We start from the raw sequence: 56,754 nt of genomic DNA, 5'->3' as shown, positions 1-56,754 counted from the left end.
GCGCACCCATGGCACACGACGGCTGATCAGCGAGGCGGCGAGCGCCAGCACCGCGAGTGCGGCGGCAGAGATCACCGTGAGGATGGCGATCGACGCGGCGGTGCCGACCCAGGAATCCCAGGAGAAGTCGGTAGGCATCGATCCACACTATGTCCCGCGGCGGGCGGAGGCGAACGCACGTAGCCGCGCAAGGAGTGTCGCCGCGCGCGGCTACGGTTGAGGAATGACGATCACCGCCGCCGCAGACGGCTCCGCCCTGGGCAACCCCGGCCCGAACGGCTGGGCCTGGTACATCGACGACGCCAACTGGGCCGCGGGCGGCTCCCCGCACGGCACGAACAACCAGGGTGAGCTGCGGGCCGTGCTCGAACTGCTGCAGGCGACGGCCGGCATCTCCGAGAAGCTGATGATCGAGTGCGACAGCCGCTACGTGATCGATTCGGTGACCAAGTGGATGCCGGGCTGGAAGCGCAAGGGCTGGCGCAAGTCGGACGGCGGGCCCGTGCTCAACCGCGACCTGCTCGAGGGCATCGACGAGGCGATCCGCGGGCGCGACGTCGAGTTCTCGTGGGTCAAGGGCCACGCCGGCCACCCCCTGAACGAGGCGGCCGACGAGCGCGCGAACGCCGCGGCGAAGGCCTACCAGGCACAGCAGGAACCGCGCCGCGGGCCCGGGTTCACCATGGCGACGGATGCCGGGGCCGCTGCCGCAGCATCCGCCCCGATCGCCGCCGCAGCGACACGCGGCGAGCAGGATGCTGCGGCATCCCCGGCCGTCGCGACGTCTCTCGCCGAACCCCTGTGGGCCGAGCCATCCGACCTGCTCGACAGCCTCTATGCCCCCGTCGACGATCCGATCGAGGTGCGACTCGCGCTGTCGAGCGACGAGCACGCCCGCCTGCGCGATCGCGCCGAGGCACAGGGCGTCACGCTCGAAGAGGCGCTCCGCCGCCTGATCTGACGGCCCTCACCCCTGAGGGCCCCGCGTACACTCGCACCATGGCGAAGAATGTCGCACGCACCATCGGCCGGGTCTTCCTGGGTTCCTCGCTCGTCTTCGCGGGCGTCTCGCATCTGACGTTCGCGCGCGAGGAGTTCCAGGCGCAGGTGCCGGAGTGGGTGCCCATCGACCCGGACGTGACCGTCCTCGCCTCGGGTGTCGTCGAGATCGGACTCGGCACCGCGCTGCTCGTCGCGCGCAAGCACCGCGGACTGGTCGGCGTGATCACCGCACTGTTCTTCGTCGCGGTCTTCCCCGGCAACATCGCGCAGTGGACGCATCACCGCGACGGCTTCGGCCTCGACACCGACATGAAGCGATTCGTGCGCCTGTTCTTCCAGCCCGTGCTGATCGCCCTGGCCATCTGGTCGACGCGCCGCCCGCGCCGCGATGCGGCCGGCTCCGCTCCCGCCGCTCCCTAACTCCGGAGCTCTGCACCGGAGCGGCGGAAGACCGGCCGTTCCCCGAGGGATGCGACCGGCCTTCCGGAGTCGTGGAGCTCAGACCGCGAGCAGCTCCCGCTCGAGGCGTGCGTACGAGGTCTCCATGCCGTCGGCCATGCCGGTGGCGAGGATCATGTCGCGCGTCGCCTTGTCGGGGTACTCGATGTAGAGCGTGATGAGCGTCGCCCCGTCCTCTTCGTAGAGGTTCAGGTCGTTCAGCGTCTCGACCGGCATCCCGATCATCCGCTCGGTCTGCACCGACCGCCGCGGTGCGTCGATCAGTAGCGCCTCGCCCTCGAATCCGAACGGCTGCCCGTCGGTGTCGCCCACGGGCGCCCACGAGTTGCGATAGGTCTGACCGACCTCGGTGGCGACGACGCACTCGGTCATCTCCCACCCGTCGGGTCCGAGCAGCCACTGCTTCATGAGCTCGGGGTCGTTGTGCGCACGCCAGACCAGTTCGCGCGGTCCCTCGACGAGACGCGTGATGCGCACGTGGGTGTCGTCGAGCAGCTCGACCTGCGTGCCCTTGCCCTGCGCGTAGTCGCGCAGATCCTGCAGCACGGCGTCGAGCTGGCTCATCGCCAGCTTCAGACCCTCGATCTGGCCCATCTCGACGACCTGCTCGATCGCCTCGACCGAGTCGAAGTGACTGGTCGTGACCATGCGGGTGCCGCCTGGGGTGGACTCGAAGGCGAACGACATCCGCTGCGCGGGGAAGCCGTCGAGAGGGTTGCCCTCATCGTCGACGAACGAGTCGAGCACCTCGAAGCTGTGCGGGGCATCGATCGAGAGGAACTCCCACGACCCCGACGACTTCTCGCCGCGCGGCCCGCTCATCGAGTACTGCGCACGTCCGCCGACCGTGTGGTCCCAGGCGGTGAAGGTGGCCGGCCATCCGGGAGGGCCCCAGAAGCGCTCGAGCTGGCGCGGGTCGCTGTATGCGGCCCAGACCCGCTCGATCGGCGCCGCGAAATCGGCGACGACGGTCATGGTGAGGTTGTCGGCATCGGTGGTGACATCCGTGACGGGCATGTCAGTCTCCTTCTTCGGTTCGTGGAACATCGGTGGTGTCTGTCGTATCGGTGCGGGATGCCGGCGTCTCGGCCAGCAGCTCGTCGAGCCGGGCGATGCGCGACCGCCACAGCTCTTCGTATCGGGCGAGGAGCGCCCTGGCGCGGGCGATCATCTCGGGGTTCGCGCGGACGAGCCGCTCGCGTCCCTCGGCGCGCTTGACGATGAGATTCGCCGCTTCGAGCACGGCCACGTGCTTCTGCACCGCGGCGAACGACATCTCGTATTCGGAGGCGAGGGTCGAGACGGACTGCTCCCGCTCGATCGTCCGACGCAGGATGTCGCGTCGGGTCGACGTCGCCAATGCGTGGAACACACGGTCGACCTCCGCTTCGCTCAGTTTTCTTTGTGCAACCATTTGGTTGTACGTTAGACCCGAGTGAGAGCGGATGTCAAGGGTTCTTGTGACTTGCGGCTTTAGATCGGACTAGATGCTTTACATCGGACTACCCGAGGCTGAGCCGGACTGAGTCCGATCTAAAGCAGAGTGCTGGGGGCCGCCTCCCTTCGGAGTGGCAATGAAGCCAGCTGCGGTCGCGAGGAAAGTCAGATCGTCAGGCCGACTCATGCAGGACGACGGTCAAAACGCGCGCACATCCAGACCCCGAATACGGATGGTTGGCGGTCGGCAGAACCTGCGCCGAAACCCATACACCACCCGTTTCGGCGCCCTAACGTTTCGGCAGGGGGTTACGGCGGGGCGACGCTCGGCGTGTCGCACTTCCCCAGCACCACCACGGGTGCCCGGCCGCAAACGATCGTTTTCGGTGGTAGCCCGGGCACGACATCAACAGCGAAGTCGAGGATGATTGAGTCGTGGAGATTGAGCTGCTTTATATCGCCGGTTGCCCCAGCTGGGTTGAGGCTGGCCGTCGTGTTTCTGAGGCGCTACGAGAAACAGGCCACGACGAATCGGAGGTTCACTACCGACTCATCCGGACGGAGGAGGACGCGGGCGCAGTCTCGTTCGCGGGCTCCCCCACGATCACCCTGGATGGCAACGATCTCTTTCCGGGGTCGGGGCGAAGCAATGACCTCGCCTGCCGTATTTACAGCACCCCTGCTGGGCTGGCCGGGATGCCAACGGTTGAACAGATTCGAGAGGCGCTCTCCGCTCATGGCGACTGACGAGGACGTTGCGTGCACGTGCTGCGGGCGACATCTGCCACGCAAGAAGCTGCACGCACTCGGAGACGATCGCGCTTTCATCTGTCGACGATGCGGCTGGTGGGTGGCTCTGCGCCTACATCGCGACCGCCCGCCTGCCTAAGCGTGAACTCACTCAACGGCTGCCCACGGCGATCGCGCCGATGTAGAGGGCGAGTTGATGGGTGTCCCACCACCGCACAACGGATCTCACTCGGTGCTCTCATCCCCGGCGCGGATCATGAAAACTGCTCCGGTGATCGCTGCGGCGAAGATTACGATGTCGGCGATGTTGCCGATGAACCAGTTTCCGTAGGCGAGGAAGTCCACGACGTGACCACGGGCGAATCCGGGGTCCCGGAAAAGGCGGTCGCCTGCGTGTGAGGCGGAAGCGCCGCCGAGCGCGCCGATGACGATCGCCCATCTCACGCGTTGCACTCGGAACGCGAACACGATCGCTGTGACCGTGGCGGCGACAGCGAGCAGCGCGAACACCCAGGTGAAGCCTTCCCCGAAGGAGAATGCCGCTCCGGGGTTATAGACGAGCTGCAAACCCAGCAGGTCACCGATCAGCGGGATGCGCTCACGGTCGGTGAGGGTCGCTTCGGCCCACACCTTGGTTCCCTGATCGATCAGCACGACGACCACGGCGATCAAGAGCGCTCCACCAGTGAGCTGCCGCCGCCGGGTCGACGACAGCTTGCGCGCAGCGGGCGGATGAGCCTCTGACTGGGAGGAGGTCATGCGAGCACCTCGATCAGACGGACGATGACCCCAGATTCGATCAGGATGAACAGGCCCAGGCCGATGAACACGGCCGGTACGAGCCAGTGCTCGACGCGCTCCAGCCCCTCGGTAACAGCCTTGTTGGTGCCGATCAGCCGGCCGGCCGCGCACCAGACCGCGACGAGGATGAGGAACACGACGATCATGATCGCGACGTCGACTGGGGTGCTGGTGCGGAAGATTGGCGTGTAGAGGGAGATATTGTCGGCCCCGTTGGCGATCGTGATCCCTGCGACGCCCCATAGTCCGACCGCGGTGATCTTGGAGTCGTCGTCGTCATTGTCGCCGTTGCGGCGCAAGCCGCGAATGAGCGTCCACACGCCGATGCCGAGCGGGATCAGACCCAGGAACCCGACCCATTCGTCCGGAACGATCGTGAGCCCGAGCGCGGTTATCACACTGATCACGACCAGGGTGATGAACCCGAGATACTGGCCTGCGATGATCTGCCACGGGCGGGGTTTCCCTCGACTGGAGGCGAGGAACAGCACGGTGAGCACGACGATGTCGTCGATGTTCGTCGCCGCAAAAAGGCCGATCGCTGAACCGATGGTGGCGAGCATCAGCTTTCCAGTCGTGGCGTGCGGGCGGCACGCAGGCCGTTGAGGATCACGATGACCTCCGCGACCTCGTGGACCAGGACGACAGCCGCGAGCCCCAGGACGCCGAAGAGCGCGAGCGGGAGCAGGGCGGTGATGATCAGCAGCGACAGGATGATGTTCTGGTTGATGATCCGTCGACCGCGCCGGGCGTGATCGAACGCCCGCGGGATGAGGCGCAGATCATGGCCGGTGAAGGCCACGTCGGCGGATTCGATCGCTGCGTCGGAGCCTGTCGCGCCCATCGCGATGCCGACGTCTGCGCTAGCGAGGGCCGGGGCATCGTTGATGCCGTCGCCGATCATCGCGACCGGTCCTGCCTTCGACAGTTCTGCGATCGCGGTCGCCTTGTCCTCCGGGCGCAGCTCCGCTCGCACGGCGCTGATCCCGGCCTGCGCAGCCAGAGCACGAGCGGTCCGGGCGTTGTCGCCGGTGAGCATCGTCACGCCGACGCCCTGGCCGGTGAGTGTCCGGACTACGTCAGAGACTTCAGGGCGCAGCTCGTCACGGACGCCGATCGCGGCGACCGGTGACCCGTCGCGGTGCACGATGACGACGGTCATGCCCTGCTCTTCCAGCGTTGCGACCCGCTCGACGAGGTCGCCGGCGTCCAGCCAGCGGGGACTGCCGACGGTGATTCTCGATCCGTCGACGGTGCCGTCAATACCGTGGCCGGCCTGCTCGGTCACATCTGCAGCTGCCGGTGTCCCCGAGGCTGCGGCGGTGATTGCTGAGGCAAGAGGATGTGTGCTGTGCTGCTCCAGGGCAGCCGCCCACGCCAACGCCTGGACCTCGGTTACACCGTTCGTGGTGAGCACGGCGGTGACCACGGGCTCGTTGCGGGTGAGGGTTCCGGTCTTGTCGACGGCGACGTGCCGGACCGTCCCGAAGCGCTCGAAAACGGCGCCGGACTTGATGATCACACCGAACTTGCTCGCCGCACCGATCGCAGCGACGACCGTCAGCGGCACCGAGATCGCCAGCGCACACGGGGAGGCCGCGACGAGCACGACGAGCGCGCGGGTGATCCACACCTCGGGGTCGCCCAGCAGCGAACCGATGATCGCGACAAGCGCTGCGAGGATCAGCACGCCGGGCACCAGCGGGCGGGCGATCCTGTCCGCGAGACGAGCACGCTCGCCCTTCTCGGTCTGTGCTTTCTCTACCAGTTCGACGATCGTGGTGAGCGAGTTGTCGGTGCCCGCAGCCGTCGTTTCGACCTCCAGCGCGCCGGCGCTGTTGATCGCGCCGGCCGACACAACATCGCCAGGCTGGACCTCGACCGGGATCGACTCCCCAGTGATCGCCGAGGTGTCCAGGCTGGAGCGACCGGAGCGGACGATCCCATCCGTTGCGATCCGCTCGCCCGGGCGGACCACCATGACCTGACCGACCATAAGCTCTCTCGCTTGCACCTGCACAGCGTTGCCGCCCTGCAGCACGGTCGCTGTTTCCGGGACGAGCTTCAGGAGCGCCCGTAGCCCCCCGCGGGCCCGGTCCATCGCCTTGTCTTCGAGCGCCTCAGCGATCGAGTACAGGAACGCCAGAGCCGCGGCCTCCTCGACGTATCCGAGGACGACTGCACCGATGGCGCTGATGGTCATCAGCAGTCCGATGCCGAGCTTGCCCTTGAACAGCTTTCGTATCGCGCCAGGCGTGAACGTCGACGCACCCAGCAGCAGACCGGCCCAGAACAGCACGAGCGCCGGAATCTCGAGGCCGGACCACTCGAGGATCAGGCCGACGAGGAACGCAACGCCGGAAAGGACCGGCACCATGATCCCGCGGTCCCTCCACCACGGCCGCTCAGCCTCTTCGTGTTCCTCTCCCGCCGGGGCGGCGGACTCGTGCTCGCAGCCGCACGCCGCGCTCACGCGTCAGCCCCTGCTCCGCAGCAGCCCGGCACCGTGCAGGCCGAGTCCACACACGGCGCGTGCTCGTCCACAGCCAGCGTCACATCCACAAGCGCGAGGAGGGCCGCGGCGAGATGAGGGTCGGCGATCTCGTAGCGGGTTTGCCGGCCCTCAGGCTCGGCGACAACGATCCCGCAGTCACGCAGGCAGGTGAGATGGTTCGACACGTTGGAGCGCGTCAGCTCTAGCTCACGGGACAGGACTGCGGGGTAGCTCGGGCCACCGAGCAGAGTCATGAGAATCCGAGAACGCGTAGGATCAGCCATGGCGCGGCCGAGCCGGTTCATGACGTCGAGACGAGAAGCAATGGTCAGCATAAGCTGAACTATACAGTCTCCGCTGACCTATTTCCTATGCGGTCAAGCCAATGCCCTCAGGGCATGGTCTTCGAGCCCGAAAGAACGCTGCCGCCCAGAATGCACAGGCGAGCTCGACGCGTCTCTGACATGAGCCGTCTTCTGGTTCCGGACGCGCTCCGCGGGTTCGCGATTGTCGCGATGCTCATCGCGCACGCTGCTCCGTTCGTGCCGAACGCACCGTGGGCGGTGCAATTCGTCACGGCGAACTTCAGTAGTGTCGCGTCGCCGCTCTTCGCACTCGTCATGGGCATGTCGGCGGAGCTTGTGTGGAGACGCGGCGGCGCTGCGGGGGTGACGTTGCTGCAACAGGCTCTGCGTGGCCTGTTCCTCATCGTCCTGGGTGTGTGGATGGCCACGTGGGGCTCCTGGCTGGCGGTCATCCTGAGCTATCTCGGGCTGCTCATCATCCTCGGCGCGCCCCTTCTACTCCTGCGCAGCTCGGTCGTGATCGCCGCGACAGCGGTCCTTGTCCTGGCCAGTCAGCCATTGCTGAGCGTCGCACGCACCTGGATTTGGGTCTACACCGCGCCGCCGCCCGTGCGTGAGGTCACGACCTGGATGTTCCTGGGCCCTCAGTATCGGGTGGTCAACCTGTTGCCGGTGTTCCTCATCGGTGCCCTGTTGATCCGTCACGGCTTGAAACGCGATCGCTTGTTGTGGATCATGGCGGCTGTGGCGCTGTTGGCGTATCTTGCCTGGGGTTTCGGGCAGCGCTTCGGCACGGTGTTATCGGGGGACTACCTGGACTCTCTGAGGGATATTGGCTTGGTGTTCGCCGTCTACGTCTGCGTTGTGCTGGGGGCTACGGTGAGGCGGGAGCATGCAGAGCGTTTTTGGGGTGCTGTCTTTGTTCCCCTGTGCGCGTGCGGTCAGGTGGCGTTGTCCCTGTACTTGCTGCACGGCGGTCTCATCGCACTCTGGAGTAACGCGTATGGCCGCCCTGCCGAGAACTTCTACTTGGGATGGCTGGTGATCGTTCCGGGCATGATCGGGGCGGGTTGGGTGTGGTGGCGGTTTGTTGGAACTGGTCCAGTTGATGGGTGATGGGCTGGCTCAGCGGACGACGTCCCAAGGCTTTCTCGCTTCGCCCGTAGAACGGGCGCGTGGCTCACGGGTTCGCAAGAAGACTTGATTGGTGGGGCTGGTATCATCCTGAGGTCATGGTCGTCCACGGTCGCGCTCACAAATGCGTTAGCCGAGCCGACGAGTTCCTGATAACGAAGATCATTACAGCCCTCGGGCTGGCGCTTCTTCTCGTTGTCGGAGCATGGCCGGGCGGCCATCGTGACGTGACAGATACGACTCCGTATCTGAGCACGACATCCTCGTCGTCACTAGGGACGCCTTCTGTCGGCCAGGACTCCGCTGGTTCCGGTGAAAGCGTTGTCGGCGCGACCGCCGAACAATTCGTGACCGGGGATACCGCAAACGACATCGTGATCGGTGTTGCCGGGTGCCTCTTGGGTATCATCTGCTGCTTCTTGGTGCTCATCGTCACGCGGACCTTCCGCCGGCACGTCCCCGGTTCTCACATTCGCGAACGTTTGCCGCGCGCACCATCACTGGCGGCCATGACGGGGCGCCTGTTCGCATTGCCTCCTTCTCTCACACAGCTTTCTCTGTCGCGGACCTGACTCTGGCGGCGCCATCTCTTCGATGGCGCTCCACTGGTCGCCCTCGTTCGTTGTGTGTGTTTGGAGTGTCTATGAAATCTTCCGTGAAAGCGGTACTTGTCACCGTTGCTCTCGCCGTGGTGTTGCTGGTCGTCGCGCTGGTCTTCGTCCTTGTCAATCAGAATCGAGCTGCCGCACCCGAGACGGGGACCGCTGACGGTCCACAGGTCGTCCGTGAGAACTCGCATGTCCTCGATGACGGAGGGGAAGGGGCGGTGACGGTTGTCGAATTCCTCGATTTCGAGTGCGAGGCCTGCGGTGCGTTTTATCCCCTCGTCGAGGATCTCCGCGGCAAGTTCGATGGCGAGATCACGTACGTGATCCGCTACTTCCCGCTGCCTGGTCACCTCAACTCGAAGAACGCCGCAATCGCTGCCGAAGCCGCAGCGCAGCAGGGGCGGCTGGAAGACATGTATCACCGCCTGTTCGAGACGCAGCCTCAATGGGGTGAGGCTCAAGAGTCTCGTGCGGACCTGTTCCGGGGGTTTGCGGAGGAACTCGGATTGGACATGGCCGCGTTCGATGATGCGGTCGCTGATCCGGCGACAGCAGAACGGGTCCAGTTCGATCTCGACGAGGGTGAGCAGCTCGGTGTCAGCAGTACCCCCTCGTTCTTCATCGATGGAGAGCCTGTCGTGCTGGAAACGTGGACCGACCTGGAGGACAGCATTGAAGCCGCGGTGAACGGTGCTGAATGATGGCGCGTTCGCTATCGCACCGTCGCGTCATCATCGTTGGCGCCGGGCATTCCGGATTGGCGACAGCCGCCGCGCTCAGGTCCTCCGGGCTTGAGCCACAGAAAGACTTCGCGATCATCGATTCTGCACCCCCCGGTCAACGAAGCTGGGCCACACGGTGGCAGTCGATGAAACTGCGCAGTGCGGCACGCCACAGTGTCGTCCGCGGGTTCCCTTTCCCGGGCGATGAAGATCGTCATCCGAGTGCGGATGAGATGTCCGACTATCTGTCTTCGGTGGAGAAAGCCATCGGTGTGAAGACCGTGTGGAGCACACGAGCTCTTGGAGTCAACCGGTTGGGCGACGGATCCACGCTGCATCTGTCGACCTCCGCCGGGGAAGTGCAAACACGAAATGTGGTCTGTGCAACGGGAGCTGCCGCCGTGCCGCGCATACCGGGGTGGCGCCAGGAACTGGCAGTGCCCGGTGTTGTGCTGCATTCCAGCCAGTACCTCGACCCCGCGCAGATACCCCCCGGCCGCGTGTTGATCGTTGGCGGCGGATACAGCGGAGTGGAGATTGCTGAAGAACTCACGTCCTCCCACGACGTCACCCTCGCGACTCGAGCGGAACCACCACGGGCATCAGAGCGGCCCATCTGGTCAAGGCTGCGACGTAAGGGTCCGATGTCCGAGGCACGCCCCCGCGCAGCTTCGACAGACGTCACTCATGCCGCCGCCGTAACGGGGGTCAACGGAGACACCGTGATGTTCGCCGATGGGGCGTCCATGAAGCCGCAATCCCTGATCCTCGCGACCGGGTACGAGCCGGCAGACGGATGGCTGCCCGATTCGGAGCCCCCCGGGCAGCCATTACACGTCAGTGCACGCATCCCCGGACTGTTCACTGTTGGCATGCCGCGATACTCCCGGGCGGACGCTGACACCCTCGCTGGGGCGAGCCGTGAAGCGGCGACCGTCGCCCGGCTAATCGTCGGACGGCCATAAAGGAGCACCATGACAGAAACAGGGCACAGTCACGGTATCGGTGACGCCACTCCCCGCAATCGCCTGGTCATCGCGTTCGCGATCACCTCCTCGGTCTTCATCATCGAAGTAGTCGGGGCAATCATCACAGGCAGCCTCGCACTGCTCGTTGATGCGGCGCACATGCTCACCGATGTCGTCGGGTTGGCGATGGCCGTCACCGCTGCGCATCTGATGAACCGTCCCCCGACTCCCAAGTACACCTTCGGTCTTCAACGCACTGAGGTGCTCGGTGCACTCGCTCAAGCAGCTCTGCTGCTCGGAGTGGGCATCTTCGCGCTCGTGGAAGGCGTACGTCGGCTGTTCGAGCCCCCGGAGATCGCTTCGGGAAGTCTGCTGTTCTTCGGCATCGTCGGTCTCGTCGCCAACATCGCCTCCATGCTCGTATTGTTCAGCGGCCGCGGGCGCAATCTCAACATGCGCGCCGCGTTCCTCGAGGTCGTCAACGATGCCCTCGGTTCCGTCGGCGTCATCGCCAGCGCCATCCTCATCGCCGTTTTCGGTTGGTATCAGGCGGACGCTGTCGCGGGCGTCTTAATCGCGCTACTCATCATTCCCCGCACCCTCATCCTGTTGCGAGCATCCGGCCGGGTCCTGTTGGAGTCCACACCTGCCGGTCTCGACCTCGAGGATGTTCGCCGCCACATCCTTGCCCTTCCGCACGTGGTCGCGGTGCACGACCTCCACGCGACCCAGGTCTCGACCGACCTCCCCACGCTCACCGCCCATGTTGTGGTCGATGACACCGTCACGATGGAAGCTTCCGCCGAACTGCTGGCATCACTTCAGCAATGCGTCAGCGAACATTTCGCCGTGAGCATCGAACACTCCACCTTCCAGATTGAACCCGAATCCCACCCCGGAGAGCACGACACCCATGCATAAACGCCTCTCGGCACGCACCACTGCCGTCCTCACCACCCTGTTGTTGTCGGCATCCGTCGTACTTGGGGCTGCATCTCCGGCCGCCGCTCATGACGACTTCGTTTCGTCGTACCCCACCGCCGACTCGACCATCAACGGATCCCCCGACGAGATCTCTCTGATGTTCACCGGAACCCTCACCGGTGGTGACGACGCAACGGTCGTCGAGGTTATCGATGAAAGCGGAGCAAACGTCGCCGTCGACCCGCCGACGGTGAGCGGTGACTCGATCACCCAACACCTCTCCCCGGACGCCGCAACCGGCATCTTCACCGTCCGCTGGAAGACCGTCTCCGCCGACGGACACCCGATCAGCGGAGAGTATGTCTACACCGTCACGCCCGCGATGGCCACGGAACCCAGCACTCCGACCACAAGCCCCACCCCTGAAACCTCCCCAACCGAGGAGCCGGAACCGGCCCGACCCGCGCAAACATACGGTGGCACGGCATCCGGCGGCGGCGCTTTCGAACTGCTGCCCCTGTTCTTCCTCTCGGGTCTAGCACTGATTCTGGGGATCGGCGTTGTGGGAGTGGTTATGGCCGGGCGCCAGCGTCACCAGCGCGACCGCGCACAGGCCGCCAAGGATGCCGCAGCTACGGAGAACGACGCCGATGCGTGATCGAGTCCGCCGGTCGGCCGTGATGCTCATCGTCGCCGCCATCGTCATCCTGATCGATCAAGGCACCAAGACTCTTGCTCTGAACACGTTGCGGCAAGATGCGCGTATACCGCTGATTGGTGACTGGCTCGGTCTTCAACTGGCCTTCAACCCCGGGGCGATCTTCTCGCTCGGGGAAGGTTCCACATGGGTCATCACCGTCATCGGGGTCGCTGTCACCGCGGTCCTCATCGGTGCCGCCATCCGAGCCCGGAACGTCTGGTCGGCGGTTGGTTTCGGTTTCATCGTGGGCGGTGCGATCGGAAACCTCATCGATCGCTTATTCTCGCCGCCCGCGTTCGGGATCGGGCACGTCACCGACTTCCTCGCCTACGGGAACCTGTTCATCGGCAACCTCGCCGATGTCGCTCTCGGCATCGGTGCCGTATTCCTCATCGTCGCGGGTCTGCGCACAAGCCGTCGCCGGCCAGACCCCGCGTCCCGCCCCGATCCCGTCGACCCTGTACCCGCCGAAGAAACGGTTCACCCATGAGTCCCAAAGAACGCGTCCCCTCCACTTACCAGCGGAATGCCCTGGCCCCCAGCCTCGTCGCCGCCGCGATCCTGTTCCTGGCCCCGGCGCTCTTCCAGGCGAACTGGGCACCGCTCGTCCTCTTCATCGCCTCGATTTTCGGGCTGATCGTCGGGTGGTTTGCGCTGCAGGCACGCCACTGGTGGTGGATCCCGGTTTTCCTCGCGATCGCCGTGCTCTGGAATCCGGTGATGCCGTTCCCCTTCTCCGGTGTCGTGTGGACCACAGCACAGCCCGTCGCGGCCGTGGTCTTCTTGGCAGCGGGTGCGACGATCAAGGTGATCCGGAAGTGAGCGGCGTGAGCTTCGCGTCACGACCATGCGTGTGAGCGGCGAGATCCCGGACAGTCCCCCGTCACTGCAGACGTTCCTCGCACCGGCCGACATTCCTCTTCCGGTGCTACCCATCGTCGCGGGGATCCTCGCTGCGCTTTATCTCGTCGGAGCGATCCGATTGTGGACGCACGGGCGTCGTTGGCCCGTGTGGCGGACGGTCAGCTTCCTTCTCGGGTGCGTTCTCCTCGCGGCGGTCACTGGCCTGGGCGTTGAAACGTATGGCCAGGCGCTGGTGTCCGTTTTCATGTTCCAGCAGCTCACTCTGATGATGATGGTGCCGCCGCTACTGGTCCTCGGCTCACCCGGAACCCTTCTTCTGCGAGCAACACCGCATCACGGAGCGGGACGGGTAGTCCTCACAGCGGCCCACAGTGCTCTTCGAAGCCCGGCCGCGAGATGGGTACTTAGCCCGTGGGCCACTGTGCCGCTCTACCTGTTCGCGTTCTACGGCATCTACCTTGCGGGTGCTGCCGATTCCATCCTCACTCTCCCCACGGGTCACGTCGCGCTCGAGGTCGGATTCCTCCTCGCCGGCATGCTGTTCACCATCCCCATCTTGTCCTCCGATCCTCTGCCGGTCAGGTTGGGTCACGGTGCCCGTGCGCTGGATGTGTTTGCTGAAGCCGCGCTCCACGCATTCTTCGGGGTGTTCCTCATGATGGCCAGCACGATCCTGGTCGGCTCGTTCGTCGCCCCCACAGAGGCGCTAGGCATCGATCCCCTCGCTGACCAGCAGCTAGCCGGTGCTCTGGCCTGGTCCTACGGCGAAGCCCCGACCGTGCTGATGTTGATCTACGTGATGCATCGTTGGTTCCGCAGCGACACCGCTCGTGCTGCCGCGGCGGACCGGTACGCCGACGTGCATGGGAACGCCGACCTCGACACGTACAACGCCTATCTGAAAAATCTGAGCTCTCATGACCGTGACCGCTGACCCGTTGGTGGGACCCCCCATTTTCGTTCGATCGAGGCGCGGCAACCCCAGAGAGCACAACGCGCGCCTGCCTGTTGCGGTGCCGTTTTCCGTAGCGATCATCGCGGCCGCCGTCGCAGGAGGAATACTGGATTTCGCCTACCCCGCATACGGGTGGTGGCCCGCAGCATTCGTGAGCGTAACCATCGGGCTGTGGACGCTCCGCGGACGTTCTCTACCCGGGGCGTTCCTGATCTCCCTCGTCTACGGCGCGGCCTTCTACTTCACCCACTTGGCATGGGTGTCACGGTTTCTGGGGCCTATCCCGTGGGTCGCGCTGGCTGGCTTGGAAGCTCTGCTGTTCGGTGCCGGCGGCGTGCTGATCGCACTCGCCTATCGAGCCACCACCCGGACCGGATACGGGTACCGCGCGATTACCCCTCTGCTGGTCGCCGGGGTGTGGGTGCTGCGAGAAACGCTGATGGGTAGCACGCCGTACACCGGGTTCCCATGGGCGCGCGTCGGTTTCAGTCTCGCCGAGAGCCCGCTCGCGGAGGCCGCATCCTGGGTTGGGACCACCGGGCTGTCCTTCCTGACAGTCCTGGTCTGCGCGAGCGTTGTGGAAGCCCTCATCCTCCGCCGATGGGAGCCAGCAGCAGCAGCGGCGGTCATCGTCGTTGCCGCGATAGCCGTCCCTCTGTTCCCGACTGAGCAAGCGGGAATGTTGCGCGTCGGATGGGTGCAGGGCAACGGTCCCAGCGGCTACTTCGACACCAAAACAACAGGTGACATCCTGCGCGCGCAGGAAGAAGCGACCGCTCCTCTTCTGGACCGTGAGATGGACCTTCTCGTCTGGCCAGAAGGGGCCGTCGACGCCGATCCCCTGCGCGATGTCGCCGTCGCGGGCCGCCTTGATCGACTCGTGCAGGGTGCCGGCGCTCCGGCACTGGTGAATGCGGCGACCACCCGCGGAGCCGACACGTTCAACACCTCGATGCTGTGGACCAGCGCCGGGCCGCAGCAGCTCCACGACAAGGCCAACCCCGTCCCTTTCGGCGAATACGTCCCGGACCGTTGGTTCTACGAAGCCATCGCCCCCGACCTCATCGGATTGATACAACGCGAGTACACGCCCGGCTCCAACACACCCCTCATGAACGTTGGCGATGTGCCCATCGGTCTGGCCATCTGTTTCGACGTCATCTACAACGACGTCATCCACCAAAGCGCGGCCTCTGGTGCGCAGATGTTCGTGTTTCAAACCAACAACGCGGACTTCAGAGGCACCGACGAGAACCTCCAACAGCTGGCCATCGCCCGTATGCGCGCGCTCGAAACAGGGAGAACTGCCGTCAACGTCTCCACCACCGGGACCAGTCAAGTCATCGGCCGCGATGGAAAAGTGTTGGCTCAGGTTGCGGTGGACACGACCGCGGCGAAGATCACCGAGGTCCCCCTCCGCACCGGCACGACCCTCGCCGTCGTGCTGATGCCGTGGCTCGGCTGGACACTCAGTATCGGAAGCGTACTCGCGCTGCTCGTCGTGTCGATCCGACAGCGGCGGTCGGATGCTCACTCCCAGGAAGACGGATGGATGAAGTTGTGAAACTCAAGATTCTGACCTCTGTCGCGGCACTCTGCGCACTGTTTCTACTCAGCAGCTGCGCACCCACCGTCCACCTCGAGCCCGCAGCAAACGCGAATGACCCGCTGTGCGCAGAGGTCACCGTACGACTACCGGACTCGATAGGCGACCAGGATCGCGTCTGGACGGACGCTCAGGCCACCGCAGCATGGGGCACCCCCAGCAGCGTGCTCCTCACCTGCGGGTCGGAGCCCCCGGCCCCCACCACGCTGCAATGTGTCAGCTTGGGTGGCGTCGATTGGATCGTCGACGAGGAGGACACCCCGAATCTGCGGCTCACAACCTACGGCCGAGAGCCAGCTGCCCAGGTGTACGTGGACACCACCACCCTGTCGGCAGACGCGGTTCTTGAATCTCTCGCCGGGGCGATCCAGCAGCTCCCCAAGACCGGTGAATGCACGGCACCTGTGACCGAAGACCCAGACGTCGTAGGCGATGAGACGGGAGATACCGCTCCATGAATCCCGTTGTTCTCCGGATTGTTGGTCCGACGATTCTCGTTGTCGCCGCACTCATCGCTGCGGTGGTCGGGCTCGCGATCGGTGGAGGAGCTGCACCAAGACTCACCAATGACCCTGGAGCGCTCGTGCGATGGGGACTCCCGGCCGCGAAGCTGATCGTCAATCTTTCCGGTGCGGCAATGCTCGGGCCCCTGGTGCTGGCGGTGTTCGCTCTCCCCTCAGGGGGGAAACCGTTCACCGTCGCGCTCGATATCGCCTCCGCCGGCGCCGCGACCCTCACCATCTCAAGCGGGGTGGTGGCTTTCCTCACCTTCCTGTCGTCGTTCAATCCGCAAGTGAGCCTGAACGCCGAGTTCGGTGCGCAATTGGGCCGCTTTCTTCTCGACACGGAGCTGGGACGATCATGGCTTATCACCGTGATCCTCGCCTCGGTCGTGACAGTCCTCGCATTCGCTGTTCGCAGCAATGGGGCGGTGCTGTTCACGACCGTGCTCGCGATCATCAGCCTGATACCCATGGCCACCCAGGGTCATTCGGGTGAGCTCGCCAACCACGATCCCGCGGTCATGTCCCTCGTCCTGCACGTCATTTCAGCAGCGATATGGCTCGGCGGTCTCATCCTGCTCGTCGCCGCGCGACCCATCAGCTCTCCGCATGAACTTGAGAACCTGCTCCGCCGGTACTCGACGGTGGCACTCTTCGCGTTCATCGGCGTCGCCGTCTCGGGATTCGCGCGGGCGCTCACTGCCCTCGGCCGGTGGGAAGACGTGGCCTCACCGTACGGCATCATCCTCTTCACAAAGATCGGCGCGCTTTTGGTCATGGGCGTCCTCGGTGCCGCCTACCGCCGCCGACTCATCGCAAAGGCCAACGAGGGCCGTGGCGCCTTCTGGATGATCGTGAGCGTCGAACTCGGCTTCATGGGTGTCGCGAGCGGTGCCGCCGCCGCCCTCGCCCGCACCGCCGCCCCCGCCGATACGATCACGCCGCCGCAAAACACCGCCGCGGAGATCCTCACCGACGCACCCGTCCCGATCGAACTCACCCTGCAGAGATGGTTCACGGCGTGGAGCCCCGACCTCCTCTGGGTGCTCGTCGCCAGTTTCGGAATCGTCCTCTACCTCGTCGGCGTCCGACGCGCACGGCGCCGCGGGAATCCGTGGCCAGCCAGGCGGACGATCAGCTGGATTGCGGGGATGGGGGCGCTTCTGTGGACGATCAGTGGCCCGCTCGCCGCCTACGACGACTCGCTCATCAGTATGCGGTTCCTCCCCTTCGCTCTCCTCAGCCTCGCCATCCCATTGCTCCTCGTCTTCGCGGCGCCGATCACGCTCGCAACCTTGGTCATCTATGCACGGGACGATGGAAGCCGAGGACCGCGCGAATGGCTTCTCTGGGTCGCCCACAGCCCGCTGGCACGGTTCGCTCTGCGCCCCGTCGTCGCCGCGTCCCTGTTCGCTACATCGCTGTGGTTCATCCACTACTCCGACCTGTTCCGATGGTCGCTCTACGACCAGCTCGGAGGGGAATGGATGATCAGCCAACTCCTCGTCACCGGGTGCCTCTTCGTACGATCGCTCTCCCTTCACGCGTCCACGACGCCCGAGGGGCGGTGGCGTGTGACCTCACTCACTGCGCTCACAGGCCTTGCCGCCTTCTTCGGCATCGCCACTAGCACGCGCTCCGACCTCATCGTCGCCGAGTGGTTTGGCGCCATGGGGCGGACGTGGGGTCCCACCCCCCTCCAGGATCAGGCCCTCGCCGGAGGCGTCACCTTGATGATCGCGGGAACGCTCGCAATCCTCACCGGCTTCTCCGTCCTCCACACGAAACGCAACAACCGACCTGCCGGTAGCACCCCCGTGCCCGCCGTACGAAAGGATCCACGCCTGTGACCTCCACCCACCGCACTCGCTGGTTCGCCCGCACCCTTCTTGCTCTCATCGCACTGGGAATCGTGGCCGCACCGGCCCCCGCAGCTCTCGCGCACGACAATCTCCTGGACACCGTGCCGGGGGCAGACGAAACCGTCACCCGACTTGACGATGTCGCTCTCACATTCAGCGGGGAACTCATTGACTTCAGCCAAGCCAGCTTCGCCCAAGTGCAAGGACCCGACGGCCTCTTCTACGAATCCAGCTGCTCCACCATCGATCGCAACATCCTCACCACCCCAGTCGCACTCGGAGAAGCGGGCCTCTACACCGTGCTATGGAACGCCGTCTCCAGCGACGGTCACCCCATATCCGAGAGCTTCGCGTTCACATACGCTCCCAGCGGGAGCGAGCCAGGGCTGGGATGGGACAAACCAGCATGCGGGAACGAACAATCACGGATCCAACCGGCAAAGGCGTCGCCCTCCGCCGCGCCAACCACCGAATCTCCAGCAGCGGACACCCCTCCCCCGGCGGCATCCGCAGGCGAGAACGAGGTGGCTTCGATCGCGATCCCGCTCATCATCGCCGTGGCTGTCACAGGTGCCGCGGTGATCACGGCCACCGTTGTCGTACGGCAAGTGAAGAAGAAAAAGCACAACAGGTTGAGCGCCGACGTCCATACGGATACGAAAGCGTGAGCTTCGTGTCAGGGCAGGCGAACTCAAGTTCGATGCGTCAGATATGGGCCACAGATCAGAGATCACGGGCGAGTCGGCGCGACTTCGACCCCCACGAACGGACGATAGACCAGACGACGGGCAACGCGAGCATGGCCAATCTGCGCGCCCATGGCAGCAGAATCCACGAAACCGAGCTCAAGGAGAGGGCACAGTGAACGAACGAAGCTTCTCTGCGGCCACGGAAGCGACTGAAGAATGCGGGTGTGCACCCACGCCCGCCGAACGTGACTCGTTCTGGAAGCTGAGTGTTACTCGACGTGGCGCTTTCGGGCTCGGCGCCCTCGGCGTCGCCGCATTCGCTGCTTTCGGTATCGGCTCCGGCGTCTCAGCCGCGTACGCTGCGTCCTACCCGAGCTGGGACGATGTGCAACGCGCCAAGAACAACGAAGCCGCCAAAGCGTCCGAGATCACTCGGATCGAAGGGCTGATCCAATCTCTGACGCAAAAGGTCGCCGAGACTCAGGCTGCCGCCGATACAGCCTCCGACGCGTTCTATGCGGCGCAGCAGGAATACTTCGCTGCGATCACGGAAGCGGACAGCCTGCAGGCGCAGGCGGACGAACAATCAGCGATTGCCGAAACCTCTGCGCGCAGGGCCGGTCAAGTTGCGGCACAGCTGTACCGCAACGGTGGAGACGATTCAGCACTTCAACTGTTCTTCTCCGGTTCCGCGGCCAACGCCGATGAGCTCCTGTCCCGCCTGGGCACCATGGACAAGCTGCTCGAGTACAACCGATCGGTCTACGATGACGCAATCTCGGCGCGCAATACCGCCCAATCGCTGACCGATCAGGCGAAGGTCGCCCGCGACGAACGGGACCGACTGCAGCAGGTCGCAGAGCAGAAGATGATTGCCGCACAAGAAGCGGCCGACGCCGCACAGGCCGCGCTCGACGAGCAAGCCGCGAACCTCGAGACGATGCAGGCGCAGCTCGCCGCGCTGAAAGACACCACCACGCAGACGGTCGCCGGCTATCAGGCGGGTGTGGCCGCCCGCGAGGCAGAAGAGAGAGCCCGTCGCGAACGCGAAGCCGCCGAAGCCGCAGCCAACGGAGGCGGCAATGGTGGCGGCGGAGGCTCCGCCGGAAGTGGCGGTTGGGTCCGGCCCCACGGAGGCGGCCGCAGCTCAAGCTACGGTCCTCGGACCCCGATCTGTGGCTCGCAGGGCTGCTCCTCGAGCTACCACTACGGCGCGGACATGGCCAACGGCTGCGGTGCCGCGATCTACGCCGCCAACTCCGGAACCGTGGACTACGCCGGCGCCAACGGTAACTACGGCAACTACGTCCGAATCCAACACGGCGGAGGCGTCAGCACCGGCTACGCCCACATCAAACCAGGAGGCATCGTCGTCGGTCGAGGCCAATGGGTCAACTCCGGCCAGGTCATCGCTTACGCAGGTGACACTGGACGCTCCTTCGGCTGCCATCTGCATTTCGAGGTCTACATCAATGGTGGTTACACCAACCCCGTCCGATTCATGGAAGACCGCGGCGTCTATATCTAAAGCTCCGACACGGGATTACGAAGTGGTGCCGTCGACACGAGCAGTCGGGTAGAGAGGGCTGCTCCAGTCGTCACTCGCGACATCCTTGCTAGGGATCTCAAAGAGGGAGGATGACGCTGCCCATCACCGCCGTCAGCCGCGACATGATGTCGGTCCACAGCCCTGTCACCATCAGGAGGCCGAGGACGATCAGCAGTATGCCGCCGCAGACGTTCACCACTCGGATGTGACGACGGAGGAACTCGGCTGTCTTCGCCGCCCAACCGAACCCGAATGCGACCAACAGGAACGGGATGCCGAGGCCGAGCGAATACGCGAGGCCGAGGAAGCCGGCCCGGACAGGGTCGCCAGCATTGAACGAAAGCGCGATGATCGCGGCAAGCGTCGGACCCATGCACGGTGCCCAGCCGATACCGAGTGCCACTCCAAGTAGCGGCGCCCCTGCGATTCCGGCCCGGGAGCCGACGTGGAAGCGAACCTCCCGCTGGGCGAAACTGAACAACCCGAGAAAGACGAGCCCCATCAGGATGATGACGACTCCGAGGATGCGTGTGACTAGGTCGCCCCAGCGTAGGAAGAACACGCCGGCCGTGCCGCCCAGCGCGGTGATGAGAACGAAGACGACGCTGAATCCGAGGATGAACAGCAGTACGCCGACTACGAGCTGACGGCGCTGGGGCGCGACTGCATTCGTCGCGCCACCCTTCGAGCCCGGCGCGACCGCCCCACCAAGGAAGCCGAGGTAGCCGGGGACCAGCGGGAGTACGCAGGGCGACAGGAACGACACGAGACCGGCGAGCATCGCGACGGGGACTGCGAGCCAGAGCGCACCGGACCCGATGATGGTGTCGGCGTTCATGGTGTCTCCGCCAGAGCGTCCTTGACGAGCGTCGAGAGGATCGAGGTGCCGTCGATGGGTCCGATGATGCGGGCGGCGACGCGTCCCTGTTTGTCGAGCACGAGAGTCGTTGGTGTCGCCTGGATCGGCACCACCTCGGAGAAAGCGAGTTTCGCCTCGGCCGTGTTCACGTCGATCAGGCTCGGGTAGGTGATGCCAAACTCGTCGGAGAAAGCCTGGGCAGTGTCAGCCTGGTCGCGGGTATTGATGCCGATGAAAGCTACATCCTCGCCGCCGTACTCGCGCCAGACGCTCTCGAGATCCTTCGCCTCCACGCGGCACGGCGCGCACCCCGCGTACCAGAAGTTGACCACCGTGACCTTGCCGGCGTTGTCGGCACTGTCGAAATCATCGCCAGTTTCAGTAACGCCGCTGAAGACGACTGGTTCGCTCCGCTCGGCCACCGGGATCTCGACAATCGCGCCGTCGGCGGCCACATACCCGGTGTTCTCACCCTTAAGGAAGGAATCGCTGACCGGATCCGGCGCGCACCCGGTCAGCCCGATCACGGACACAGCGAGCATGGCCCCGACCGCGCCACGAACGGCACGAAAGCGGGGTCTTCGACGCATATTTCGAACCTTACACAGATCACCTATGCGTCACCTTTGCCTCGGACACTTCCCGACCGGGAATAGACTCGCATGCATTGTGTTATATACCCCTAGGGGGTATCTTTTTGGGAGTGAACGGCTACGAGAGCAACAAGGCTGATCTGCGTAAGCGGTTGAGCCGGGTAGAGGGTCAGGTGCGAGGTATCGCACGAATGGTTGATGAGGACAAGTACTGCATCGATATCTTGACGCAGGTGTCTGCGGCGACGAAGGCCCTCGAGACGGTGGCGTTGTCGCTACTCAGTGACCATCTCGCTCATTGTGTCGCTCAGGCAAGTGCTGAGGGAGGCGAGGTGGCTGCGGCGAAGGTCCGCGAGGCCAACGAAGCGATCGCTCGTCTCGTCCGTTCATAACTACTACGTCTGTCTACTCGAAGGAGCACATCATGACTGATCGCATCGAACTCGGCTTGAAGGACGCGAATGCGGGGTGCGCATGCTGCGCTGCCCCTTCATCCGTTGACGCATCCGCGCCTGTCGCGGCCCCGGTCTCGGCCGAGATCTTGGTTGCGGGGATGACATGCTCGCATTGCGCCTCCAGCGTCAGCGATGAGCTGAACGCCATCGATGGTGTCGACGGTGTCACGGTCGACCTGAATGCCGGCGGGGCATCCCGCGTGATTGTCCACAGCGCCGCCCCTATCGATCCCACGGCTGTACGGGCTGCGGTTGAAGAGGCCGGCTACACCCTCGCGACCTCCCCGATCTGAGTCGCTATCCGTTTGCGCCCGGCTGATCCGGGTGCATCCGAGCAAGGAGTTTCCGATGAGCCAGCATGACCAGCACCACGAACACACTGCGCATCAGGATCACGGCAGCGTGCCGACAACGGAGCATGACCACACGGCGATGAGCCACGACCACGGTGCTCCCCCAGAGCACGCTGGTCACACGAGCCGCGGCGGTCACGGCGGTCACGGCGGTCACGGCGATCATGTCGGTCAGTTCCGGCGGTTGTTCTGGATCATGCTGGTCCTCGCGGCCCCTGTGGTTGGGTTCTCGATGATGTTCTCGATGCTGCTCGGGTACCCATTGCCCGACGCCGCGTGGGTGGGTTGGGTGTCCCCGGTTCTCGGGACCGTGATGTATGTGTGGGGCGGGGCCCCGTTCCTCACGGGTGCCGTGAGCGAGCTCCGTGCACGCAAGCCCGGGATGATGCTGCTGATCGCCCTTGCGATCACCGTGGCATTCCTGGCGTCCTGGGGTGCGAGCCTCGGCATGCTGCACCACGAGTTGGATTTCTGGTGGGAGCTGGCGCTGCTGATCGTGATCATGCTGCTTGGTCACTGGATCGAGATGCGCTCGCTCGCGCAGACGACATCGGCCTTGGATTCCTTAGCGGCGTTGCTGCCTGACGAGGCAGAAAAGGTCGACGGCGATACGACCGTAACGGTCGCGCCCTCGGACTTGCAGGTAGGCGATGTCGTGGTCGTGCGTCCGGGCGGGCGGGTCCCCGCCGATGGGCGCATCGTTCAGGGATCGGCCAGCATGGACGAGTCGATGATCACCGGAGAATCCCGGCCGGTGCGCCGCAGCGATGGCGACCCGGTCATTGCCGGTACCGTCGCCACGGATTCCGGAGTGCGGGTGGAGATCACGGCCATCGGTGAGGACACCGCTCTCGCGGGGATTCAGAAGCTGGTCACCGAGGCGCAGAGTTCGTCGTCTCGGGCGCAGCGGCTCGCGGACAAGGCCGCAGGGTGGCTGTTCTGGTTCGCGCTCGGCGCCGCAGCGATCACCGCGATCGTCTGGACGGTTGTTGGCCTACCCGACGCCGCCGTCATCCGCACCATCACGGTGCTGGTGATCGCCTGCCCGCACGCGCTGGGCCTGGCGATCCCGCTGGTCGTGTCGATCGCGACCGAGCGCGCCGCCCGCGGGGGCGTGCTCATCAAGGATCGTCTCGCGCTGGAGAGCATGCGCACCGTCGACACTGTTCTGTTCGACAAGACGGGCACGCTCACCAAGGGCACCCCCGCGGTGACCGCCATCAACCCCGTCACGGGGACCGACGCCGATCAGCTGTTGGCGTGGGCGGCCGCGGCGGAAGCAGACTCCGAGCACCCCCTCGCCCGCGCGATCGTCAACGCGGCAAAAGAGAAGACGCTCACCGTTCCACGCTCAACCGACTTCGAGTCATCCCCCGCTGTCGGGGTGCGTGCCCGCGTTGACGGACGTGTCGTGCAGGTCGGTGGCCCGTACATGCTCGAGCAGGAGAATGCGCAGGAGCTGCCCGTTGCTGACGAGTGGCGGAACGAGGGTGCGATCATCCTTCACGTGCTCGTCCACGGTCAGGTTGTGGGCGCGCTGCGTCTGGCGGATGAGATCCGCTCGGAGTCGCGCCATGCGGTCGACGCGCTCCATGAGCGCAGTGTGCAGGTGGTCATGATCACCGGTGATGCGGACGCGGTCGCCGCCTCCGTGGCGGGCGAACTCGGCCTCGACCGGTACTTCGCCGGGGTACGCCCCGAGGACAAAGCGTCGAAGGTGAAAGAGCTTCAGGGCGAAGGTCGAAAGGTCGCCATGGTTGGTGACGGGGTGAACGATGCCCCCGCGCTGGCGCAGGCGGACGTCGGTATTGCGATCGGGGCGGGAACCGATGTCGCAATCGCGTCTGCGGGGGTCATCCTCGCCAGCGACGACCCCCGGTCGGTGATCTCCGTGATTGAGCTGTCGCGGGCCAGTTACCGGAAGATGAAACAGAACCTCTGGTGGGCCGCCGGGTACAACCTTCTCTCGGTGCCGTTGGCTGCCGGTGCGCTCGCCCCCGTCGGGTTCGTGTTGCCGATGTCGGTCGGTGCAGTGTTGATGTCACTATCCACGATCGTTGTCGCGCTGAATGCGCAGTTGCTGCGACGGCTGAACCTCAGCCCGGACGCCGTCGTCGACAAGTAGGCGCATGGGCGGCGGCGACGTACCCTGGAAGAAAGGGAGGTGGGACAGTGTTGACGACGATCGCACGGCGCGTGCATGACCAGCGCACCCTCACCCGCACCCTCCTGACCGTCGTCGCCGTCGCCTTTTCCGTGATCTTCGGGCTTCTGGCGATGCACTCGATGAACACGCACACCATGCCCTCCGGGCACAGCGAAACCATCGCGGTCGCACCCGCGCATGCCGACGCTCACCCCGCACACGCCTCAGGCGAAGCTGCAGCGATGGATGAGACGGGCTGTGCGACGTGCTCTGACGATCACGGCATGTCGTGGATGGCCTGCGTTCTCGCGCTCCTCATCGCCGTAGTGCTGGTCACCCGGCCGCCCGCCTGGTGGCGCTCACTCACCGAAACCCCTGGTCCGCTCCTTTCACGTTTTGCGCTTCGCGGCGCGCTGTACCCGCTGCGGCCGCCGTCTCTCACCGTTCTCTGCATCAGTCGCACCTGATGGCTGGCATGCCCGTTCTATGGGCAACGCCCCCTCGCCCAGCCTGTCTCGCTGGGCACCATCATCGACTCTTGGAGAGAACCATCATGAAGACCCGTTTTGCGGCGACCGCCGCACTCACTCTCACTGCTGTGCTCGCCCTTGCCGGCTGCGCTGGAAACACCTCCGGCGGAGGCGATATGCCCGGCATGAATCACGAGAGCAGCAGCTCCGCCCCGGCGTCGGCGGACGCCAATGACGCCGACATCATGTTCGCCAGCATGATGAAGGAGCACCACGCTCAGGCCATCGAGATGTCTGACATGCTCCTCAGCAAGGACGGCGTCAACGAGCGCGTCGCCGCCCTCGCGGAAGAGATCAAGGCAGCGCAGGGCCCCGAAATCCAGAAGATGGAGCAGTGGCTCGAAGAGTGGGGCGCTGATACCTCCAACATGGAAGGCATGGACCACGGCGGCGGCATGATGTCCGACGACGACATGCAGGCCCTCGAAGATGCCACCGGGGCGGACGCCAGCCGTCTGTTCCTCGAGCAGATGATCGAGCACCACCAGGGTGCCGTCGAAATGGCCCAAGACGAAGTCGACAACGGCCAGAACAGTGACGCGGTCGCCCTGGCCGAGACGATCATCGAGGCACAGACCACGGAGATCGCCACGATGAAAGACCTCCTCGACACACTCTGATCTACCTTCGGGGGTGCGGCGCTCGCCCGCACCCCCGAACTGGCCTTCTCGCAGTAACCCACGCCACCGCGCTGGTGCCATGTCGCGACTCTCATTCGCGTACCGCTCGCGCACCTGCATGCATTTCTTCACGTCGGAGTCTCATGAACCGCCACTCGCCCCTACCCGCTTTCGCGATCGCTCTCGCAGCCGTCGCCCTCACCGGCTGCGCCGTGCCGCAGGCCTCCGGCACCAACGCGGTCCCCCCCGTTATCCAACACATTCACGGTGTTGCCGCTGACCCCCGCGGTGAGGACCTCTTCATAGCCACCCACGGAGGACTCTTCACCCTCACTCCTGAAGGTGCGATCGCCGGTCCCATCGGAGGCCACGATTTCGATGCGATGGGCTTTACCGTCCTCGACGACGCCCTCTTCGCATCCGGTCACCCGGGCACACAGACACCCGCAGAGCTCGGCTCCCCGAACCTAGGTGTCATTCGTAGTGACGACTTCGGCGAATCGTGGTCACCGATCGCCCTCACTGGCAGTACGGACTTCCATGTCCTCACCGCCGGACCAGACGGCACTCTCTACGGGATCGCCTCCGATGGCGTCGATCTGCTCATCAGCACTGACGACGGTCTCGAATGGACCCGCGGCGCAACACTTGCCGCGGCAGACCTCGCCGCCACCGGCGACGGTCTCTACGCCGCCGCGGAAGAAGGACTGCTCCTCAGCACCGACAACGGCGCCACCTTCACCCCCGTCGCCGACGCCCCGCTGCTCTACACACTCGACGCCAAACCCAATGGCTCGCTCGCAGGAGTCGGAACCGACGGTGCCCTCTGGTCACAGAACACCGAAGGAACATGGCAACGCCTCGACCCGCTTCAAGGGGCCGCTCAGGCCTTCACCGCGATCGATGACGAACGCTTCATCGTTGTCGACGACCGCGGCATCGTCCAGATCACAGCCGACGACACAACCATCCTCGCCCCCGCCCGGTAGAGAACGCCACCACCAGAACGGCCACCCATGGTCCCCCGCCGCAATCCCTTCCGACGCATATCCGTCTTCATCGCGTGCGCCACAGTCCTCGCCCTGCTTCTCGCCCTTGCGAGCTTCTACCTCATCGGAGCCATATTCAGATGACCCGCCACCTGCACCCAGCTCGGCACCGTCCACGAGCACACGTTCCCACGCGCACCAGCCACATGTCCCCACAGCGGCGTCACGATCGCCTCGTACGTATCGGGGCCTTCCTTCTCCTGGCCGCCGTCGCACTGATCGCAACTCATCTCCTCATCGACACAACCGTTCCAGACCAACGGTCACTCTGGGCATACACGCTCGGAAGCTACGAAACAGCGTTCATCCTCGCGATCGTCGGACTGGCGCTCGTGCTGCGTGAACCCCCGGGAGGCGCGGATGAATCTCAATGACTACTGGACCAACGCCTTTTGGTCCGTCATCCCCACGATCGCCGTCGTCGCAGCATTCTGGTTCGTCCTGCGGTCCATCATCAGAGCCGACCGCAACGAACGAAAAGCACACGCCAAGATCGAGCAACAACTCCGCGCGGAACGAAACCATCCTCGCCAACTCGCATCGGCGGACGACGAGCGAGACCCGCTACCTGAACGCCGGAAACGTCTGCCGAAAGCAGATACCGGCGAACGTTAACGGCGGGCGCACGATGACGGGCGACGCGAACTCGCCGGAAACGATCGTTTTCGGCGGGTCGTCTGCTGCACGCTCCCTCCTGCTGTGCTCACTCGCGTCTTCAGCGGGAGATTTTGGAAAGCGGAGATGGGTCCGAGGCCTCGCTTGCGGCACCACCAGTAGAACCGAATGCGAAACCACGCCGCAAACGATCGTGTACGGCGGGCGGCACCGAACCGTGAGGTTGCTCAACATTTTCTTGCGAGAGGCGAGGGGAAGTCTGCAATGTCGGACATATGAGGGATCGTGGTGACTATGAGCTGACCAGGATCGTGAGGGAACGCTATGACCGGTAACGACGAGCCCGAAGGGCATTCGTCCCCCGATGGCGTTCCTACTCTCATCGCGTGGGCAACGGATCAGGCCTGGCTGGCCGAGGCAGACCGCGATCGCGCCGAGGAACGTTTCGACCGGCTCGCTGGAGACCGCGAACTCGCGACCGCACTCCAGGCCAGCGGATACCGTGGCCGGAACTACGATCTGTTCGCGAATGAGATCGCGAAGTACGGGTGGGCTGTCATCCGCGGGTGGATCTACAAAGGGCAGATTCGTGGCGAGGTGAAGCGAAAAGGCTTCGGCGCACTGGAGCCTGAGCCCCGCCCGGGCTCGATGATCGAAGAGGCCGAGAGCCTGGCGGATGAGACGATCGTGCTCGCCCTCACCGCGTTCCGAGACAAGGTGCTCGTCCCGGGCAAGTGGGACCCCGCCAAGGGAGCTTCCCTGCGCACGTTCTTCGTGGGCCAGTGCCTTCTGCAGTTCAGCAACGTCTACAAGCGTTGGCGTCGAGAAGAGCTGCGTTCATATGCGGAGCCGCAGGCTCCGCCGCCCGCAGCGGCCTGGGCCGACGACTTCGAGGAGGGTCCGTCGACGTCGGCTGCTCCCGACGCGAGCGAGGCGGCGCACATCAAGGACGAGCTGCGTCGTGCATTCGGGAGCATCAAGGACGAGCGTGTCCGCTCAGCCTTTTATCTGAACGTGACGCATGGCTTCACGCACGCGGAGATCGGCGAGAAGCTTGGCATGACCGCGAAAGCGGTGGAGTCGGCGATCGCGCGCGCACGTCAGCAAGTACGACAGAACCGGGAGTCCGCATGAGCAGTGAATTTCGAGGCAAGATCGAGCGCTCGTCCTTCGGGACCCAGAACGCGAAGGCGGCACGCCGAACCGTTTCCGCCAACAAAGCGCAGTCGCTCGTCTCGCGATCGATGACGGGCAAGACTCAATCGAAGCAGTTGAGAGGCCGCGAGGGGAAGTGACCAGCGGCGGACATATACCGAGATGTCGGGATCACAACGGAAAAGAGCCGCCCCGCGGTAACGGGACGGCTCACAAGCCCTGAGAAGGTCAGGTCTCATCCAGAGCACTGACTGTACCGGAGTTGGCAGCCGCAGACTAGCGGCGCTCCATCTCATGGCACCCCGGCACCAATCAGTGAAGGAGTTCCCATGGGAACCGTTCGTCGCTCTGCATCCACCGGTCGTTTCGTCTCCAAGGCCGCTGCGGCCCGCTGGCCCGGAAAGACCACCACCGAACGTGTCGGTTCCGGCACGAGCAACTCGACCACGGTGCACCGCTCCGCGTCGTCGGGCCGGTTCGTCACCGAATCGACCGCCAACCGCAACCCGGGCGGCACGATCAGCCAGCGCGTCTAATCGAACCTGAGGGCCTGCACGTGCACACGTGCAGGCCCTCGTTGTGTAAGTCGAGGGCCTCCAGAACCCCGTCGGTGGCGGTCAGTAGTTCACCTTGTCGATGACGAGGTTCCCGTCGAGCATCTCGTGCGGGACGGGTCCTGCACTGGGGGAGCGGGATGGTCAGTCTCACGAGGTCGGGGTCCGCAACGGTCTCCGCGGACGCCAAGGCGTGAGCGCCCGGGACGGCAACGCCGACCGGCATCTCAATGTCTGCCGCAGCGCCGGAGCCGGCAATGTTCACCGGAAGCCGGCGGCGAGGGCCACTCGAGATCAGATCGAACGATATCCGGTCCGCGCCGGTGTGTCGGAAGCCCGTCGAAGCCGACCGGGCTGATCCTGGGCGCAGGCGACGAAGATGTGCCTACCGGCACTCCGCCTCCCTCCGGGAGTGATGATGAAGCCAGCTGAGATCGCACGGATGATCGCTCGTCGACGGTTCTCGAAAGAGTCGGAGCTGCACTGGGTGCCGCGTGATCATCGTTCGGAGACTGGCTATGCGAACAACACCTCGTTCGCACCGGTCGACCGAAGTCTCGGCCGTTTGGATTGGTCTGTCATCGACCCCATGAAGGTTCGAGTATCGAAGGGCGCCAGCCACTTCTTCACAGGATCTGAGTACTTCTGGAGTCGCACCCGCAGCCACGTGTGGTGTGAGTCTCAGTTCGAGCGCGACGAGTTGATGTGGCTCGATTTTGCCGGACAGGTCGAAAGGGTGTGGTCGCAGCCGTTTGGCGTGGTGTTCGGCGTCCGCTCACCGATGGCCGGTCATTGGCACGTGCCGGATTTCTTGTTGCAGATGTCGGACGGCTCCTACGCCGTCCGAGATGTGAAGCCGAAGGAACGCATCGACGAGTCCGTGCAACTGCAGTTCGATGAAACCGCACGGCTGTCGGCAACGCTCGGCTGGCACTACGAGGTGCTCTCCGGTCACAGCGTCCATGCGACTCGCGTGGTCGAATGGTTGTCGGCGTCGCGTCATGACCGTTGCAGGCCGTCGGCGGACATCGAGGACAAGATCCTCGACGCAGCTACTCAGGGCAAAACACGCCGGGAGTTGTGTGAGCTGGCGTCTCCAGATTGCCCGCTTCTAGCGTGCGCATGGGTTGACAACCTCGCCTGGCGCAGACTTCTCGCGCTCGACTTGTCGTCCGTATTCAATAGCAACACGCTACTGACTACCGCACATCGGGAGAGAACGGACGCGATCAGTGTCCGATGAACGCAAACTGAAGCTCGGAGACTCTTTCGAGATTGACGGCGAGAGCTGGGTCTGGGTCCACATCATTCCTGGCCTGGAGGTGAAGCTCCGCTCTGAACACGCGCCCGATCGACACCTGATCATGTCCGTAGACGAGTTCCTGCTCCAGGCCGGAACAGCCCAACGGGATCGCAGCGTATCTCTTCGACCGGACGGGGATGCATGGCCGACCGACGTATGCGATATGGAAGCCCATCTCCTTGAGGCGTTCACGGGCAGGCCGATGGATCCGTTGGCCTCCGCTTCTCGGGCACAATACGACCCTGCGCTGACAACTCAGAACGCACGCGTTGACGCGAAGCTGCTCGAGCTAAAAGGCACGTCACTTGGGCGAGCGCGCAGCACCTTTCACCTCCTGTGGAAGACGTACCAGCAAGACGGTGCAGCCGGGCTGAATGCCCGCATGCATCGCAAGGGCGAGCAGCGACTCTCCATCAGCCGGGCAGATGCACGGCTGGTGACGATCATCGATCGATTCCTCGATCGCCAAACGGACAAGTCGACGAGCAGCAAACGCCGGTGCGCTGTCTTGGTGAGGCGAGAGCTCGAGACCACTTACCCGGGCGATCCTCTATGCGAGATCAAGGCTCGCACCCTCCAGGGCTACATCAACGAGCGGGCGGCCGGCCGTTACAGCTTCGACAAAGCGACCACCCGGCGAAACACCGATAACAGCCCCAAGCGTCAGTACTACTCCGGGGCTGCCTATCAACTTGGGGAGCGATGCGAGATCGATTCAACGAAACTCGACGTTCTCGTCTGGGATGAGAACAGTGAGTTCCGGCCGACACTCACCGTGCTTCTCGATGTCGCAAGCCGGGTACCGCTCGCTTGGGCGATTCACGCGGACAGCCCTGGCGGATTCGACCATGCACTCCTGCTCGCCCGGGCTATCATCGGGCGCAAAGCCGTACCTGGTTCGGGAGCAGCCACCCTCGCGGGATCAGCCACGTTGCCTTCTGACCTGATGAAGCAGGTGAACCCCTACCTCACTGACGATTCTCTGGCCCTCCCGTGGATCTTCCCGCGATCGATCACTATCGACGGCGGAGCAGATTTTCGGTCCCGCACGTTCAGAGATGCCTGCAGCGCGTACGGAATCCACAGGGAACTTGCCCCCTCCAGAACGCCGACGGTAAAGCCACACGTAGAGCGCAACTTCGGCACCCTCTCGACAGACTTCGCCGCATGGCTGGCCGGTTTCGTGGGGAACTCCGTCGCCCATCGGGCCGCCAAAGACGACCCCACCCTCACCCTGGATTCGCTTCGCCTCATCCTCGACAGCTGGATAACGAACATCTACCTGAACAGGCCTCACCGTGGCTTGAAGTCGACGAGCTCCCCAGGGCGCATCTTCACCCCGAATCAGATGTACACCGAACTGTTCGCTGTAGGACCCGGCGTCCCGGTGCCTTTCGGAGTTGAGGAGTACCTCGCGCTCTTGCCCACGGAACGGCGCATGATCGGTCGTGCAGGGATCGAACTCCACAATCGCCGCTACGACTCATCCCACCTGGAAGATCTCCGCAATCGCTCCCTCACGGGCGCTGAACCGGGATCCGCGAAAGCCAGGAAATTCCCAGTGAGCTTCGACCCCTACAACGCCAATGCCGTCTGGGTGCGTCACCCAGAAACCGGTGTGTGGATCGAGTGCTGGGACATCGCTCTGCGGGAGAAGACAGCACCGATGGTCGCCGAGATCGACATGAAACTCCTTGCCCGATACCCCGACGCCGCAATCGACGATCCCGACCGCCGCCGCGAGTGGATCGACCACGTCGAAAGTCGCGAACGAGGAGACAAACGGAAGCGCACCCAGCACAAACGGGAGCAACAGCGCCTCAAGGTCGAAGCGCAACGTGAACCAGGCCCCTCGACAACGACACCGATCCCACTACGGCAATGGGCCAAACCCGTCGACATCAGCACCATCGATTGGACATCCCCCGACATAGATCTCGCGCAAGCAGAGGAGCTTGATTCATGAAGATCACCCCACTCGTCCTCCACCATGACCGCAAGACCAGCCTTGCAGGGCTTCGAGAAGCATTCGACGCCGAGCCCGCATCCCCGCCGAAGATCACCTTCCGTCAGTACAGAGATCTGGACAGTGAAGCTCGAGAGCTATACGACCAAGCTCGCGAAGACTTTCTCCGGCTGACGCTGAGGGTGAAGACACGCGAGCAAGCGGTCTGCGCTCGCATTCTGGAGGACCTCATCCGGATCAACCCTCGGCTGAAGAACTCGCGGCGCGGGCTGATGATATCCGCGCCGATGTTCTCCGGCAAGACAGAGCTCGCTCTCCTGTTGGCTCGATCCGTAGAACGCAGACACGCAGCCCAACACCCCGACTACCTCAGAGACGGAGACGCACCGGTCGTCTGGGTGGAGATGACCGAACACTCGACCGGAAAAGCTCTCCTTGCCCAGATCGTGGAGTTTCTCGCCCCCACCATCGTTCTCCCCAAACAGATCGCCACCGACAGGCTGAGGAAGCTTGCCGTCGAGGCCCTCCACCGTCACGGCACGAAGCTGCTCGTGATTGACGAAGCGCACAAGCTCGGCGGGACTGAACCCTCCAGTGTCATCAAAGCCCTCCAGAACGAGTCTTGTGCGACCGTCGTCCTGGTTGGAATCAATCTCGACCAAGCATTCAAGACGGGCGACGGCCTGCAAGTCAGCGCACGATGTGACTTCGTCACACTCGACAAGATCGACCCCGCCGTCCAAGAGGACTTCGAACAATGGATCAAATGGGTCGCCACCTTCGACAGCTTCCTACCACTATGCGGGCACGCCCACGGCCTTCTCACCCGCAACGCCGGCACGCTAGTCCACGCCGCCGACGGGAAACTCGCCGTTCTCGCGATGATCGTGGACCGCCTAGTCGCGTCCATCTTGCGCGACGAATCGCGCACCTCGGAGACCGTAACCCGCGAGCGACTCTTCGGGGTTCTCGACACTCTCCGGCGCACCACGCTCAACACACACAACGTCACCCTTGACGACTTGGTGGACGCCGCATGATCAGCACGCAGGCGTGGGCGAAACGACCCAAGTGGCATCATCTTGAGACGCCACGCTCCTACGCGCAGCGGCAATGCCACGCCGCAGGAGTGCCGTTCGATTTCGCCGAGAGGGCGCTGACCAGCCGAGCGCAACCGAACATCCACCGCGTCTGGATCGACGATGAAGCGGCCGCTCGGACGGTCGAGGCGACGGCAGGGCGCCCGGCCGGTCATTACCTCCGCATGAAACGTCTAGCGCAACCGGACTCCACACGGGCCTATCCGCAGCGCTTCCTGTGCCGCCTATGCAGTGCCGGGGAGACGATCGAGCAGATTCCCCACGATCGGGAAAACTTCTGTCTCCGACACCCGGGGCAGATGGTGTGGGTCGGTCCCGGAACGGAACTCGATACCCAGGTGATCGTTCCCTTCGATCCCACGCTTCGGAACGCGGAACTCTCCTTCCGTCGACTCGTCGCTACTGGTCGAGTCACCACGCAACTGCACAGTCAAGTGTGGGCCATGGTGCGCGACAACGACATACTCTCCGCCCAGAACGGAGAGACCGGGCAGGATCCGTCCTTGATGAGCGCGGTACGCGAGATCGATCGCCGCGCACATCTGTACCGCGCGACGGTGCGCGTTCTGCAGATCTTGTCCAATCGTTCGCACTGCGCACGATGGCGCACTCAGCCGGCGGCAGATCTACGACTCGACATCAACGCAACGTTGGGCATCGCCAACAGCGACATCCTCGTCGAACGGGTGGTTCTCTGGCTCCGACCCCTCCGCCGCCACACCATCCCCACGAAGTTCCGCCCCCTGGAACCCGCCCTCGACACCGTCGACGTCCCCCGCATCCTCGACGCCACCGCCAACTACCCGCTATGGATCCTCCGACACCCGAAAGCCATCTCCGAATGGGACTGGGATCGCAACCCGCCCACCCGAGACCCCTGGTCGGGAGTAGATGTCTCCCACAAAGCCTGGTGGTTGTGCGAAGAGGGGCACTCCTGGGAAGCAAGCCCCCACGTGCGAGGCTTTGCCGAAACGAACTGCTCATACTGCATCGGCATGGACTTCTGGCCTGGACATACCGACCTCGGCACCCTGCGGCCAGACATCGCCGCGGAATGGGACACCACCCCAGGAGTCAACCGCGGGGGCCCCCATCACGTCAGCGTCACCTCCGCACGGAAAATTAACTGGCGGTGTGCGGCTCGACAGCACACCTGGCCTGCCCAGGTGCGCTCCCGCACCACGCTAAAAAGCGGCTGCCCCTATTGCGCCGGCAGCCGGGCGATACCGGGTGAAACAGACTTAGTCACTCTTCACCCCGGCCTCGCAGCAGAGTGGGACTACCAACGCAACGACAGTTCCATCACACCGGAGACAGTCACCCCCGGATCAGACCGTGTGGTCTGGTGGCGCGGCCCCTGCGACCATAGCTGGGACGCGGCTGTCGGCGACCGTTGCTCAGGACACGGGTGTCCGTACTGCTCCAACCAACGCACCCTCGCTGGTTTCAACGACCTCGCCACCACCCACCCTCAACTCGCCGAACAGTGGGACCACGTGAACTCCAAGACTCCTTGCGAGGTCACCGCGGGTTCGGATTTCCCCGCAGTATGGCGTTGCGCGCTGGGTCACAGGTGGGAACTCCCCGTCTGGGGCCGTACGAAGGACAAGACGGGCTGCCCCGTGTGCGCGAATCGCGTCGTCTTGGCAGGATTCAATGACTTGGGAACTCTCGACCCTCACTTGGCTTCGGAATGGGACCACAAAGCAGGCGCGAACGACCGGACACCGTCCGAAGTGACCGTCAGCAGCCAATACGAAGCCCGATGGCGCTGCGTGAAGGGTCACACCTGGCCAGCGACAGTCGCCAACCGACACGCTGGCTCAGGTTGCCCCTCATGCTCCGGCCGCGTTGCCATCCCTGGTACAACCGACCTCGCAACGCTTCGGCCAGACATCGCCGCTCAATGGGATCCCAGCAACGACTGCTCACCGAATCAGGTCACAGTCTCATCCCACGTGAAGGTGTCATGGAACTGCCATCGCAACCACTCGTGGCCGGCGACAGTCAAGAATCGGACGTGCGGCCACGGCTGCCCCTACTGCGCAGGAAAGCTGCCCATCCCTGGCGAGAACGACCTTGCGACTCTGCGCCCCGACCTCGCCAAGCAATGGGACCCAGCGAACGCCCTCTCTCCTACCGAGGTCACCGTCGGGTCGGGTCGAAAAGTCATGTGGATCTGTGCGTGCGGATACTCGTGGCCGTCCACGATTCAGACCAGAACCCGCAGACCTCACGCCCACTGCCCCGAATGTCGCAAGTAGTAACAGGACCCGATGCGAACCTCGTCTGGGGTTTTACTCGTGGCGCTGAGTCCTCCTCGCATCCAGCGCTAGCTCTCTGTTTGGCGCTGACGCTGACACGAGCGAATCGGGAGTGATCGAGAGACTCGAGCTCCCGATTCGATCACTGACGAAAGCATCCCGGATCGGCGAGCACATTCCCCTCGTTAGACGAGTTCGCTCACCAGCTGCTCGATTCGCGCCTTGATGTCGTCACGGATGGGACGCACGGCGTCGATGCCCTGGCCGGCCGGGTCGTCGAGCTTCCAGTCCTCGTAGCGCTTGCCGGGGAAGAACGGGCAGGCGTCACCGCATCCCATCGTGATGACGACATCGGATGCCTGCACCGCCTCGGTCGTCAGGATCTTGGGCTGCTCGGCGGTGATGTCGATCCCGAGTTCATTCATCGCTTCGACGGCAGTCGGGTTGATCTGGTCGGCGGGCATGGAGCCGGCGGAGCGGACCTCAATGCGGTCGCCGGCGATGTCGCGGAGGAATCCGGCGGCCATCTGCGAGCGTCCGGCGTTGTGGACGCAGACGAAGAGAACGGAGGGCTTGGTGGTCGTGTCAGTCATGGTTGCTCCTGGTGCGAGGGGTTGGTCAAGGGAGAAGGTCTTCGACGAGCGCGCGCACGCGGCCGGCGATGTCGTCACGGATGGCTTCGACACCGTCACGCGATGCGAGAGCAGGATCGCCGACTGCCCAGTCGTCGTAACGGACGCCGGGGATGATCGGGCAGACATCTCCGCAGCCCATCGTGATGACGACGTCCGCCGCACGGACGGCATCATCGGTGAGCGGCTTCGGAAAGCGCTCGACGGCAGCGTCACCTTCGATCTCGGCGAGAATCGACCGGACGTGAGGATGGATGACGTCGGCAGGAGCCGATCCTGCCGAGCGAGCCACGACCTTGCCGCCCGCCATCTTGTTGACGAGCGCGGCGGCGAGCTGCGAACGCCCCGCGTTGGCGACACAGACGAAGAGCACCTGGGGCACAGCAGAGTCGCGGTCCCGTGTGAGGTCGGCGAGTCGCTGACGTGCGAAGCGTTCGGTCAGTGGCACGAGTGCTGAGGTGACTCGCGCGGTGCGGGCGAGGGCGGTGTAGGACTCGCGGACGATGGTGAGCACGACATTGGGGTCGAGCTCGGGGACTTCTGCTGCGAGTTCATCTGCGAGATGGGTCACCCGCGCGTCGAAGTCGGGCCGCGGCTCATCGCGGCCGTCAGAGACACTCCACGGTGCGAGCGTCGCGGGCGCGAAGGATTCCAGCAGGGCCGTGACGGCGCTGCGCAGGTTCGGGTTGATCCGATACCAGACCCAGGTTCCACGCCGCTCCGAGGTGAGGACATCGACGTCCTTGAGCACCTTCAGATGGTGAGAGACCGTCGGCTGGGAAACCTCGGCGAGCTCGGCGAGATCGCAGACGCACGACTCCCCTCGAGGGTCGGATGCGATGGCAGACAGCATCCGAAGACGGAGCGGATCCGACAGCGCCTTCAGAGTAGAGGCGACCGAGGTGGCCGCATCGACGCCGATTGCGTGGCTGGCGACGGGACTGCAGGTGTCACCCTGGGTGGTCAGCACGGCGTTCATGTCTACATCCTTTCAGCGGTGAATGGATCGGTGTGGAACCAGCGTCGGGCTGCCCAGAGAGAGACATAGACGAGTCCGACGAGAACAGGAACTTCGATGAGCGGGCCGACGACCCCGGCAAGGGCCTGGCCGGAGGTCGCGCCGAAGGTGCCGATGGCGACGGCGATGGCGAGCTCGAAGTTGTTGCCCGCTGCGGTGAATGCCAGCGTCGACGAGCGTGCGTATCCGAGCCCCAGCGCCTTGCCGGTGAAGAGGCCGATAAACCACATGATCCCGAAGTACGCCAGCAACGGGAGTGCGATCCGAGCGACGTCCCAGGGGCGGCTGGTGACCTGTTCGCCCTGGAGCGCGAACAGCAGCACGATGGTGAAGAGGAGACCGTAGAGGGCCCAGGGGCCGATCTTCGGGAGGAAGCGGTCTTCGTACCAGTCGCGTCCCTTCGTCCGCTCCCCGATGAAGCGGGAGGCGAATCCGGCGACGAGGGGTATGCCGAGGAAGATCAGCACGTTCAGCGCGATCTGCCAGACCGAGATCTCGAGGCCTTGGGAGTCGAGCCCGAGCCAGCCGGGGAGAACCGTCAAGTAGAACCAGCCGAGCAGCGAGAAGGCGATGACCTGGAACACCGAGTTGGTGGCGACGAGCACTGCCGCGGCTTCCCGGTCACCGCACGCGAGGTCATTCCAGATGACGACCATGGCGATGCAGCGGGCGAGGCCGACGATGATGAGCCCGGTGCGGTACTCAGGTAGGTCCGGGAGGAGAGCCCAGGCGAGAACGAACATGAGCGCCGGTCCGACGAGCCAGTTGAGCACCAGGGAGGAGATGAGCAGCTTCTTGTCTCCGGTGACCGCGGCGACCTTGTCGTAGCGGACCTTGGCGAGAACCGGGTACATCATCACCAGTAGGCCGAGGGCGATGGGAATCGAGATTCCACCGACCTCGAGGTCGGCTAGGAGACCGGAGACTCCGGGGATGAAGCGACCGATGACGATGCCGCCGACCATGGCGAGACCGATCCAGAGCGGCAACCAGCGGTCGAGGGTCGACAGACGACGCGTTGTGGTCGGGACGGTAGTGGGTGCGGTGGCGGTGCTCATGCGAGGAGAGCCTCCATCTTCGTGGCGATGATGGGCTTCGGGTGGGCGCCGATGAGTGTGTCGACCCGCGTGCCTCCCGTGTAGAACCCGAGTGTGGGAATGGACGTGACACCGACTGCGGCTACCGTCTCAGGGTTCTGGTCGGCGTCGAGCTTGACGATCTTCACACGGCCGTCATACTCGGCGGCGAGCTGATCCAAGAGGGGTGCGACCTGCTTGCACGGCCCGCACCAGGTGGCCCAGATGTCGACGACGACGGGGATCTCGGAGTCGATGACCTCGGCCTGGAAAGTGGCATCGGTCACAGTGATGGGCGCGCTCATGCGAAGACCTCCTCGGTCTCGGTGGGTACTGATACGGTCTCGTCCCGCGCCGCGAGGTAGTGCTGGGCGTCTTGTGCTGCGGCGCACCCGGTGCCTGCAGCGGTGATCGCCTGACGGTACGTGTGGTCGACCAGGTCGCCGGCGGCGAAGACGCCCGCGAGGTTCGTGCGGGTGGAGGGGTGCTCGACGAGCACGTAGCCGTCGGCATCCGTGTCTACGAGGCCGGTGACGATCTCGGAGCGCGGGTCGTGGCCGATGGCGACGAAGACTCCGGTGGCCGAGATCGTCCGCTCGGCGCCTGTGACGGTGTCGCGTAGCGTGACGGCTTCGACCTTCTCGGCGCCGACGAGGCCGGCGACCTCGCTGTTCCATGCGACCTCGATCTTCGGATGGTCGAGCACACGCTGCGCCATGATCTTCGAGGCCCGGAACTCGTCACGGCGGTGCAGGACGGTGACCTTCGACGCGAAGCGGGTGAGGAACAGTGCCTCCTCCATCGCGGAGTCTCCGCCGCCGACGACGACGATCTCCTGCTCACGGAAGAAGAAGCCGTCACAGGTGGCGCACCAGGAGACGCCGTGACCGGTGAGTCGATCCTCATCCGGCAACCCGAGCTTGCGATAGGCGGAGCCCATGGTGAGGATGACGGCGCGGGCGAGGAAGGTCTCTCCAGCGCCGGTCTCGACCGTCTTGATAGGCCCGTCGAGGTCGACCCGGATGGCGTCGTCGAGGAGGATGCGGGCACCGAAGCGCTCGGCCTGAGCGCGCATCGACTCCATCAGTTCGGGTCCCTGCACGCCGTCGACGAAACCGGGGAAGTTCTCGACCTCGGTCGTGGTCATCAGCGCGCCGCCCGCGGTCAAGGAACCGGCGAGGACCACGGGGGCAAGGCCTGCACGCGCGGCATAGACCGCGGCGGTGTAGCCCGCAGGCCCGGACCCGATGATGACCAGCTCAACCTCTTGAATCGACATGTGTCTATATTGACATTCATCGATACCGAGTGCAACTGTTGGTGACGGAGTTCACCTTCTCTTCACCTGGCGCACAGATCGTGCAGGTGGAGCAATCGAGACAGTCAGGAAGCCAGAGGACCCCAGATAACCCAGCCCAAGACAGTTCTGTTCATATGCAAGCACAATGCGGGGCGCTCCCAACTCGGCGCCCATCTTCTGACACACATCGGCGATGAGCGACTTGTCGCGACGAGTGCGGGAATCACCCCAGCCGCAACGATCAACCCAGCCGTCGCGTCAACGCTGCACGAGCTCGGAATCGACACGTCAGCGGCCACGCCCCGGGCCGTGACAGTGGATGATCTCAACGCGGCCGATGTCGTGGTCTTGATGAAACCGGGCCACTGCATCCGCTGTTAGGAGATTCGCCGCGTGCGGATCTCCATTCGCCGAATCTGCGAATCCCTCGACATCGATGCGCCACAAAAAGTTGACTGGTTCATCGACGGCACGCGCGTGCGGGTCGAGATACGGCGTGACCACGCCGGACGGTTCACCCGAGACCGTTTCCGATGCGTGGAGGTAAAGGACGTATCCGGGCACATCGATCTCCTGGTGCGCGAAACGCCATCGATCACCAAGCGCAGCGAAGCCGTAGATTAGCCCGCCGCAGAAGTCGAAGAAGAACCGTCGGCGGTCGGCAGATGCTTCCTCCAGGCTCGCTCGTGCCACGGCAACGGGAGATTCGGTGAGAGCGAGGGACCACCCGTCAACACTCGGCGCGATGTTGACACCGCGGGTGGCGTCGTACGTGGGGTCACCTGCAATCATCGCGACGTTTGCGACGGGCCCCGGAGCGACTTCTGCCGCTCGGAGGTCTCGAATCGGGGGAAGCCCAACCCTGAGGAGCGCCACTTCGAGATCGGATAGCTCTACCGCTCGATCCCACTCGGCCTCGCCCGCGTGCGCTTCAAAGTAGACGGCATTGGGTACCACGCCACCCTTGAAAAACGACTTGCCATTCGCTGTCCATGGCTCCCAGTAGTTGATCGCCTCCCACCCGAAACTCTCAGGGAAATCGGGAGCGCTCAGATCCCGCGCGAATGCGTAGAGATCATCGTCGGACGTAGCCGTTTCCGCGATCCAGGTCAGGTCTTCGAGCGCGAGCTTTGCTTCGCCGACCGCCTGGGGCACAGCGATGTGGCCGGGTGCAGCGAACACCGTCAGCGGGATGACCTCCGCGCCCGGCTTGATGGTTCCTTGTCGCCCGCCCGCCATCCGCACCGGCACAGGGCCTGATTGCGACCTCACCTGTTTCGCCAGCTCCACTGAGCCGATGTATGGCGGCGGCGCGGCTCCCAGGTCGGGGACGTAGATGACTGAGACGGCGATGAATGTGGATGGGTTCACCGGCACCAGCCACTGAACGTCAATCCCGCGAAGCGGGGACTCGACGCCTTCACTGCGGGGAGGAGCTTCGATCAAGCTGTTGGAGAAGCGCCATAGGGACCGGCGGATCTGGTTCAGGCAAGAACTCCGGAGGGCCCGTCGTGCTTGCCCGTCCCGGTCGAGCGCAGACACCAGTTCTCGTACGGCATGGGCCATGATCTCTGGGATGAAAAGTGGCGGCACCCATCGGTGTGCACCCGCCGAGTGAGCAAAGCGAAGGTACCTCCCGAACGGGCTGGAGAGACTCTCCGCGTCGAACGTGGCCCGACTTGCGGAGTTCGTCATCCATTCCAACGCCCTTTCATCAGCTTCACCGAGTTCGATGTGGTCGAGCGGGTTCAGGTTGAGGAAGGCCCGCGTCGCTTCGTACTCCGCGTCCGGTAGGGAGACCTCGTCGTTGAGCGCGAGATCCGGGGCTGGTACCCATGCGTCTGCAAGGTGGCGGGCGCAGAAGTCGCCGTACTTCATCGCCACGTTCACCACGTTTGCGATGCCGAATTGAAATCGTCTGTGAAGCCGACCGTCTACCGCTTCCGCCATTCTGAGCGCACGCGTGAGGTCGGCGACCGGCCGTTCGGTGAGGCCGGGCACCGCGCGCAGCGGCTCAGAGCCGACCGCGAGGAAGACAGTTTGGGTCGGGTCGGTGGGGATGAAATCTTCACGCGCCGGGCCGATCCCATAGGTGGTAGCCGCTAGATCGGACAGTGCTTGGATCGCAGGCAGCGGCTGGTATTCGTCTGGCGCCGGAGCGGCGGAGGCTCGTAGCGCAGCCGCGAAGCTGCTCCCCAATGTCACCGACCGATGCCTGTTGCCGGGGGACGTGGCGGCGGCGAAAATCAGCGTCCAGAGCTCGTCCGGATCGTACGCTGAAAAGGCCAGTTCGAGTGCGTCGGGCTCCCGTCGCGCGGCGCTCACCGCCCGCAGTTGAGATCGAGACCGCTTGCTTCTCCGAGTTTTCTTGCTCTTTCCCACGCAAGCATTCAAGCGTAAGCCAACGACATCCGCACTGATTACTGAGCGTTGAAAGCGTTGCGCCGGGGAGGAAGGTGGCGAAGAGTTGGGGTGCCGCCTCGAACGCGCGGACGACAGGTCTCCTTCAACGCCGCTGCTCCCGGGCCAGGGAGCTCTTGACCGCTCTCACCTCGTCACCTCGCGGGGGTGCATACACGCAAAAGCGCGCGTAAGATATTGCGTGTACGTGCTAACCAGATGACGACACGAGGAGGCAAGATGGCCGTGAAGAAAAGTCGCACTCGTGCCGCCTCCGCTCGCGAGGCGACTGTGAACCGCGGCACAGTGACAGGTCGATTCCTCAACGGAAACCCGAAGCTCGTCGTGGCGACCAAGGCCCCCGCAAAGACCGACGTACAAGCCGGTGTCGAGCGCCTTGCGCAGGTGGCGAAGACGTCAAACGTCGACGTATCCGTGTTCAACGCACTCATCGACGAGCTCGCCGATGCCATGGCCGACCGTCAATCGACCGAGCTGGGCCTCACAGAGCAGGAAGCCAACTTCCTGATCGAGTCCGGCGATTTCACTCCGGAGGAGCTCGCCGAGGCAGCCGCATTCGTCACCAGCGGTGGGCTCGCCAAGCTCGAGCGCGAGACTCACGTGCGCGCCCTAACCAACACCTACACCGCATCCGAGGTCGCAGCGCTCCTCGGCATCGATGCCTCCAGTGTGCGTCACCGCCAGAGCAAGAACACCTTGTACGGCTTCCGGGCCGGAAGGATCCGCCTCTACCCTCGATGGCAGTTCATTCCCGGCGATAGGGTCTCGACGATCCCCCACCTCCCGCTGCTCGTCCGAGCGATCCCGTCCGACTGGGATCCGGCCGACGTCGAAGGCTTCATGACAACACCTCAAGACGACTTGCGGTCGAGCGATGAGTCTGTCGACCCCCAGGAATGGATGACGCCGATCGAGTGGCTGGCTGCCGCGAAGGATCCTGCACCCGTAGTGGACATCCTCGAAGACGCCGACATCACGTGAGCCCGTCGAACGCGAAAGTCCCCGCAACACCCCCGGCGCCGCTCACACTCGACGCGAGTGAGCACCTGAGATCATTCGATGGGATCCTCTGGCGGGTCTTCGCTACAAGAGGTGCTCACCCACAGGCGTGGGATGAGCTACGGCACTTCGGGCCGATCAGAACCATGCGCTTTGACCCGCATCCCGAGCCGCATCAGCACCATGCCGATTATGGCGTGATGTACGCAGCTGCCGGATCTACAACAGCTCTCGGCGAGGTGTTTCAGAAGGGCCGACTAATCAATCGGCGCGTTCGTGGAAACACCCTCGCGGCTTGGCGGCCGACGCGTGAGCTTCGGCTACTGGATCTCACCAGCAACTGGCCCGTGATCAACGGGACGACCTCTTCGATCCAGATGGGGCCTAAGCGATACACGCGGAACTGGGCGAATGCGATCCATGACCAGCTTGGGTCGAGCATCGACGGGCTCTACCATGTGTCATCGATCGACTTCGGCCCGATGGTGACGCTGTTCTCGTCCGCCGAGGGCTCGTTCCCGCCGCTGCCGTTGGTGCACACCCGACTGGACTCATCCAGTGCGAACGTGTACCTCGCGAAAGCCGTGAAAAGGCTCGGCTACCGCGTTAAGAAGTAGAACCGCCCCAGGACGGCAGTCCGCGATTCTCGGATTATCAGATGACGCTCGATCCACCCGTACGCTCAGTGCTATGCCAAAGCGTTCCACATTGCAGACTCTCGGCGGTGCTGTCGAAGGATTCCGGGACTTCGCGGCGGCGATCAAGAGTGGAGTGCCCACGGTTCGAAAGGGGTCAATGGCGGAGGAAGATCAAGCCCTCGCAGGAAACATCGTCATCCCTCATGCCATAGTCTCCGGGCTCGTCCTCACCGCTGCGGACCACGTATCCGCCTGGGCGGAGCTTGCGGCTAGCCCCGAGGAGAACGTGTTGCTCCTTCATATGCAGGCTGACTACACCTTGTTCCGTCCTGTGTTGGAGGGGCTCGTGGAGCTCATCTGGATCCTGGACGGCACCGATTCCTCTACTCGAGTCCGCAGGGCGCTCGAGATCGTCCGCATCGAGTACAGGCACGGGCTGAAGCTGACGAACGCTCTGCGCAAAGCTCAAACACCAGATGACAGAACGGAACAAGGAATAGCCGCGCTGGGGCGTTTCCTTAGGACCACCGCGACCAACCTCGGGTCCGATCCAGAGGACGTTCTCAGTGCGCCATTGATCGATCCCTCCTCGATCACAAGGAAGATTGCGAGTCGCGTTCCAGGCCCCACGTTGCGGACCTTCAACTATTGGGCGATAACTTCGGCCCACGCGCACGGGCAGTTCATCACCACTCTGCGCCACGCGATCGAGACGCCCCCATCTACACCTCAGATGGGCGGGACTCTGTACGAACCAGACGAGGAGTTGATCGCAGACCTCATCGAGTTCATTGGGACGCTGCTCGAGATCGCAATCAACCTCCTTAACGAACAGGGTTACGAAGTTCGACGCTAGAGCTGTCCTGCTCGGCCGATCGGGGAGCGCTGGGTCGCCGAGATGCGCGCCATGGGGATTCAGAGCTCCCTGAGGCGAGATGTCCGACCCCATCCGTATGATCGAATCAGCCCCTTCGTGAGGCGGTTCGGTGAGGGAGTGGGCTTCGCGCTTTACATCGGACTTAGTCCGATTTCATCGCGATTCTGACAGTTCTGCCGCAACAGCCACCACTCACGCCTCGGGCGGATACTGGAAGAGACGGCCTCGAGCGCCCACGCCTCCGCACCGCGCGGCAGACCGCTCGGGCGCCAGGAAGAAGAAGCACATGAAAGCTCTCCGTTACGTCGAGATCGGCAAGCCCCCTGTCGTCGTCGACATCCCGATTCCTCAGCCCGGCCCCGGTCAGGTTCTGCTCAAGATCACTGCGGGCGGCGTCTGCCATTCCGACGACTACGTCATGGGCCTTCCTGAGAAGGACTACCTCGAGCAGAGCTATCCGCTGCCGCTGACGCTCGGCCATGAGGGCGCAGGCATCGTGCATGAGATCGGAGAGGGCGTCGACTCGACGCTGAAGGTCGGCGACGCCGTGGCGGTCTACGGTCCGTGGGGCTGTGGCCGCTGCCACAACTGCTCACAGGGCATGGAGAACTACTGCACCAACGCCGCGGCTGAGGGCATCCGCCCTCCCGGCCTCGGCAGCCAGGGTTCAATGGCCGAGTACATGATCGTCGATGATGCCCGCCACCTCGTGCCGCTCGGCGACCTCGACCCCGTGCAGAACGTCTCGCTGACCGACGCCGGCCTCACCCCGTACCACGCGATCAAGCGCTCACTCCCCAAGCTCGGCGCCGGCACCTTCGCCGTCGTCATCGGCACCGGCGGGCTCGGCCATGTCGGCATCCAGATCCTGAAGGCGATCTCGGGCGCCACCGTCATCGCCCTCGACGTGAACGACACGAAGCTCGAGCTCGCCACCGAAGTGGGCGCAGACCACGTCCTGATCAGCGATGCATCCGCCGCCGACAAGATCCGCGAGATCACCGGCGGTCTGGGCGCCAACGCCGTGTTCGACTTCGTGGGCGCGAACCCGACGATGGCGCTGGCGCAGAGCGTCGCCGCACTCGATTCCGACGTGACGATCGTCGGCATCGGCGGCGGAACCATGTCGCTCGGCTTCGGCGCGATCGCCTACGACGCCGCCGTGCGAATCCCCTACTGGGGATCGCGCTCGGAACTGATCGAGGTGCTCGATCTCGCGCGCGCGGGAAAGATCCACGTGCAGACCGAGACGTACTCGCTCGACGACGGCCCGAAGGCGTACGAGGATCTCGCCTCGAACAGCATCCGCGGCCGCGCAGTCATCGTCCCGTAGACGGCGCTTTCGCACAGCGGCCGCTCCGTCTCACAGGCGGGGCGGCCGCTGCTGTCTGCACCGCCGATCGAGCACCGTCACCGCGCTGAAGCGCCGGTGAGATCTCGGTGTTCGCGGGATCACCGAGGCGATCCCGCGTCAGGCCCGCTCGAGCACACCCCGCACACTCGCCTCGGGCGACAGGTCGATGCGCCGGAGCAGCTGCGCGTTGAGCGCGACGACGATCGTCGAGAGCGACATCAGCACCGCTCCGACCGACATCGGCAGGACAAATCCCACGGGTGCCAGGATGCCGGCGGCGAGCGGCACCGACAGCAGGTTGTATCCGGCCGCCCACCACAGGTTCTGCCGCATCTTGCGGTATGCGGCGCGGGAGAGCTCGATGACCGAGATCACCGAGCGCGGGTCGGAGCTCGCGAGGATCACCCCGGCCGAGGCGATGGCGACATCGGTCCCGGCCCCGATCGCGATGCCGACGTCGGCCTGAGCGAGGGCGGGGGCGTCGTTGACGCCGTCGCCGACCATCGCGACCTTCTTGCCCTCTGCCTGCAGCTCCTTCACCTTGGCTGACTTGTCTTCGGGACGCACCCCCGCGAACACCCGGTCGATGCCGAGCTGCGCCGCGACGGACTCGGCGACCGCCTGGGCGTCGCCGGTGATCATGACGACCTCGACGCCGAGGCGGTGGAGCGCGTCGACCGCCTGCTGAGATTCCGGTCGCACCTCGTCGGCGAGCTTCAGCCCGCCGGCCACCTGTCCCTCGACGGTCACGTGCAGGATGATGGCACCCTCGTCTCGCCACCCGTCTGCGGCGGAGATCTCTCGGCCGCCCACCTCGTCGAGGAGCTTCGGCCCGCCCACGCGCACCTCTCTGCCGTCGACCGTGGCGGTCACGCCCACGGCAGGCGACGACGTGAACCCGGAGGCCTTCGAGAGCGTCAGCCCTCTCTCCTCCGCCGCGCGCACGATCGCGCGAGCGAGCGGATGCTCACTGTCGGCCTCAGCCGAGGCGGCGAGCGCCAGCAGACGATCGGCGTCGATGTCACCGGTCGGCTCGACGGCGGTCACGGTCGGCGCGCCCTTCGTCAACGTGCCCGTCTTGTCGAACAGCACGGCGTCGACGGTGCGCATGCTCTCGAGCGCGAGGCGATCCTTGACGAGCACCCCGCCCCGGGCTGCGCGCTCGGTCGCGATCGACACGACCAGCGGGATCGCGAGGCCGAGCGCGTGCGGGCAGGCGATGACGAGCACGGTGATGCTGCGCACGACCGCGGCATCCGGATCCCCGACGAGGGTCCACACCAGCGCGGTCAGCGCGGCCGACAGCAGCGCGAACCAGAACAGCAGGGCGGCTGCGCGGTCGGCGATGCGCTGCGCCCGCGACGAGGAGTTCTGTGCATCGATCACCAGCCGCTGGATGCCGGCGAGCGCGGTGTCATCCCCGGTGGCGGTGATCTCGACCCGCAGACCCGAGTCGGTCGCGACCGTGCCCGCGGTCACCGTGTCACCGGTCGCACGGGTGACCGGGCGGGACTCGCCCGTCACCATGGACTCGTCCATGGCGGCTGTGCCGTCGATGATGCGCCCATCCGCCGGAACGCTCGCCCCGGGACGGATGACGACCACGTCGCCGACGACGAGATCGGCGGGTGCGACCGTGACGATCTCGTCTCCCTCGACCCGTTCGGCCTCGTCGGGCAACAGCGCCGCGAGGGAGTCGAGCGCCGACGTCGTCTGCGCGAGGGACCTCATCTCGATCCAGTGGCCCAGCAGCATGATGACGATGAGCAGTGCGAGCTCCCACCAGAACTCGAGCTCGTGATGGAGGATGCCGAGCGTCGCGCCCCATGAGGCGAAGAACGCGACCGTGATCGCGAGGGCGATCAGCAGCATCATCCCGGGCTTGCGGGCCTTCAGCTCGCTGATCGCCCCGGTGAGGAACGGCCATCCGCCCCAGAGATACATGACGGTGCCGAGCACGGGCGAGATGAACCGGGCACCTCCGGCGACGTCGTAGCCGAAGATCATCGCGAACATCGGCGAGAACGCCACCACCGGCACGGCGAGCAGGAGATTGACCCAGAACAGGCGACGGAACTGACCGACGTGGTCACCGTGCGCGCCGTGGTCACCGTGCGCGCCGTGGTCCGCGTGCTCGCCGTGGCCGCCACGTCCGCCGTGGTCCGCGTGCTCGCTGTGAGCCGCGTCCGCGTCCCGAGCGTGATCGTCGTGCGAGACCTGGTGGCCTCCCCCGGGGGTTCCGTGCGCGTCGTGTGCAGTCATGGGTCCCGTCCTCCCGTATCGGGTGTCGTTCTCAGTGTGTCTCGGCGGTCGCCGAGAGCCTAGGGGTCACCGCGTGGCGATGCTGCGGAACCCGCGCAGACGCAGGCTGTTGCCCACGACGAAGACGCTCGACAGCGCCATCGCCGCACCGGCCAGCATCGGGTTGAGCATTCCCAGCGCCGCGACCGGGATGGCCGCCACGTTGTAGGCGAAGGCCCAGAACAGGTTGGTCTTGATGGTCGAGAGCGTCGCCCGCGAGAGCCGGATCGCGTCGACCGCGCTGCGCAGATCACCCCGCACCAGGGTGATGTCGGACGCCTCGATCGCGACATCCGCTCCGGTGCCCATGGCCAGGCCGAGGTCGGCCTGGGCGAGGGCGGGTGCGTCGTTGACGCCGTCGCCGATCATCGCGACCGTCTTCCCCTCACCCTGCAGGCGGGTGATGACCGCGACCTTGTCTGCCGGGAGGACTTCGGCGATGACCTCGTCGATGCCGACCTCCGCGGCGATCCGCCGGGCGACGGCCTCGTTGTCCCCGGTGAGCAGGATGGGCGTCAGCCCGATCGCCCTGAACCGGGCGATCGCCTCGGCACTGCTCGGCTTCACGGTGTCGGCGACGACCAGGATGCCGCGAGCCAGGCCGTCCCAGCCGACCGCGACGACCGTCTTGCCCTCGCCCTCGGCGCGGGCCTTCGTGGCGGCGAGCTCGGGGCTCAGCGCCTGCGCCCACTCGGCGAGGAGCGAATCCCGGCCGACGATGACGGTGTGGCCGTCGACGACGCCCTGCACGCCCTTGCCCTCGATGTTCGCGAAGTCCTCTGGTGCGGGCAGGGCGCCGATCTCCTGGGTCGCGCCCTTGGCGATCGCCTGCGCGATCGGGTGCTCGGAGGCATCCTCCAGCGCACCGACCAGCCGCAGGAGATCCGAACGGTCGGTGCCCGGCTCGACGAACACGTCGACGAGCGTCATCCTGCCGGTGGTGACGGTTCCCGTCTTGTCGAGCACCACGGTGTCGACCGTGCGAGTGGACTCCAGGACCTCCGGCCCCTTGATGAGCACTCCCATCTGCGCACCGCGGCCCGTGCCGACGAGCAGCGCGGTGGGCGTCGCGAGGCCGAGCGCGCAGGGGCACGCGATCACGAGCACCGCGACCGCCGCGGTGAACGCCGCCGTCATGGGGAACCCGGCGCCGAGCCAGCCGCCCAGCGTGACGACGGCGATCACGATCACGATCGGCACGAAGACACCCGAGATGCGGTCGGCGAGGCGCTGCACCTCCGCCTTCCCCGTCTGGGCGTCCTCGACGAGCTGGGCCATCTGCGCCAATTGCGTGTCGGAACCGATCCGGGTGGCGCGAACCACGAGCCGCCCACCGACGTTCGCCGTGGCGCCCGTGACGGCGTCGCCCTCGGCGACCTCGACCGGCACGGCCTCGCCCGTGAGCATCGACGCATCGACGGCCGACGTGCCCGACACCACGATGCCGTCGGTCGCGATCTTCTCACCGGGCCGCACGACGAATTCGTCTCCCACCTGCAGGTCCTCGACCGGGATCTTGGTCTCGACCCCACCGCGCAGCACGGCGACGTCCTTCGCGCCGAGCTCGAGCAGCGCACGCAGCGCCGCGCCGGCCTGCTTCTTCGACCGCTTCTCGAAATAGCGCCCGGCGAGGATGAACATCGTGACACCGGCACCCACCTCGAGGTAGATGTTCGCCGCTCCATCGGACGGAGCGAGCGCGAACTCGAAGGGGTGGGTCATGCCCGGCGTACCGGCCGAGCCGAAGAACAGCGCGTACAACGACCAGAGGAAGGCGGCCGATGTGCCGAGGGAGATGAGCGTGTCCATCGTCGCGGTGCCGTGGCGGAGGTTCATCCAGGCCGCCCGGTGGAACGGCCAGGCCGCCCAGAGGATCACGGGAGCGGCCAGTGCGAGCGACGCCCACTGCCAGTACGTGAACTGCAGCGCGGGGATCATCGCCATGGCGATCACCGGCACGGTCAGCACGACCGCACCGATCAGGCGAGTGCGCAGCGAGCGAAGCTCCGGGTCCTCGGCGTCGAGATCTCCGGCGTCACGCACCGCCCCCTTCGGGGCAGGCAGCGACGCCGAGTAGCCGGTCTTCTCGACCTCGGCGATCAGGGCGGCCGGGTCGTACCCCTCGGGAACGGTGACCTTCGCCTTCTCGGTCGCGTAGTTGACGGTCGCCACGACGCCCTCGAGCCTGTTCAGCTTCTTCTCGATCCGCATCGCGCAGGACGCGCAGGTCATCCCGCCGATCTCCAGCTCGAGACCTGTCCCCGTGGTCGGGGGTGCTGACGTGCTCATGTTCGTTCCTTCTGTGCGATGTCGTTGTGGGTCGCAGCGGGCAGCCGCGGTGGGGGCGATGAGCGACGGTCAGTGCGCGTCGTCGTGCGAGTCGCCGTCGGATTCGGGCGCGCCGTCAGCCGGGGCGGCATCGAGCACGAACGCGGCGGTGTGCACGGCGCCGTCGACCTGGAAGTCCAGGTACAGCAGGTAGCGCCCGGCAGTCGGAGCCTCGGCGGCGAACGCGATCCCCGGCCCCGACGTCTCGCCCGGTTCGGGTTCAGCGCCCGCGGCGTGCACGTGCAGGTAGGCGAGGTCTCCGTCCCGGAGTGCCACGAGATGCCCGAAGGCCCCGAGATACGGCTGCAGAGCGGTGACCGGCTGGCCGTCGCGGGTCACGGTGAACGTCAGCTCGCTCACCGCCCCGGCCTCGAGAGCCCCGTCGACCGAGACCGTATAGCCGGCGACCTCGGCGACCTGTGTCGGCTGCGGCTCGACGGGTGCGAACTCGCCCCCCACCTCGACGGTGCGCGAGAGAGTGAGCGACGGCGCATCGGCGCCTGCCGGCGTGAAGTCCGCGAAGACGCGGTATGCGCCGGCATCCGTCCACTCCCACGGCAGCGACCAGGTGCCGGTCGACTCATCGAGCACCGGATGCACGTGGCGGTACTGGCTTCCGTCGGAGCGCACGATGATCAGGTGGAGCTGCTTCTCGTGCGCGGTGGCATACGCCGTCACCGGGATGCCGTCTGCGTCGTCGATCCGGAACGCCAGCTCACCGGGTTCTCCCGTTGATGTCGGGGCCTCGACCGGCGACATCGTGTAGCCGTCGAGCCCGAGGGAGAGCCCCTTCAGGTCGTCCGCCGGAGCACTCTCGCCCTCGCTGGAACCGGCGGCACTCGCATCGTGAGTGTCGTGTTCGTCCATCTCCGCACCTTTCGTCCAGTCACTCACGGCACTCGCGGGGACGATGACGCCGGCGAGGCCGAAGGCCGCGCCGAACGCCACCACCAGGCCGGCCCCGAAGAGGCCGAGCCGTGCGCCGGAGTTCATGACGTCCGCACCGCCGAATAGCCCGCCTCGGCGACGGCTGCGAGGATCCGCGTCTCGTCGATCGGGGCGGATCCGGTGACGACGAGCGTGCCGTTCTGAGCGCTCACCTGGACGTCTTCGACGCCGGGAACTTCGGAGACCTCTTCGCGGACCGACATCTCGCAGTGGCCGCACGTCATGCCCGTCACCTGGAACTCGTTCTTCGTCATCATGTCTCCTTGTCTTCGTTCTAGTACCCCAGGGGGGTATTAGACACAAGCGTATACCCTCTCCGGGTATTCCACGATGGGAGCACGAAAATCGCACCGCACGAACCGGCCGTGCGGTGCGTGCGGTGCGTGCGGTGCGTGCGGTGCGTGGGAGTGCGGGCGCGTCAGCGCGAGGAGATCGCCAGCTCACTCAGGCGCGGCGGGTTCGCGCCGCGCCGGGACACGGTGACGGCCGCGCCGGCGAGCGCGGCCTCGGTCACGCGTTCGAACTGCGTCAGATCGCGGGCGTCGGGATGGAACGCGTCGGCGGCGAGCGCCGGCGCCAGCCCGCCGAACACCACGCCGTGGATGAGGCCCGACATGAAGGAATCGCCCGCACCGATCGTGTCGACCACCTGGACCGGCGGCGCCTCTCTCTCGACCGGCCCCGCTCCTCCCTCGATGAGCGAGACGCACCCGTCGCCTCCGCGGGTGACGACGGCGAGCCGCGCACCCAGCGCGATCACCCGCGCGAGCACGTCATCGATCGGGCATCCGGGATACAGCCACTCGGCATCCTCATCGCTGAGCTTCACGATGTGCGACGCCGCCATGATCGCCTCGACACGCTCGGTCGCGGCCGCGCGCGGCCCGAGAAGCTCGCCCCGGATGTTGGGATCGTAGGTGCGCAGAATGCCGTCGGGCACCGCGTCGATCATCGCGCGGACGGCATCCGCCCCGGGGTCGAGCACCGCGCCGAGCGAGCCGACATGCACCACGTCGACGCCGGCGGCCTCTGCGATCGCGACCTCCGCTGACACATCCCACTCGATGTCGAAGTCGTAGGCCGCAGCCCCGTCGGCCCCGATCACGGCGACGGCGCGGGACGTGCGCTCCCCTGCTCTCATGCTCGTCGGCACGACGGCGACCCCCTCCCGGGCGAGGTGCTCGCCCAGCATCCGTCCGTGCGGGTCGTCACCGATCCGCGTGAGCAGTCTCGTCGCGAGTCCGAGACGAGAGAGCCCCACCGCCACGTTCATCGGCGATCCGCCGGGGTGGGGCACACCGCCGACGACGTCGACGAGCGCCTCCCCCACGACGAGGCACCGTGCAGTCGTCAGCACGGCAGCTCAGCGACGGCGACACGGGCGTCGAGGAGCGCTCCCCCCGAGGCCTCCAGCACGCATGAGCGATGCGCAGCTGCAGGGATCAGCGCCGTGAGCACCCGAACGCCGTCCTCCGCGAAGAGCTCGAGAGACGACACCCTGTCGTTCAGCCGATCGATCCAGATCTCCCAGTCGATCTCGTCCGGGCGAGTGGCGGGCATCGACATCGACCCGCCGACCCCGGCGGGAGGGATCAGCTCGGGGCGGACGACGTCGATGCGCCCGCTCGCGCGGTCCTGACGGATCACGACCCCACCCGCATCCGCGCCCTCGAGGCGCAGTTCGACTCCTCGCGCGTCTCCGAACGCCGCCGAGACCCTGATCCGCGCGGCGTCCGGCAGCTGCTCGGACACCGTGGTCGGGCCCGTCATCGCGCCGAGCTCGGTGAACTCGACGGGCGCGGCGTCGACCGCCGGCGCCTGGCGCAGACGCACCACGCCACTGCGGTCGCGGGTGAGCGAGAGCCGTCGAGGGAGAGTCATCGCGGTGCGGTACTCGGACGAGTCGTCCTGGAGGATGCGGCCGGCGTACTCCCAGTTGTCCATCCAGGCGATCAGCGTCCGCTCGCTCTCGGCGAGGCCGTCGAAGGTGACACCGGCGTAGCAGTCCGGGCCGAAGTCGATCCAGCCGTACGCCTCGAGCTCGTCTCGTGATTGACTGCGGTCGACCATCAGCCGCCGCGAGGGAGTCGGATGCGGTGCGCTCGCGCGGAACGTCGTGCCGTCGAACTCCCCCACGACGTAGTGGGTTCCCGATCCCCCCGCGATGCCCCCGGGGTTGAGGCTGATGAGCAGCACCCACCGCGAGTCGGTCTCATCGCCGTCGACGGCGAGCCGGAACATGTCGGGGCACTCCCAGACCCCGCCGACGGGTCCCGCGGGGCCGTACGACGAGAGATACGTCCAGGTCGTGAGATCGTCGGACCGGTGGAACAGCACCTGCCGGTCGTGGGCTTCGACCGCGACCATGACCCAGTACCCGCCGTCGGCGTCGTCGTAGCGGAACACCTTGGGGTCGCGGAAGTCGCTGGTGCCGCGGTCGAGCACCGGGTTGCCCTCGTACTTCGTCCAGACGTATCCGCCGTCGGTGCTGTACGCGAGAGCCTGGGCCTGATGCCCTGCAGCGGCCGCCGTGTAGAGGGCGACCAGGGCCGGCTCCTCGGCGGTGCCGAATCCCGAGGTGTTGCCGTGGTCGACCACGACGGAGCCGGAGTAGATCTGCGCCGCGTCGTCCGAGAGGATGGCCGGCTCGTGCTCGGTCCACCGTGCGAGATCCGTGCTCGTCGCATGCCCCCAGCTCACGTTCGAGTGCGAGATCCCGTGCGGGTTGCACTGGAAGTACAGGTGGTGGATGCCGTCGTGGAAGACGAGTCCGTTCGGATCGTTCATCCAGTTGTTCCGCGGCGCGAAGTGCGTGCGCGGGTTCGTGGTGCGGACCGGAGGAGAGTCAGTGGGGGTCACCGGGGTAGTCGTCTTTCTCTGTGATGGGGGCGTGCGTCACTTGCCGACGCCGGCGGTGAGTCCCTCGCGCAGCGGCTTCTGCCCGAAGAAGAACACCAGGAGTGCGGGGATCATCGAGAGGATCACTCCGGCGAGCACCGTCGACACGCTGCCCGTGCCGAGGTTGCCCTGCAGCGTGACCAGACCGAGCGGCAACGTGAAGTTCTGCTCGCTGATCGTCATGATCAGCGGACGGAAGAACTCATTCCAGTGGTAGTTGAAGGCGAGGATGCCGACGATCGCGAGACCCGGGGTCGCGAGCGGCAGGTAGACGCCGAAGAACGTGCGCCAGGGGCCCGCTCCGTCGAGCTGGGCGGCCTCTCCCAGCTCGGTCGGGATGCCCATGAAGTACTGCCGCATCAGGAATGTGCCGAATGCCGTCGGGAGCGCGGGGACGATGAGCGCGAGCAGCGTGTCGGCGAGGCCCATGCCCCTCACGAGCATGAACACGGGGACGATCGTCACCTGCAACGGCACCATCATCGTCGCGAGGATCAGGGCGAACAGCAGCTTCTTGCTGCGGAACTCGAACTTCGCGAACACATACCCGGCCATCGCGGCCGAGAGCATCTGACCGGCGGCGACCAGCACCACCACCAGCGCGCTGTTCCATGCATAGAGCCAGATCGGGATCTTGGCGAACACGTCGGCGAACGCATCGAACCCGACGCTGACCTCCTGGGTCACGGGGTCGGTCGGCGAGAGCGCCGTGATCAGGGTCCAGACGACCGGACCGATGGTCAGCAGGGCGGCGAGCCCGAGAAGGGCGAACTTTCCGCCGGTGCCGAGGGTGTAGAGCCAGGAACGCTTCGAAGACACTGTCGTGGTCATGATGGGCCTCACCCGTAGAAGACGAATCGGCGGCTCAGCCGGAACTGGATGGCCGTGACGAGCATGATGAGAAGGGTCAGCACGATGCCGATGGCCGATGCGCCGCCGAAGTCGAGCTGTCGGAACGCGGACTCGTAGATCACCATCACGGCGGTGCGGGTCTCGTCGCCGGGACCGCCTCGGGTCAGCACCCACGGCTGGTCGAAGATCTGCAGCGCGTTGATGATCGCCATCACGGATGCGACGAGCAGGGTCGGGCTCACCAAGGGCAGCGTGATCATGCGGAACTGGGTCCACCCGGCCGCGCCGTCGAGGGAGGACGCCTCGTAGACCTCACTCGGGATCGCCGCGAGACCTCCGATGAAGAGCAGGAACGTGAACCCGAAGTTCTGCCACACGTAGACCAGCAGCACCACGACCTTGGCACCGAGGCCGGTCGTCAACCAGCCGACGTCCGCGATGCCGATCAGGTTGAGCGTCTGATTGACGAGCCCGAACTCCTGATTGAACAGGTACGCCATGATCAGCGAGACGGATGCCGCCGACAGGATCAGCGGGAAGAACAGCGCCGACCGGAAGAACGTGCGCAGCCAGTTCGGCATCCTGGACTGGACCAGCACCGCCAGCACCAGAGCCACCGACAGCTGCAGGATGACGGCGACGACGACGAAGCCGATGGTGTTCAGGAACGAGACGCTCACGGTCGGGTTCGCCGCGAGGTCGACGAAGTTGTCGAACCCGACGAACACCGGGTCGGAGATGATGTCCCAGCGGAAGAACGCCAGGACGAACGATCCGATGATCGGCACGAAGTTGAACAGGCCGAGCCCGATCAGCGTGGGCGCGAGGAAGACCCAGGTGAAGACGCGCCCCGATCGAGCGACCGTGCCGGTCTCCCGACGCAGCTTCGTGGGCACCGTGACGGTGCGGGTGCTGCTCTCGGACATCAGTTGCCCCCCAATGCGAGCTCGAGATCTCGCTGCATGGTCTCGAGTCCTCGGCGGACGCCGGACGGACCGTTCGTGATGGTCGACACCACGTTCTTCAGCAGGGCGGATTCGACGGCCGCCTGCTGGGGCGGTGCCGGCATCGGACCCGTGTCGGGGAACTTGTCGAGCGTGTCGTAGAAGACGTCCCAGTGCGCCGGCCCGACTCCCGCGCCGTAGAGCTTGGCGTTGAGTGAGCGACGGGGGAGCGACGAGTCGGGTTTCGAGTGCGCGATCGTCATGCCCTCGACCG

59 protein-coding genes (2 of these 59 only partly in view) are annotated in these 56,754 nt (G+C 65.2%); 35 read left to right on the top strand and 24 right to left on the bottom strand.

Annotation, left to right across the window (positions count from 1 at the left end; genetic code table 11):
* A protein-coding gene (locus SOM10_RS09415; protein ID WP_056276280.1) for a mechanosensitive ion channel family protein crosses the window boundary here: on the bottom strand, nt 1-138 show its 5' end (the start). It extends 918 nt beyond the left edge of the window; only the first 138 of its 1,056 coding nucleotides appear in the window; the start codon lies at nt 136-138; the stop codon falls past the left edge of the window.
* 85 nt (nt 139-223) lie between these two features.
* On the opposite strand from SOM10_RS09415, the gene SOM10_RS09410 reads away from it, so the two are divergent.
* Together SOM10_RS09410 and SOM10_RS09405 are read left to right on the top strand one after the other, a co-directional pair.
* Complete coding sequence (locus SOM10_RS09410; protein ID WP_053098502.1) at nt 224-961, top strand: ribonuclease H family protein; 738 nt, start codon at nt 224-226, stop codon at nt 959-961.
* 38 nt (nt 962-999) lie between these two features.
* Nucleotides 1,000-1,422, top strand: coding sequence for a DoxX family protein (locus SOM10_RS09405; RefSeq protein WP_053098501.1), 423 nt, complete (start codon nt 1,000-1,002; stop codon nt 1,420-1,422).
* Between the two features lie 78 nt (nt 1,423-1,500).
* Here SOM10_RS09405 and SOM10_RS09400 read toward each other — a convergent pair whose 3' ends face one another.
* The gene (locus tag SOM10_RS09400) at nt 1,501-2,478 is read right to left on the bottom strand and encodes an SRPBCC family protein (protein WP_320489583.1); all 978 of its coding nucleotides are present in this window, start codon (nt 2,476-2,478) and stop codon (nt 1,501-1,503) included.
* 1 nt (nt 2,479) lies between these two features.
* Nucleotides 2,480-2,875 (bottom strand): ArsR/SmtB family transcription factor, encoded by a 396-nt coding sequence (locus SOM10_RS09395; protein ID WP_320489582.1) that lies wholly within the window; start codon nt 2,873-2,875, stop codon nt 2,480-2,482.
* A 458-nt stretch (nt 2,876-3,333) separates the two neighbouring features.
* On the opposite strand from SOM10_RS09395, the gene SOM10_RS09390 reads away from it, so the two are divergent.
* Nucleotides 3,334-3,645, top strand: a complete 312-nt coding sequence (locus tag SOM10_RS09390) for a hypothetical protein (protein ID WP_029153956.1) — start codon at nt 3,334-3,336, stop codon at nt 3,643-3,645.
* Between the two features lie 228 nt (nt 3,646-3,873).
* Here SOM10_RS09390 and SOM10_RS09385 read toward each other — a convergent pair whose 3' ends face one another.
* The 4 genes from SOM10_RS09385 to cmtR are packed head-to-tail and all read right to left on the bottom strand — an operon-like array spanning nt 3,874 to nt 7,278.
* Nucleotides 3,874-4,407, bottom strand: a complete 534-nt coding sequence (locus tag SOM10_RS09385) for a signal peptidase II (protein WP_320489581.1) — start codon at nt 4,405-4,407, stop codon at nt 3,874-3,876.
* Complete coding sequence (locus SOM10_RS09380) at nt 4,404-5,012, bottom strand: cadmium resistance transporter (protein ID WP_320489580.1); 609 nt, start codon at nt 5,010-5,012, stop codon at nt 4,404-4,406. Before SOM10_RS09380 ends, SOM10_RS09385 begins: the two co-directional genes overlap by 4 nt.
* Complete coding sequence (locus SOM10_RS09375) at nt 5,012-6,922, bottom strand: heavy metal translocating P-type ATPase (protein ID WP_040568236.1); 1,911 nt, start codon at nt 6,920-6,922, stop codon at nt 5,012-5,014. The genes SOM10_RS09380 and SOM10_RS09375 overlap by 1 nt, the downstream gene beginning before the upstream one ends.
* Complete coding sequence (gene cmtR / locus SOM10_RS09370; RefSeq protein WP_017201917.1) at nt 6,919-7,278, bottom strand: Cd(II)/Pb(II)-sensing metalloregulatory transcriptional regulator CmtR; 360 nt, start codon at nt 7,276-7,278, stop codon at nt 6,919-6,921. Before cmtR ends, SOM10_RS09375 begins: the two co-directional genes overlap by 4 nt.
* Nucleotides 7,279-7,407: 129 nt before the next feature.
* Here cmtR and SOM10_RS09365 point away from each other — a divergent pair, with 129 nt between their 5' ends.
* The 14 genes from SOM10_RS09365 (at nt 7,408) to SOM10_RS09300 (ending at nt 20,311) form a co-directional block, all read left to right on the top strand.
* Nucleotides 7,408-8,364, top strand: coding sequence for an acyltransferase family protein (locus SOM10_RS09365; RefSeq protein WP_017201918.1), 957 nt, complete (start codon nt 7,408-7,410; stop codon nt 8,362-8,364).
* 116 nt (nt 8,365-8,480) lie between these two features.
* Nucleotides 8,481-8,954, top strand: a complete 474-nt coding sequence (locus tag SOM10_RS09360) for a hypothetical protein (RefSeq protein ID WP_136025676.1) — start codon at nt 8,481-8,483, stop codon at nt 8,952-8,954.
* A gap of 71 nt (nt 8,955-9,025) precedes the next feature.
* Nucleotides 9,026-9,691 (top strand): DsbA family protein, encoded by a 666-nt coding sequence (locus SOM10_RS09355; RefSeq protein WP_017201919.1) that lies wholly within the window; start codon nt 9,026-9,028, stop codon nt 9,689-9,691.
* The gene (locus tag SOM10_RS09350; RefSeq protein ID WP_320489579.1) at nt 9,688-10,677 is read left to right on the top strand and encodes an NAD(P)/FAD-dependent oxidoreductase; all 990 of its coding nucleotides are present in this window, start codon (nt 9,688-9,690) and stop codon (nt 10,675-10,677) included. Before SOM10_RS09355 ends, SOM10_RS09350 begins: the two co-directional genes overlap by 4 nt.
* A 9-nt stretch (nt 10,678-10,686) precedes the next feature.
* On the top strand, nt 10,687-11,601 hold the full coding sequence (locus SOM10_RS09345; protein ID WP_017201921.1) for a cation diffusion facilitator family transporter: 915 nt from the start codon (nt 10,687-10,689) through the stop codon (nt 11,599-11,601).
* Nucleotides 11,558-12,262, top strand: coding sequence for a copper resistance CopC family protein (locus SOM10_RS09340; protein WP_136025674.1), 705 nt, complete (start codon nt 11,558-11,560; stop codon nt 12,260-12,262). The genes SOM10_RS09345 and SOM10_RS09340 overlap by 44 nt, the downstream gene beginning before the upstream one ends.
* Nucleotides 12,263-12,281: 19 nt before the next feature.
* The gene (lspA, locus tag SOM10_RS09335) at nt 12,282-12,794 is read left to right on the top strand and encodes a signal peptidase II (protein ID WP_263971446.1); all 513 of its coding nucleotides are present in this window, start codon (nt 12,282-12,284) and stop codon (nt 12,792-12,794) included.
* Nucleotides 12,791-13,126, top strand: coding sequence for a DUF6804 family protein (locus SOM10_RS09330; RefSeq protein WP_017201924.1), 336 nt, complete (start codon nt 12,791-12,793; stop codon nt 13,124-13,126). The genes lspA and SOM10_RS09330 overlap by 4 nt, the downstream gene beginning before the upstream one ends.
* 25 nt (nt 13,127-13,151) lie before the next feature.
* On the top strand, nt 13,152-14,102 hold the full coding sequence (locus tag SOM10_RS09325) for a cytochrome c oxidase assembly protein (RefSeq protein WP_017201925.1): 951 nt from the start codon (nt 13,152-13,154) through the stop codon (nt 14,100-14,102).
* A complete protein-coding gene (gene lnt, locus SOM10_RS09320) occupies nt 14,086-15,687 on the top strand; it encodes an apolipoprotein N-acyltransferase (protein WP_197021087.1) in 1,602 nt (533 codons plus the stop codon). Before SOM10_RS09325 ends, lnt begins: the two co-directional genes overlap by 17 nt.
* Nucleotides 15,672-16,187 carry a DUF3515 family protein gene (locus tag SOM10_RS09315; RefSeq protein ID WP_036304312.1) on the top strand — a complete coding sequence of 172 codons (516 nt, stop codon included), beginning with the start codon at nt 15,672-15,674 and terminating at the stop codon, nt 16,185-16,187. Before lnt ends, SOM10_RS09315 begins: the two co-directional genes overlap by 16 nt.
* Nucleotides 16,184-18,082 carry a cytochrome c oxidase assembly protein gene (locus SOM10_RS09310; protein ID WP_320489578.1) on the top strand — a complete coding sequence of 633 codons (1,899 nt, stop codon included), beginning with the start codon at nt 16,184-16,186 and terminating at the stop codon, nt 18,080-18,082. The genes SOM10_RS09315 and SOM10_RS09310 overlap by 4 nt, the downstream gene beginning before the upstream one ends.
* Nucleotides 18,079-18,762, top strand: a complete 684-nt coding sequence (locus tag SOM10_RS09305) for a copper resistance CopC family protein (protein ID WP_051662385.1) — start codon at nt 18,079-18,081, stop codon at nt 18,760-18,762. Before SOM10_RS09310 ends, SOM10_RS09305 begins: the two co-directional genes overlap by 4 nt.
* A gap of 193 nt (nt 18,763-18,955) precedes the next feature.
* A complete protein-coding gene (locus SOM10_RS09300) occupies nt 18,956-20,311 on the top strand; it encodes a peptidoglycan DD-metalloendopeptidase family protein (protein ID WP_029264090.1) in 1,356 nt (451 codons plus the stop codon).
* Nucleotides 20,312-20,408: 97 nt separating this feature from the next.
* On the opposite strand, the gene SOM10_RS09295 is transcribed toward SOM10_RS09300, so the two are convergent.
* Complete coding sequence (locus SOM10_RS09295; protein ID WP_029264089.1) at nt 20,409-21,170, bottom strand: cytochrome c biogenesis CcdA family protein; 762 nt, start codon at nt 21,168-21,170, stop codon at nt 20,409-20,411.
* On the bottom strand, nt 21,167-21,733 hold the full coding sequence (locus SOM10_RS09290; RefSeq protein ID WP_029273828.1) for a TlpA family protein disulfide reductase: 567 nt from the start codon (nt 21,731-21,733) through the stop codon (nt 21,167-21,169). Before SOM10_RS09290 ends, SOM10_RS09295 begins: the two co-directional genes overlap by 4 nt.
* Nucleotides 21,734-21,894: 161 nt before the next feature.
* On the opposite strand from SOM10_RS09290, the gene SOM10_RS09285 reads away from it, so the two are divergent.
* The 13 genes from SOM10_RS09285 to SOM10_RS09225 all read left to right on the top strand — a co-directional run bounded on the left by SOM10_RS09285 (nt 21,895) and on the right by SOM10_RS09225 (nt 35,894).
* A complete protein-coding gene (locus tag SOM10_RS09285) occupies nt 21,895-22,176 on the top strand; it encodes a metal-sensitive transcriptional regulator (RefSeq protein ID WP_026049679.1) in 282 nt (93 codons plus the stop codon).
* A gap of 32 nt (nt 22,177-22,208) precedes the next feature.
* Nucleotides 22,209-22,532 (top strand): heavy-metal-associated domain-containing protein, encoded by a 324-nt coding sequence (locus SOM10_RS09280; protein WP_017201932.1) that lies wholly within the window; start codon nt 22,209-22,211, stop codon nt 22,530-22,532.
* A 55-nt stretch (nt 22,533-22,587) separates the two neighbouring features.
* Complete coding sequence (locus tag SOM10_RS09275) at nt 22,588-24,717, top strand: heavy metal translocating P-type ATPase (RefSeq protein WP_414683574.1); 2,130 nt, start codon at nt 22,588-22,590, stop codon at nt 24,715-24,717.
* A gap of 47 nt (nt 24,718-24,764) precedes the next feature.
* The gene (locus SOM10_RS09270) at nt 24,765-25,205 is read left to right on the top strand and encodes a DUF6153 family protein (protein WP_042538298.1); all 441 of its coding nucleotides are present in this window, start codon (nt 24,765-24,767) and stop codon (nt 25,203-25,205) included.
* A gap of 86 nt (nt 25,206-25,291) precedes the next feature.
* Nucleotides 25,292-25,888 (top strand): DUF305 domain-containing protein, encoded by a 597-nt coding sequence (locus tag SOM10_RS09265; protein WP_026049681.1) that lies wholly within the window; start codon nt 25,292-25,294, stop codon nt 25,886-25,888.
* Nucleotides 25,889-26,100: 212 nt separating this feature from the next.
* Entirely contained in the window at nt 26,101-26,877 is a 777-nt protein-coding gene (locus SOM10_RS09260; protein ID WP_231481712.1) for a F510_1955 family glycosylhydrolase, read from the top strand.
* A 420-nt stretch (nt 26,878-27,297) separates the two neighbouring features.
* Nucleotides 27,298-27,552 (top strand): hypothetical protein, encoded by a 255-nt coding sequence (locus SOM10_RS09255; protein WP_081859903.1) that lies wholly within the window; start codon nt 27,298-27,300, stop codon nt 27,550-27,552.
* 324 nt (nt 27,553-27,876) lie between these two features.
* Nucleotides 27,877-28,686, top strand: coding sequence for an RNA polymerase sigma factor (locus SOM10_RS09250; RefSeq protein WP_029264083.1), 810 nt, complete (start codon nt 27,877-27,879; stop codon nt 28,684-28,686).
* Nucleotides 28,687-29,036: 350 nt separating this feature from the next.
* Nucleotides 29,037-29,243: a hypothetical protein gene (locus SOM10_RS09245; protein WP_017201940.1), complete on the top strand. Its 207-nt coding sequence runs from the start codon at nt 29,037-29,039 to the stop codon at nt 29,241-29,243.
* A gap of 436 nt (nt 29,244-29,679) precedes the next feature.
* Nucleotides 29,680-30,504, top strand: a complete 825-nt coding sequence (locus SOM10_RS09240; RefSeq protein WP_164479518.1) for a TnsA-like heteromeric transposase endonuclease subunit — start codon at nt 29,680-29,682, stop codon at nt 30,502-30,504.
* Nucleotides 30,494-32,530, top strand: coding sequence for a Mu transposase C-terminal domain-containing protein (locus tag SOM10_RS09235; RefSeq protein ID WP_320489577.1), 2,037 nt, complete (start codon nt 30,494-30,496; stop codon nt 32,528-32,530). Before SOM10_RS09240 ends, SOM10_RS09235 begins: the two co-directional genes overlap by 11 nt.
* Nucleotides 32,527-33,570, top strand: coding sequence for a TniB family NTP-binding protein (locus SOM10_RS09230; RefSeq protein WP_017201943.1), 1,044 nt, complete (start codon nt 32,527-32,529; stop codon nt 33,568-33,570). The genes SOM10_RS09235 and SOM10_RS09230 overlap by 4 nt, the downstream gene beginning before the upstream one ends.
* Nucleotides 33,567-35,894, top strand: a complete 2,328-nt coding sequence (locus SOM10_RS09225; protein ID WP_081859905.1) for a zinc-ribbon domain-containing protein — start codon at nt 33,567-33,569, stop codon at nt 35,892-35,894. Before SOM10_RS09230 ends, SOM10_RS09225 begins: the two co-directional genes overlap by 4 nt.
* Nucleotides 35,895-36,079: 185 nt before the next feature.
* Here SOM10_RS09225 and SOM10_RS09220 read toward each other — a convergent pair whose 3' ends face one another.
* From SOM10_RS09220 to trxB, 5 genes are read right to left on the bottom strand one after another with little or no spacing between them, the layout of a single operon-like run.
* A complete protein-coding gene (locus SOM10_RS09220; protein WP_029264080.1) occupies nt 36,080-36,487 on the bottom strand; it encodes an arsenate reductase ArsC in 408 nt (135 codons plus the stop codon).
* Between the two features lie 25 nt (nt 36,488-36,512).
* Complete coding sequence (locus SOM10_RS09215) at nt 36,513-37,505, bottom strand: metalloregulator ArsR/SmtB family transcription factor (RefSeq protein ID WP_029264079.1); 993 nt, start codon at nt 37,503-37,505, stop codon at nt 36,513-36,515.
* Nucleotides 37,506-37,507: 2 nt separating this feature from the next.
* Entirely contained in the window at nt 37,508-38,602 is a 1,095-nt protein-coding gene (gene arsB / locus SOM10_RS09210) for an ACR3 family arsenite efflux transporter (protein WP_320489576.1), read from the bottom strand.
* Nucleotides 38,599-38,925: a thioredoxin gene (trxA, locus tag SOM10_RS09205; RefSeq protein ID WP_029264077.1), complete on the bottom strand. Its 327-nt coding sequence runs from the start codon at nt 38,923-38,925 to the stop codon at nt 38,599-38,601. Before trxA ends, arsB begins: the two co-directional genes overlap by 4 nt.
* Nucleotides 38,922-39,899 carry a thioredoxin-disulfide reductase gene (gene trxB, locus SOM10_RS09200; protein WP_029264076.1) on the bottom strand — a complete coding sequence of 326 codons (978 nt, stop codon included), beginning with the start codon at nt 39,897-39,899 and terminating at the stop codon, nt 38,922-38,924. Before trxB ends, trxA begins: the two co-directional genes overlap by 4 nt.
* Before the next feature lie 66 nt (nt 39,900-39,965).
* Here trxB and SOM10_RS09195 point away from each other — a divergent pair, with 66 nt between their 5' ends.
* The gene (locus SOM10_RS09195) at nt 39,966-40,301 is read left to right on the top strand and encodes a low molecular weight phosphatase family protein (RefSeq protein WP_320489782.1); all 336 of its coding nucleotides are present in this window, start codon (nt 39,966-39,968) and stop codon (nt 40,299-40,301) included.
* Here SOM10_RS09195 and SOM10_RS09190 read toward each other — a convergent pair.
* On the bottom strand, nt 40,209-42,245 hold the full coding sequence (locus tag SOM10_RS09190) for a hypothetical protein (protein ID WP_320489575.1): 2,037 nt from the start codon (nt 42,243-42,245) through the stop codon (nt 40,209-40,211). The genes SOM10_RS09195 and SOM10_RS09190 overlap by 93 nt on opposite strands.
* Before the next feature lie 315 nt (nt 42,246-42,560).
* Here SOM10_RS09190 and SOM10_RS09185 point away from each other — a divergent pair, with 315 nt between their 5' ends.
* The 4 genes from SOM10_RS09185 to SOM10_RS09170 all read left to right on the top strand — a co-directional run bounded on the left by SOM10_RS09185 (nt 42,561) and on the right by SOM10_RS09170 (nt 46,188).
* Nucleotides 42,561-43,322: a hypothetical protein gene (locus tag SOM10_RS09185; protein ID WP_051662429.1), complete on the top strand. Its 762-nt coding sequence runs from the start codon at nt 42,561-42,563 to the stop codon at nt 43,320-43,322.
* The gene (locus tag SOM10_RS09180; protein ID WP_081859934.1) at nt 43,238-43,957 is read left to right on the top strand and encodes an RES domain-containing protein; all 720 of its coding nucleotides are present in this window, start codon (nt 43,238-43,240) and stop codon (nt 43,955-43,957) included. Before SOM10_RS09185 ends, SOM10_RS09180 begins: the two co-directional genes overlap by 85 nt.
* A 73-nt stretch (nt 43,958-44,030) precedes the next feature.
* A complete protein-coding gene (locus SOM10_RS09175; RefSeq protein ID WP_136025663.1) occupies nt 44,031-44,834 on the top strand; it encodes a hypothetical protein in 804 nt (267 codons plus the stop codon).
* 307 nt (nt 44,835-45,141) lie between these two features.
* Nucleotides 45,142-46,188 (top strand): NAD(P)-dependent alcohol dehydrogenase, encoded by a 1,047-nt coding sequence (locus SOM10_RS09170; protein WP_053098488.1) that lies wholly within the window; start codon nt 45,142-45,144, stop codon nt 46,186-46,188.
* A gap of 138 nt (nt 46,189-46,326) precedes the next feature.
* On the opposite strand, the gene SOM10_RS09165 is transcribed toward SOM10_RS09170, so the two are convergent.
* The 9 genes from SOM10_RS09165 to SOM10_RS09125 all read right to left on the bottom strand — a co-directional run.
* Nucleotides 46,327-48,471 carry a heavy metal translocating P-type ATPase gene (locus SOM10_RS09165; RefSeq protein WP_320489574.1) on the bottom strand — a complete coding sequence of 715 codons (2,145 nt, stop codon included), beginning with the start codon at nt 48,469-48,471 and terminating at the stop codon, nt 46,327-46,329.
* Nucleotides 48,472-48,537: 66 nt separating this feature from the next.
* Nucleotides 48,538-50,799 carry a heavy metal translocating P-type ATPase gene (locus SOM10_RS09160; protein WP_320489573.1) on the bottom strand — a complete coding sequence of 754 codons (2,262 nt, stop codon included), beginning with the start codon at nt 50,797-50,799 and terminating at the stop codon, nt 48,538-48,540.
* Nucleotides 50,800-50,868: 69 nt separating this feature from the next.
* On the bottom strand, nt 50,869-51,831 hold the full coding sequence (locus SOM10_RS09155; RefSeq protein ID WP_320489572.1) for a heavy-metal-associated domain-containing protein: 963 nt from the start codon (nt 51,829-51,831) through the stop codon (nt 50,869-50,871).
* Complete coding sequence (locus tag SOM10_RS09150; protein ID WP_056277661.1) at nt 51,828-52,040, bottom strand: heavy-metal-associated domain-containing protein; 213 nt, start codon at nt 52,038-52,040, stop codon at nt 51,828-51,830. The genes SOM10_RS09155 and SOM10_RS09150 overlap by 4 nt, the downstream gene beginning before the upstream one ends.
* A 164-nt stretch (nt 52,041-52,204) precedes the next feature.
* Nucleotides 52,205-53,143, bottom strand: coding sequence for a carbohydrate kinase (locus SOM10_RS09145; protein ID WP_320489571.1), 939 nt, complete (start codon nt 53,141-53,143; stop codon nt 52,205-52,207).
* Nucleotides 53,137-54,645 (bottom strand): glycoside hydrolase family 32 protein, encoded by a 1,509-nt coding sequence (locus SOM10_RS09140; protein WP_320489570.1) that lies wholly within the window; start codon nt 54,643-54,645, stop codon nt 53,137-53,139. Before SOM10_RS09140 ends, SOM10_RS09145 begins: the two co-directional genes overlap by 7 nt.
* Before the next feature lie 36 nt (nt 54,646-54,681).
* Complete coding sequence (locus tag SOM10_RS09135; RefSeq protein ID WP_056276257.1) at nt 54,682-55,515, bottom strand: carbohydrate ABC transporter permease; 834 nt, start codon at nt 55,513-55,515, stop codon at nt 54,682-54,684.
* A gap of 8 nt (nt 55,516-55,523) precedes the next feature.
* A complete protein-coding gene (locus SOM10_RS09130) occupies nt 55,524-56,462 on the bottom strand; it encodes a carbohydrate ABC transporter permease (protein ID WP_201778482.1) in 939 nt (312 codons plus the stop codon).
* Nucleotides 56,462-56,754 carry the 3' end of an extracellular solute-binding protein gene (locus SOM10_RS09125; RefSeq protein WP_056276254.1) on the bottom strand. 1,090 nt of this gene lie beyond the right edge of the window, so only the last 293 of its 1,383 coding nucleotides appear in the window; its start codon lies off the right edge, out of view; the stop codon is at nt 56,462-56,464. The genes SOM10_RS09130 and SOM10_RS09125 overlap by 1 nt, the downstream gene beginning before the upstream one ends.

The organism is Microbacterium sp. CFBP9023 (genome assembly GCF_034045055.1).
Taxonomy (GTDB): domain Bacteria; phylum Actinomycetota; class Actinomycetes; order Actinomycetales; family Microbacteriaceae; genus Microbacterium.
This window is presented reverse-complemented; position numbering and strand designations above follow the sequence as displayed.

Bases quoted from the DNA above. Each gene is read 5' to 3' on its own strand.
- SOM10_RS09410 (WP_053098502.1), top strand. From the start codon at position 224: ATGACGATCACCGCCGCCGCAGACGGCTCCGCCCTGGGCAACCCCGGC.
- SOM10_RS09405 (WP_053098501.1), top strand. From the start codon at position 1,000: ATGGCGAAGAATGTCGCACGCACCATCGGCCGGGTCTTCCTGGGTTCC.
- SOM10_RS09400 (WP_320489583.1), bottom strand. From the start codon at position 2,478: ATGCCCGTCACGGATGTCACCACCGATGCCGACAACCTCACCATGACC.
- SOM10_RS09395 (WP_320489582.1), bottom strand. From the start codon at position 2,875: ATGGTTGCACAAAGAAAACTGAGCGAAGCGGAGGTCGACCGTGTGTTC.
- SOM10_RS09385 (WP_320489581.1), bottom strand. From the start codon at position 4,407: ATGACCTCCTCCCAGTCAGAGGCTCATCCGCCCGCTGCGCGCAAGCTG.
- SOM10_RS09380 (WP_320489580.1), bottom strand. From the start codon at position 5,012: ATGCTCGCCACCATCGGTTCAGCGATCGGCCTTTTTGCGGCGACGAAC.
- cmtR (WP_017201917.1), bottom strand. From the start codon at position 7,278: ATGCTGACCATTGCTTCTCGTCTCGACGTCATGAACCGGCTCGGCCGC.
- SOM10_RS09365 (WP_017201918.1), top strand. From the start codon at position 7,408: ATGAGCCGTCTTCTGGTTCCGGACGCGCTCCGCGGGTTCGCGATTGTC.
- SOM10_RS09360 (WP_136025676.1), top strand. From the start codon at position 8,481: ATGGTCGTCCACGGTCGCGCTCACAAATGCGTTAGCCGAGCCGACGAG.
- SOM10_RS09355 (WP_017201919.1), top strand. From the start codon at position 9,026: ATGAAATCTTCCGTGAAAGCGGTACTTGTCACCGTTGCTCTCGCCGTG.
- SOM10_RS09350 (WP_320489579.1), top strand. From the start codon at position 9,688: ATGATGGCGCGTTCGCTATCGCACCGTCGCGTCATCATCGTTGGCGCC.
- SOM10_RS09345 (WP_017201921.1), top strand. From the start codon at position 10,687: ATGACAGAAACAGGGCACAGTCACGGTATCGGTGACGCCACTCCCCGC.
- SOM10_RS09330 (WP_017201924.1), top strand. From the start codon at position 12,791: ATGAGTCCCAAAGAACGCGTCCCCTCCACTTACCAGCGGAATGCCCTG.
- SOM10_RS09325 (WP_017201925.1), top strand. From the start codon at position 13,152: ATGCGTGTGAGCGGCGAGATCCCGGACAGTCCCCCGTCACTGCAGACG.
- lnt (WP_197021087.1), top strand. From the start codon at position 14,086: ATGACCGTGACCGCTGACCCGTTGGTGGGACCCCCCATTTTCGTTCGA.
- SOM10_RS09315 (WP_036304312.1), top strand. From the start codon at position 15,672: ATGGATGAAGTTGTGAAACTCAAGATTCTGACCTCTGTCGCGGCACTC.
- SOM10_RS09310 (WP_320489578.1), top strand. From the start codon at position 16,184: ATGAATCCCGTTGTTCTCCGGATTGTTGGTCCGACGATTCTCGTTGTC.
- SOM10_RS09295 (WP_029264089.1), bottom strand. From the start codon at position 21,170: ATGAACGCCGACACCATCATCGGGTCCGGTGCGCTCTGGCTCGCAGTC.
- SOM10_RS09290 (WP_029273828.1), bottom strand. From the start codon at position 21,733: ATGCTCGCTGTGTCCGTGATCGGGCTGACCGGGTGCGCGCCGGATCCG.
- SOM10_RS09280 (WP_017201932.1), top strand. From the start codon at position 22,209: ATGACTGATCGCATCGAACTCGGCTTGAAGGACGCGAATGCGGGGTGC.
- SOM10_RS09275 (WP_414683574.1), top strand. From the start codon at position 22,588: ATGAGCCAGCATGACCAGCACCACGAACACACTGCGCATCAGGATCAC.
- SOM10_RS09265 (WP_026049681.1), top strand. From the start codon at position 25,292: ATGAAGACCCGTTTTGCGGCGACCGCCGCACTCACTCTCACTGCTGTG.
- SOM10_RS09255 (WP_081859903.1), top strand. From the start codon at position 27,298: ATGAATCTCAATGACTACTGGACCAACGCCTTTTGGTCCGTCATCCCC.
- SOM10_RS09250 (WP_029264083.1), top strand. From the start codon at position 27,877: ATGACCGGTAACGACGAGCCCGAAGGGCATTCGTCCCCCGATGGCGTT.
- SOM10_RS09245 (WP_017201940.1), top strand. From the start codon at position 29,037: ATGGGAACCGTTCGTCGCTCTGCATCCACCGGTCGTTTCGTCTCCAAG.
- SOM10_RS09240 (WP_164479518.1), top strand. From the start codon at position 29,680: ATGAAGCCAGCTGAGATCGCACGGATGATCGCTCGTCGACGGTTCTCG.
- SOM10_RS09230 (WP_017201943.1), top strand. From the start codon at position 32,527: ATGAAGATCACCCCACTCGTCCTCCACCATGACCGCAAGACCAGCCTT.
- SOM10_RS09225 (WP_081859905.1), top strand. From the start codon at position 33,567: ATGATCAGCACGCAGGCGTGGGCGAAACGACCCAAGTGGCATCATCTT.
- SOM10_RS09220 (WP_029264080.1), bottom strand. From the start codon at position 36,487: ATGACTGACACGACCACCAAGCCCTCCGTTCTCTTCGTCTGCGTCCAC.
- SOM10_RS09215 (WP_029264079.1), bottom strand. From the start codon at position 37,505: ATGAACGCCGTGCTGACCACCCAGGGTGACACCTGCAGTCCCGTCGCC.
- arsB (WP_320489576.1), bottom strand. From the start codon at position 38,602: ATGAGCACCGCCACCGCACCCACTACCGTCCCGACCACAACGCGTCGT.
- trxA (WP_029264077.1), bottom strand. From the start codon at position 38,925: ATGAGCGCGCCCATCACTGTGACCGATGCCACTTTCCAGGCCGAGGTC.
- trxB (WP_029264076.1), bottom strand. From the start codon at position 39,899: ATGTCGATTCAAGAGGTTGAGCTGGTCATCATCGGGTCCGGGCCTGCG.
- SOM10_RS09185 (WP_051662429.1), top strand. From the start codon at position 42,561: ATGGCCGTGAAGAAAAGTCGCACTCGTGCCGCCTCCGCTCGCGAGGCG.
- SOM10_RS09180 (WP_081859934.1), top strand. From the start codon at position 43,238: ATGGATGACGCCGATCGAGTGGCTGGCTGCCGCGAAGGATCCTGCACC.
- SOM10_RS09175 (WP_136025663.1), top strand. From the start codon at position 44,031: ATGCCAAAGCGTTCCACATTGCAGACTCTCGGCGGTGCTGTCGAAGGA.
- SOM10_RS09170 (WP_053098488.1), top strand. From the start codon at position 45,142: ATGAAAGCTCTCCGTTACGTCGAGATCGGCAAGCCCCCTGTCGTCGTC.
- SOM10_RS09165 (WP_320489574.1), bottom strand. From the start codon at position 48,471: ATGACTGCACACGACGCGCACGGAACCCCCGGGGGAGGCCACCAGGTC.
- SOM10_RS09160 (WP_320489573.1), bottom strand. From the start codon at position 50,799: ATGAGCACGTCAGCACCCCCGACCACGGGGACAGGTCTCGAGCTGGAG.
- SOM10_RS09155 (WP_320489572.1), bottom strand. From the start codon at position 51,831: ATGAACTCCGGCGCACGGCTCGGCCTCTTCGGGGCCGGCCTGGTGGTG.
- SOM10_RS09150 (WP_056277661.1), bottom strand. From the start codon at position 52,040: ATGACGAAGAACGAGTTCCAGGTGACGGGCATGACGTGCGGCCACTGC.
- SOM10_RS09135 (WP_056276257.1), bottom strand. From the start codon at position 55,515: ATGACCACGACAGTGTCTTCGAAGCGTTCCTGGCTCTACACCCTCGGC.
- SOM10_RS09130 (WP_201778482.1), bottom strand. From the start codon at position 56,462: ATGTCCGAGAGCAGCACCCGCACCGTCACGGTGCCCACGAAGCTGCGT.